Source organism: Ilumatobacter sp., from assembly GCF_030065885.1.
Classification (GTDB): Bacteria; Actinomycetota; Acidimicrobiia; order Acidimicrobiales; family Ilumatobacteraceae; genus Ilumatobacter.
This window is the reverse complement of sequence record NZ_JASJCS010000009.1, coordinates 57,672-99,307: the sequence shown is the minus strand read 5'-3', so window position 1 is coordinate 99,307 and position 41,636 is coordinate 57,672. Positions and strand designations below refer to the sequence as shown.

The window sequence follows — 41,636 nt, the reverse complement described above, 5'->3', positions numbered from 1 at the left end:
GTCTCGCCGTGCGCGATGCGGGCGTCATCGCTCGAACGATCGGCCCGCCGTCGCGCCGACAGCCCAGAACCGCGACACTGGTGGCATGGTCGACGACGTCGAGCGGTTCGCCGAGCGCTACGCCGAATCGGGGACGCCCGCGGCGCTCGCCGCAGAGCTCGCCACGCTCGGCACCGACTACCAGGCAAGCGGCTACACGACTCGCGACCAGGCGAACGCGCTCGGGGAGGCCCTGATGCTCGCGCCGGGCCGTCGGTTGCTCGACGTCGGTTCGGGCTGTGGCTGGCCGGGGTTGTATCTCGCCAGTCGTCACGGTTGCTCGGTCGTCAGCGTCGATCCGGTCCTCGACGGCAGCCGTGTCACGCGAGAGCGAGCGGTGGCCGACGGCCTGGCCGAACGGAGCGCGGCGGTCCAGGGCGACGCCGAGTCGATCCCGTTGCGGTCGAGGTCAGTCGACGCGGTCGTGCACGGCGACCTCCTGTGTTGAGTCCGCCGCAAGCTCTCCGTGCTGAGAGCGTGTCGGAGGGTCTTGAAGCCCGGAGGTCGTCTGGCGTTCCTGGTCATCGAGCCCCGACCGGGTCTGACGCATGCCGAGCGTCGGCGAGCGCACCGGACGGGCCCGCCGGCGGTGGCGGTGCCGACGAGCTACGTCAGCCTGCTCCGGTCGGCCGGCTTCGGCGAGATCGAGGCCGTCGACGTGACCGCCGAGTACCGGGCCACGCAGGCTCGCTGGATCGACGCGATGGCCGACCACGAGGCGGATCTCCGGCAATCGATGGGTGACGAGCCCTACGACGAACGTGCGGGGAGGCGGCGGGAGACGCTGGACGCGATCGACGCCGGCCTGCTGGCGCGGTTCTGCTACACCGCCACCCGCTGAGGGTGTGTGATCGACGGGCAACCGGCGAACAGGTGCCGTGACGCAGCCCGATCAGCGCTCGAGCCGGGTGAGTCGCTCGCTGAGCGACCACAGGCGGCGAGCGGCGTCGGGATCGACAGCCGCGGCAATCGGTTCGTCGGGTGACGAGTCCGACCAGTACAGCGCCCGGCCGACCACGTCGTCGTCGGCGGTCGCGAGGAACACCGACGTCGAAGCGCCCTGCGACGGCTTGCGGAGCACCGGCTTCAGCACGGTCATCAGCAGGCCCATCCATCGGGCCCCCTCGTCCCCCTTGCCGAACGAGGTGGCGACGACACCGGGGTGGAGGGCCTTGGCGATGACGCCGGTGTCGTCGAGCCGCCGCTCGAGCTCGACCGTGAACAGGATGTTGGCCAGCTTCGACCTCGCATACGCCTTCGATGCCGAGTAGCCGCCTGCGCCACTCGCAACAGTGTCGATGTCGAGCCCGTCCGCCGCGCTGCGGTGGGCACCGGAGCTGACGTTGACGATGCGGGCGGGTGCGCTCGAGATCATCGACTCGAGCAGCAGGTTCGTCAAGAGGAACGGACCGAGATGGTTCACCCCGAAGGTCCATTCGAAGCCGTCGGGCGTGAACCGGCGACCGCCGCTCATGACGCCCGCGTTGTTGACCAGGACGTCGAGCCGATCGTGGTCACCGAGGTACTGCTCGGCGAAGCGACGGATCGAGCCGAGATCGGAGAGGTCGACGAGACCCATAGCGACCTCGGCCCCTGCGGCTCGCCGGATGTCGGCGGCTGCGGTCTCGCCACGGGTGCGGTCGCGGGCGGTGATCATGACCCGGGCGCCACGCCTCGCGAGCTCTTCCGCGGTCGCCTTCCCGATCCCGGAGTTGCCACCGGTCACGATCACGTGCTTGCCGGCGATGTCCCAGCCCACGGCCGGAGCTTACGGCGACGTGTGCCGAGGCGGCGCGCAGCCGCCACGCGTTCAGCTCGGTGGAGCAGGCGCCTCCGGGCCGCGCTGCGTCAGCTGCTTGGCGAGCCTGCGCATGCCGGCGCGGAAGCCGGCCGCACCGATCTTGCCGAGCACCGGTGCCACGAACTGAGGGGTGTACGGCACGGTCACGTCCTCGAACCAGTGCAACACGGCGCGGTCGCCGTCTGCGGGCTCGACCGTGAAGCCGGCCCGACCCGTCAGGACCGGTCCGAGCTTCTCGACCTCGCAGTCTCCCGTCGACGACGAGTCGGTCCAGTCGCACCGGACGACTCGCATCCGGTCCGGCAACGCGAGCCGCCCAACGCCCGTGTAGGCGGTGAAGGTCGCCCCCACGGCGGTGGGGTCACCCGGATCGACCTCCATCCGCGTCAGCGGCACCCACGCGGCATGGCCCTCCCAGTCGACGAGCTCGTCCCACACGATGCGTGCGGACGACGTGAACTCGTGACGGACCTCGAAGCGAACCTTCGCCATCACGTCATGCTACGGCGCCGTCCGGTCGTGTCGGCCATGTGCCGCCGGGCCCACCCGGCTACTCGCCGGTGCTGCCGTCGATCGCTTCGCGGATGAGGTCGGCGTGGCCGTTGTGGCGGGCGTACTCCTCGATCATGTGCACGAGGATCCAGCGCAGGCTCGGCGCGTCGCCGTCGGGCCAGGTGCGCTTGGCCGCCTGGTCGAGGCCACCGCTCGCGAGTGCCTCGTCGACCAGCGCCCGGGAGCTGGCGACCGCCTCCCGCCACAGACCGGTCAGCTCCTCCGGCGAGTCGTCGGCCGCCGACTCGAAGTCCCAGTCGGGGTGAGCGTCCCAGTCGATCGCGTTCCAGGGTGGCTGTCGATCGCGGCCGTGCAGCCATCGCGAGAACCAGCTGCTCTCGACGAGCGCCATGTGCTTGAGCAGCCCGCCCAGCGTCATCGACGAGGCGGCGACGCTGGTGTTCAGACCCTCGGCGTCGAGACCCTCGCACTTCCAGGCCAGGGTCGCACGCTGGTAGTCGAGGAAGCCCAGCAACGTCCCGGTCTCGTCGCCGTCGATCGGAGGCTCCGGACGGCCGTGTTCGTCGAGGTCGGTGTCCACACCGGCGACGATATTCGACCGCTCGGGCCGCGGCCGGCGAGCACTGCCGGCGAACTGGCGATGCCGATCCTCAGGTTGGCCTCAGGGTCGGTTGCATACGGTGCGCAGCATGGACACCCTCCTCGCGGCGCCGGATCCACCCGTCGACCATCGGCGCCGGTGGCGCTATCCGAGCACCGGAGGGCGAGACCGGCGGCTCGACCTGCTGCGCGGCTACGCGCTGGCGGCGATGGCCATCAACCACTTCGGGCTGTCGCAGAGCTTCCTTCACGAGGCCAGCGGCCGGTCCGAGTTCCTGATCTCCGCCGCCGAGGCGTTCCTGTTCATCTCGGGCTTCACGCTCGGGTTCATCAGCATCGGCCGCACGCCGGACGAGGCGACGTCGCGGCTGAGCTCACGGACGTGGACCGTCTATCTCGCGACGATCGGCATCTCGCTTGCGTTCGGCGTGATCGCCCTCACCACCAGCTACGAGCTGTGGGGCGAGCTGGAGGCCGGTGCGTTCACGGGCGCGTGGCATTGGATCGGGCAGGTCGTCACGATGCAGACCGCCTTCAACGGTGCGGACATCTTGATCGCCTACGTGCTCTACCTCGGTGCGGCGGTGGGCGCGCTGAGGCTCATGATGACGGGCCGGTCGTGGATCGTCGTCGCCGCGGTCGGCGGCCTCTACGCGCTGGCCCAACTCGCCGGCGACGGGGCGATGCGGCTCGGGTTCGCGTCGTTCCGGGCCCTGATCCCGAACGCGCCGCTGTTCTTCGGCGGTCTGCTGCTCGGGTACCACCGGGAACGGGTGGCGACGTGGTGGACGAGCGTTCCGTTCCGTCGTGCGATCGACATCGCCGCGCTCGCACTCGCCGTCGCCCTCGCCTGGCTCCACGCGACCGGCTGGTCGGCGTGGCCCGAGCTCGGACGACGGATCGCCGGCGACGAGCTCGCCGAGCCGCTGGCACTCCGGGAGTTCGCGATGCCGTGGGTGCCGCTCCTCGTCGTCGGGCTGTATCTGCGGGTGCTCTGGATGATCGTCGACGAGCTGTGGGTGCCGCTCCGCCGGACCCTCGGCTGGTTCCTGCTGCCGCTCGGCGAGGCCTCGCTGTTCACCTTCGCGATGCACCTCGTCGCGATCCCGCTCGTGGTCAATCTGGCCTGGTGGCCCGGTGAGGAGATCGGGCGCGTCGCCGCCACGGCATGGGTGATGACCTATCTCGCGATCATCTACCGCGCCGTGCTGCTCAGACGTCGCACGCTCGACTGGCTGCGCGCCGGCGTGCCATGGCGTGAGCTGGTACGTCGCCGAGGTCCGGTCGTCACCGTGGCCGCCCTGCTGATCGCCGTGCCGATCGCGAGCGCCTCACCGGTGGGGGCGGCCGAGTGGGGATCGTTCGTCGACGAGGACGACGAGCTCGACGAGCGGCACGACGACGAGCTCGAGGATGACCTCGACGAAGACCTCGACGACGTCGTCGGCGGTGTGATCGACGCCTACGTCGACGGTGCCATCACCGCTGACGAGGTCATCGAGATGATCCCGGCCGAGGTCGGCCCGGCCGATCGCAGTCGAGTCCGCGTGCTGCTCGTCGACGACCCCTGGGCAGCCGAGACGGAGATCATCCGTCTGCTCCAACGCGACGACGACTGACCCGCGTCGTCGCTCAGCCGCTCACGTGCTGGAACGGACGGACCTCGATCGGCGCCTTGATGCAATCGACGACCTTGCCGGCCCATTCGAGTGCTGCATCGAGGTCGGCCGCATCGATGATGTAGAAGCCGCCGATGTGCTCCTTCGCCTCGGCGAACGGGCCGTCGGTCATCACCATCTCGTCACCTGCCGACCGCACGACGGTGGCCGAGCCCGGGTCGGCCAGCGCCCCGCCGAACAGGAACGCTCCACATTCCTTCATCTCGGCTTCGAGCGCCATCACGCGCGACATCGAGGCCTCCATCTCCTCGGGGGTCATGTCGGGGCGGGCGGCCCCCTCGACCGAGTGGACGGACAACAGGTACTGACTCATCGGTGCTCCTCGATGTGTGCGTGCGGGCGATTCCCACATCCAACATGTCCACGAACGCGTCGGACGACTTCGACAGCGGCTCGGTCACACCAACTCGGCGAGGCGCCGCTCGAGGTGGCGGCGCTCGGTGGCGTTGCTGGCCAGCGCGATCGCTCGGCCCAGCGCCTCCGCGGCCTCGTCGCGGCGCTCGACCCGGCGCAGCGCCTCCGCGCGTGTCGCATGGAAGAGGTGGTACAGCGGCAGGTCGATCCGCTCGAGCGCGGCGAGTGCGGCCGAGGCGTCGTCGTGTTCCATCACCGCGATCGCCCGGTTGAGGCGCACGACGTCGTTGGGCCGGAACACCAGCAGATGGTCGTACAGCGCGACGATCTGCGCCCAGTCGGTCTCGCCGGCGGTGGGGGCGTCGGCGTGGACTGCTGCGATCGCCGCCTGGAGCTGGTACGGGCCGGGCTCGTCGCGGTCGAGGCACGCGCGCACCAGCCGGTGGCCCTCTGCGATCGACGCGCGGTCCCACGACGATCGATCCTGGTCGGGCAGCGGCACGAGGTTGCCGGCGACGTCGACGCGCGCCGGCGCGCGGGCCTCGGTCAGCAGCATCAGCGCCAGCAGTCCGGCGGCCTCAGGCTCGTCCGGCAGGAGCTCGACCAGTGTCTCGGTGATCCGGATCGCCTCACCGGTGAGCGCAGGCCGCATCAGGTCGTCGCCCGCGGTTGCGGCGTGGCCCTCGGTGTAGATCAGGTAGATCGTCGCGAGCACCGGGCCGAGTCGGCGAGGGAGCTCGTCCTCGTCCGGCAGCCGATACGCCATGTGCGTGTCACGGATCTTCCGCTTGGCACGGCTGAGCCGCTGGCCCATGGTCGGTTCGGGCACCAGGAAGGCCCTGGCGATCTCGCTCGTCGTGAGGCCGCCGAGCAGGCGCAGCGTCAGCGCGACCTGTGCCTCGGGACGCAGCGCCGGATGGCAGCACAGGAAGATCAGCCGAAGTTGGTCGTCGGGTACCGCGTCGAAGCTGCCGAGGTCCGGGATGCCCACGCCCGTACCACGGTCGTCGCCATACAGGTCCAGCGCGGCCCGTTCGCGTGTCGTGCGGCTGGCCTCGCGGCGGATGCGATCGATCGCGCGGTTGCGTGCGGTCGTCGTGATCCAGCCGCCCGGGTTGGGCGGCACCCCGTCGGCGGCCCAGCGCTCGGCTGCGATGGCGAACGCATCGGCGACGGCGTCCTCCGCCCGATCGACGTCACCGAGCGCCCGGACGAGCGTCGCCGTGCACCGTCCGACCTCGCGGCGGTAGATGGCGCCGAGCTCGTCAGGGTCGAGGCTCACGGATGCGCGAGCGGCGACGTCACAGATCGAAGCCGAGCGCTGCGATCGGCGTGGCCGGCGACATCTGCGGTGGTTCCGCCATCAGCGGCATGAAGTCCTGCATCGCGGCCTGCATCGCCTCGCTCTGGCCGTGGCTCTTCATCGCCTCCTCGTTGGACATCAGCGCGAAGAACCAGAACGTGTCGTCGGGGCCCCGGTGGTACGAGTAGATCTCGCAGCCCGGCTCACCGGCGGCCGCGTCGACCATCGTGGCGAGCACCGCCGCCATCTCGTCGCCCTTGCCCTCCTGGCACCTGATCGTGCCGATCATCGAAACCTTGCTCATCGTGCTGTCTCCTCCGCGGCGGTGCCGCATGTCGCTGGGTCGGCCGGGTGCCGACATCCCTACCACGAACGAAGCGGTCGATTTCGACAGGCGTCCGAGGTCGGCGTGCGCGACGCCGACCGGGTGGCATGATCGGGACGTGAGTGAGAGCTTCGCCGAACTGCGCGCCGTCGTGCTCGATGCGACCGATGCGCGCGAGCTCGCCGAGTTCTACCGCCGGTTGCTCGGCTACACGTACCGGCCCGGCGACGAGCCACCTGCCGGCGGTGCGCCGGACGCTGAGGGCGAGGAGTGGCTCGTCCTGCTCGACCGTGGTGGCGAGGCGCGACTCGCCGTGCAGCAGGTCGACGAGCTGTCGCCGCCGACCTGGCCCGATCCCGCCGTCCCGCAGCAACTCCACCTCGACCTGACCGTCCCGACCCTTGCCGAGCTCGACGTGCAGCACGAGCGGGCCCTCGGGCTCGGCGCGTCGTTGCTGCAGGATCGCGTCGACGATCCGGTCGAGACGCTGCGCGTCTACGCCGACCCGGCCGGCCACCCGTTCTGCATCATCGTCGAGCCGCCCCGCTCGTAGCGCTGCCGGCGCAGGCGTGGCGGTCACCAACGGTGGCCGCGAGCGAGCTCGAGCTGTCGCTCGGCCACCGGTCGGTAGTGCCTGCAGGCCGACAGCAGGTGATGGCCCTGCTCGACCACGATCAGATCGGCGGTCCCGATCGTGTTCGCCGCCAAGGTCGAATGCTCGACCGGAACGATGGCGTCGCTGTCGCCGTGGGCGATGATCGTCGGGACGGTGACCTCGGTGAAGGGGAGTGGCGGTAGCGCGACCTCGTTGGCCTTGTCGTTGGCCCAACCCGGGCGCCGGTACTTCCCTGGAGCGGTCGAACTCCACAACGCCTGGATCGATCGGAGCCGGCCGGGGTCCGACGTGATCCAGTCGGCGGCCGCCCTGCGTTCCTGCCTGTTCAGTCCGATCGACACGCCCGAGACCATGAACGATGTCGCGAGTGCGGGCTGCTTCATCGCGAACCGGTACGAGAGCCTCACGACCGGGGCGGACTCGTAGGTCGCCCGCCGGACGGGACCGATCGGCGGTTCGAACGGCAACAGGATGCCGGCATCGACGAAGAGCGCCGTGGTGCGATCGCGGTGTCGTGCGGCGAAGTGCACCGCTGATGGGGCTCCGGAGGAGAACCCCAGGATGGCGGCCCGGTCGATCTGGAGCGCGTCGAGCAGCGCCGCGTACAGATCGGCCTGGTGCTCGGGTCCGCGGCCGGAGTCGAGCGGTGTTCTCAGATAGCCCGGGCGCGAGACCGCGAGCAGGCGGCAACCGCCGTCTCGAAGATGGGCGCAGTAGGCGAGCCCTTGGTCGAAACCGCCGGGGCCACCGTGGATCGCGAGCACCGGGGGGCCATCGCCCTCGACGGCCACCTGCACCCGTCCTCGATCGGTCTCGACGACGGTTGCGCGCGCGTCGAGCGACGCCATCAGCGCGCTACTCCACGACACGACGCCACCGATCGTCGAACCCACCACCCGCCGGCTCGACGGATCCGGACTGCCGCGACGATCGAGGGTGCGAGCGTCGGGAGCGTGGGCTCGTCGCCTCACCGCGACCGGTCGACGGATCCGGCACGGTCTCGACCCCGATCTCGATCCCGGTCGCGCTACCCGGCTGGATCGTGGCGCTCACCATGTGCAGTTCGTCATCCGCTCGGTCGGAGCACGGCCTGGGTCTGGGTGACCTTGGCCACCAGTCGTTCACCGACGCGTAGCTCGGTCTCGACGACGATCGTGGTGCCGCCGACGTGGAGTGGGACCGCGGTGGCCCTCACCGCGTGGCCCTCTCTCACGGGGCCGAGGAAGTTGGTCTTCGACTCGATCGTCGACGTACCCGACGCGCCGTCGGGCAGGTTCATGAACGCACACCCGGCACCCGCCGAGTCGGCCAGCGCCATGAGCGCGCCGCCGTGGAGCTGTCCCCCCGTCGTGAGGAGGTGCTCGGACCACTCGAGGTCGACGACGACCCGCTCGGGCGTCGACTCCACACCCGCCATCCCCATCGTCCGCGTCAGTGGCATGCCGGCATGCAACATGGCCGTGATCTCGTCGCTCACGAACCCATCGTTGCAGAGGGCGCACCGGTTCAGCACGACGACGCCGTGGGCCGGGAGCTGGTGGCGTAGCGTGCCGTGCGTGGTCTCGATCGACGGGCAGCGCCTCCTCGACGATCTGCGTGTGCTGCGTGGCTTCGGGGCCACCGGGACGGGCGTCGTCCGGCCGACGTTCTCCGACGCCGACATGGCCGCGCGGCACTGGTTGCGCGAGCAGATGGAGGCAGCCGGCCTCGACGCGACGATCGACGGCGTCGGCAACGTCGTCGGCCGGTCGCCCAACCCAGCGCCAGCGCTGCTGATCGGCTCGCACTCCGACACCCAGCCGACCGGAGGTTGGCTCGACGGCGCAATGGGGGTGATGTACGCGATCGAGATCGCCCGGTCGCTGCGCGACGACCCCGACACGAACGGGATGGCGATCGACACGGTCGCCTGGTCCGACGAAGAGGGCACGTACACGAGCTGTCTCGGCAGCTCGTCGTTCGTCGGCGCCCTCACCGACGCCGATCTGCTCGACGCCAACGCCGAGGGCGAGACCGTCGCGGCCGCGATCGAACGCGTCGGGCTGGCGTCCACGCCACGGTCGCGCCTCGATCCCGGGCGACAGATCGGCTACCTCGAGGCCCACATCGAGCAGGGGCCCCACCTGGAAGATGCCGGCCTGCAGATCGGCGTGGTCACCTCGATCGTCGGGATCCGAGCCGTCCGGATCCGGTTCGTCGGTGAGCAGAACCACGCCGGGACCACCCCGATGGCGCGCCGCCGCGACGCCGGCGCCGCGATGTTCCGGTTCGGCGCCGAGTTGCACGAGCGGATGGCCGCGGTCGCCGGGCCGACGTCGGTCTGGACGGTCGGCGACGCACACCTCGTGCCGGGCGCACCCAGCATCGTGCCGGGGGCCGCCGAGATGGTCCTGCAGTATCGCGACCCCGACGAAGCCACTCTCGACGCGATGCGCGCTGCCGTGTCGGAGCTCGTGGCAGAGACGAACGATGCCGGGCCGGTCGACGTCGACGCGACCGCCGGGCGGTCACCGATCGCGCCGACGCAGATGGACCCCGAACTGCGACGCCATCTCGCCGAGGCCGCCGAGCGCACGGTGCCCGGTTCCTGGACCGAGATGCCGAGCGCGGCAGGTCACGACCCGATGGTGCTGTCCGGCCACCTTCCGTGCGGCATGTTGTTCGTCCCGAGCATCGGTGGCATCAGCCACGACTTCGCCGAGAACAGCGCCGACGACGACATCGTGACGGGTTGCCAGGTGCTGGCGGACGCGACGGCTGCGATCCTGTCGGCCGCACAGCGAGCGTGATCGCCCGCCGGCGCGCTCGCCGTCACGAATCGGCGAGCGCGAACTGCAGCTCGGTGACCCACCCGTCGGGATCGTCCTCCGGGCACTCGAGATAGACCTCGCGGCTGAAGCCGACCGGCCGTTCACCGGCGCGGTCCATCCACTGCTCGAGCAGCGCGTAGCTGTCCATGATCGTCGCCATCGCCCCGCGGTGCACGAGCGTCGCAGCGCGGTCGACAGCGGCCAGCTCGCGGACCGACACGGTCTCGGAGTCGAGCACGGCCTCCGCGTCGACGACGACGCCGGCCAGCACGTCGATCCGGCCGTCGTCGCGCTGTTCATACAGCGCGTACGTCGGGCCGGCGGGTGAGACGCCCAGCCGGCCGAGCTCTGCGAACAGCACCGGGTAGAGGCGGCCGAAGATCGGCGCGAACTCGGCATCGAAACCCTCCACGGGTTCCCGGACGGTGGCGAGGCGCACGTCGTCGATCGGCTTGACGACGATCGCGGTGTCGAGGTCGTTCATGGCGGTTGCTCCTGTCAAGAGTTCGATACGGGCTGCCACGCGGGCCAACCGCCGACGTTCGTCGTCGGCGGCGCGCTCGGCCTCCGCCTGCCGGAGGCGAAGCATGCCGACCAGCTGCTCGCGGCTCACACCCGCCTCGACCATCCGGGTGATCTCGGCAAGTGTGAAGCCGAGGTCCTTGAGGACGAGGATGCGGTTGAGCTCGGCGAGCTGGGCAGCGGCGTACGAGCGGTAGCCGGTCGCCGCGTCGACCGCAGCCGGGCGGAGCAGGCCGACGTCGTCGTAGTGACGCAGCGTCCTGACCGACACCTTGGCGATCTGGGCGAACTGACCGATCCCGAACATGGCACCACCATTGATGACGGTTGACGTCGCGTCAGAGTCAAGCCCTCGTGGTCGCTGGCGGGTCCGGATGCGGGGCCTGCTCGGACCTCAGGCGTCGACGGTGGCGAGCCTCGGGTGGCTGGCGTCGCTGGTCGAGCCGGCCGGGTCGGCTTCCCGGAGCACCAACGCCTGGTCGATGCCGAACATCAGGTGGGTCTGCTGTTCCTTCTCGGGGAAGTGGTGGTTGACGTCCTCGATCGGCACGATGACCGCGTGGTCGAGGTGGTGGGCCTCGCCCTCGTGGACCAGCGTGGCCGAGCCCTGCGCCATCACGTTCTTGAGCCAGTCCGCATGGTGGCCGTACGGCAGCGCGATCACGAAGCCGTCGTCGGTGTGGACCGCGACCACCGGCGTCTCGTACTCGCGGCCGGAGTTGCGTCCGACGTGGCGGATGATCGACGCCCAGGCGCCCGGCTTGCCGGCGGTCTCCATCTGGCGCGGGTTCCAGACCTCGCGGTTCATGCGGCGGACGGCGTTGAGCACGGGTGGGAACTTGGTGCGCATCCCGACGACGAAGACGACGGCGACCGCGAGCGCAGCGCCGACGAGCACGCCGACCAGGCGCAGGATTGCCTTGAACATGAGGTACCTCCGGGGTCTCTGCTGCTTCCCAGCGTCGGCCGTCAGCCGCCGTCCCGCCAGAGTCGGACGACCCTGACGGCGGAGCACACGGCGCGCTCCGGCCAGGAGCACGATGGTCAGGAGACGACGCTCGCTCATGCCGTGACGACGACCTTGCCGCGGGCATGGCCGCCCGACCAGTAGCCGATCGCCTCGATCGCGTCGTCGAGCGCGTACGTGCGATCGATCACCGGTCTGATCCGGCCGGCGTCGAGCAGCTCGGTGAGGTGTTCGAGGTCGTCGACGGCGGGCGTGGCGGTGAAGAACGCCAGTCGTTGCTTGGCGAGCGTGAACGCCACCATCTTGCCGACCAGCGGCTTGAGCGGCCCGAGCAGACCCCCGCCCCTCGGTGCGCCGACCGCGACGTACGTGCCCGACTGCTTCAGGGCCCGCTTGCACTCGCGGGCCGAGCGGTTGCCGGCGCAGTCGAACAGCACGTCGTACTGCACCTCGCCCGACGCGAAGTCGTCGGCCGTGTAGTCGACGACGTGGTCGGCGCCGAGCGACCGCACCATCTCGACGTTGCCGGTGCTGCAGACGCCGGTGACCTCTGCGCCGAGCTGCTTGCCGATCTGCACGGCGAACGTGCCGACGCCGCCCGCGGCGCCGTTGACCAGCACGTGCTGGCCGGGCTCGACCTTCGCGTGGTCGCGGAGCCCCTGCAGCGCCGTGAAGCCCGCAACCGGTACCGCCGCCGCCTGCTCGAACGTCAGGCTCGGCGGCTTGACGACCAGATCGTCCTCGTCGGCGACGACGTACTCGGCGAGGGCGCCGCCGGACGTCTCGCCGAAGACGTCGTCGCCGGGCCGGAACCGGGTCACGTCCGAACCGACGGCCTCGACGATGCCTGCGAGGTCGGCGCCGGGCGTCGTCCGCTTGGGCGTCCTCAGGCCGGCCTGGAAGCGCAGCACGAACGGCACGCCGGTCATGAAGTACCAATCCAGAGGGTTCACCGACGCCGCCCTCATCTTCACCAGCACCTGGTCGGGGCCGGGCTCAGGCCGCTCGACCTCACGGAGCTCGAGCGCCTCGGTACCTCCGTAGCGCCGCTGGGTGATCGCCTTCATGCGGTTCATCGTGGCACCTCTCGGCGTCGACATGGTTCGTGCGTCGGTCATCGGGCCTCCTCCGTGGTCATCGGCAGGTCGGGGTCGGCGGCCCACTCCTGGAGCGACGCCGTGTACACCGCGAGATCCGAGAAGCCGAGCCGGTGCATGGCGAACGCGTTGGCCGACGCAGCGATGCCGCCTCCGCAGTACGTGATCGTCCGGGCGTCGCGATTCTCGGGGTGCAGCGCGGCGAGCTCGTCGAGCGGTCGGAAGCGGTAGCCCTCGGCGAGGAGTGAGGTCACCGCCACGTTGGATGCGCCCGGGATGTGCCCCGGCCGCTCGTACATCTGCATCTCACCTCGGTAGTGCTCGGGCATCAGCGTGTCGATGAGGCACGTCGCACCGTCGTCGATCGCAGCCAGCACCTCGTCGCGGTCGGCGATCAGCTCGGGTCGCACGTTGGCGACGAGGGAGCGCTGGGGGTGAGCCGGCGCCTCGGTCGAGAGCGGCCGGCCTTCGGCGGTCCATGCCTGGAGGCCGCCGTCGAGCAACGCGGCCCGGTCGAATCCGACCCAGCGGAGCATCCACCAGACGCGGGCCGCCCACGCCGCGATGGTGCCGTCGTACAGCACCACCCGGGAGTCGTCGCCGACGCCGAGCGCTCCCATGGCGGCGCAGAACCGCTCGGGTGTCGGCATCGCGAACTGCCAGGCGCTGTCGGGGTCGGCGAGGTCGGCGCAGAGGTCGGCGAAGCCGGCACCGGGGATGTGACCGTCCTCATACCGGGCGCGGCCCGGGACGGTCCGCATCCCGCCGTCGCCGTCGGGGTCCATGTAGACGCTGCAGTCGAGGACGACGAGGTCGTCGTCGTGGAGGTGGTCGCTCAGCCAGTCGGTCGACACGAGCGTGTCCATGTCGCCGCCGGGTGGATGTGTGCTGTCGGTCATCGTGACGGTCCTGCTTTCGGGAAGGAGTTGTCTGAGTCGGGTTCGGGGTCGGGTTCGCGTTCCGGTCGGTCAGGCCAGCGCCGGGACGGGCTCGAGGTCGATGTCGGGGTCGTCGTCGTGGCCGCCGTCGTGGCCGCCGTCCGCCGGGGCGGGCAACGGCTCGTACTCGGGCTCGGGGAGGCCCGCCTCACCGTCGATGTCGACGGTCGGGAGCAGGCGGTCGAGCCAGGCCGGGATCCACCAGTTCGCGTCACCCATCAGCTTCATCGTCGCGGGCACCAGCACCACTCGCACGATCGTCGCATCGACGAAGATCGCGGTGGCGAGGCCGAGGCCCATCATCTTGATGACCGGGTCGTCGCCGAGCACGAAGCCGAGGAAGACCGAGATCATGATCAGGGCGGCCGACGTGATCACCCGGGCGGTGCTGGCGATGCCGCTGATGACCGACCGATCGTTGTCGCCGCTGAGCAGGTACTCCTCCCGGACCCGCGACAGGAGGAAGACCTCGTAGTCCATCGACAGGCCGAACAGGATCGCGAACATGAACATCGGGATGAACGAGACGATCGGCACGGTCGACTCCAGCCCGATCAGGCCCTTGCCCCATCCCCACTGGAACACCATGACGAGCACGCCGTAGGCGGCTCCGATGCTGAGCAGGTTGAGCAGCGCCGCCTTGAGCGGCACCAGCACGGATCGGAACACCACCGTCAGCAGCAGGAACGACAGGACGATCACCGCGACGATGAACATCGGGAGCCGGTCGGTGACGCGCTGGCCGATGTCGGCGAAGCTCGCCGTCTGTCCGCCGACATGAGCGACGGCGGGGCTGTCGTCGAGCACCGACGGGAAGGCGTCGGCCCGGATCCGTTCGATGGTGTCGAGCGTCGCGTCGTCCTGCGGTGCGGTCGTCGGGAAGGCGAGCAGCGTCGCCACGCCGGCGTCGACGTCGACCTCGGGTGGCGCGACGGCAGCGACGCCCGGGTCGGACGAGACGACCTGCACGAGCGGCTCGACGACCGAGGCGTCCTCGGAGATGTCGACGGCGATCACGAGCGGACCGTTGATGCCCGGCCCGAACCCCTCGGCCACGAGGTCGTAGGCGCGCCGCTCGGTGCGTGACTCGGGCAGTGTGCCCTCGTCGGGGAAGCCCAGTCGGAGCGCCAGGACCGGTGCGGTGAGGCCGACCAGCAGCAGCGTCACGCCGATCGCGTACGGCCAGGCGTGCTTGGAGACGTGGGCGCCCCACCGCTCCCACCGGGGGCTCGCGCTCGAGGCGACCGAACCGCGCCGGTGGATGCCGATCCGGTTGATCCAGTGGCCGGCCAGGCCGAGGAATGCCGGCAGCAGCGTGACCGAGGCGATGACCATGAGCAGCACGATCACCGAGGTCGCGACACCGGCCGCCGTCATGAACGGCACGCCGGCCACGGCGAGGCCGAGGATCGCGATCACGACCGTACCGCCGGCGAAGATGACCGCCTGGCCGGCGGTCGCGACCGCGCGCCCGACCGACTCGACGACGGTCATCCCGCGGGCGAGATGCTCGCGGTGGCGTGTGACGAGGAACAGGGCGTAGTCGATGCCGACGCCGAGCCCGATCATGCTGCCCATCTGGGGCGCCCAGCTCGGGATGTCGATCAGGTACGTGATCAGCGCCATCGAACTGACGCCGAGCGCGAGCCCGAACAGCGCCATGCCGATCGGCAGGCCCATCGCGATCACCGACCCGAAGGCCAGCAGCAGGATGATCACCGCGGCGGCGAGCCCGATCATCTCGCCGATGCCCGTCTCGGGCTCCTCGAACGAGAAGAACAGGTCGCCGCCCATCTCGATCTGCAGCGGCGACCCGGTGCGGGCGTCGGCGCCGAACTCCTTGAGGCGGACGAGGTCGTCGTGGGACAGCTCCTCGATCACCGGGTACTGCACCCGGATCAACGCGACGCGACCGTCGGCCGAGACCGAGCCGGTCTGCACCGCCGCCTCGGGACCGTCGGCGAGCGCACCCGCCGGATCGTTCGTGCCGAGCACGTTCGGGAGAGCTGCGGCGTCGGCCTGCAGATCGGCGAGCGCATCACGCGACGCCGCTGAGTCGAAGAACGTGGCGCCGTCGTCGATCGGCGTCGTCACGATCTGGGCCGTGAGGCCCGCCTGGTCGGAGCTGGCCGTCGACAGCAGGTCGACCGCCTCCTGGGAGTCGAGGCCGGGCACGGCGAACGAGTCCTCGAGGTCGCGGCCGAAGGCGCCCGAGGCCGCGATCACGGCGATCGAGGCGATCAGCCAGACGCCGATCATCATCCAGGGTCGGCGGGCGGCCAGCCGGCCGAGTCGGTAGAGAGCGTGGGACATGGGGTGGTGCTCCTTCGGGGGATGTTCGACGTGTCGGTGTGGTCGGGTGTCCACGGTGACGGTGTCCGGTTGCGCAGAGGTTGCGATCGGCCCTCGCCCCGGTTGAAGTGCGCGTGGGAGACTCAACCGAGACGCAACCCGGCATCCGGCCGGACGCAACCGGGCGGCACGACGATCGGGAGGTGCAGGTGCAGATCAGACTGCTCGGCGGGGTCGGTGCCACCGACACGAGCGGTCGCGCCGTCGATGTCGGCCCGGCGAAGTCCCAGGCGTTGCTGGCGGCCCTCGCCCTCTCACCGGGCTCGGCGGTACCGGTGTCGCGGTTGATCGACCTCGTGTGGGGCGACCAACCGCCGCGCACCGCCGACAAGACCCTGCAGTCGTACGTGACGCGCCTGCGCAAGGGTCTGGGGACCGATGCGATCAGCCGCGTGGGCGCCGCCTACCGGCTCGACCTCCCGCCGGAGTCGGTCGACGTCACGAGGTTCCAGCGACTGCTGGCGATCGACGACGTCGATCGGGCGCTCGCCGAGTGGACCGGCGTACCGCTCGCCGGACTCGATGCCGCCGGCTTCGACGCCGTGGTCGACGGGCTGGTCGAGCAGTGGCTCACCGCAGCCGAAGCCCAGCTGGAGGACCGCGTCGAGCGCAACCCCGCCGGCACGATCGGGACGCTGACCGAGCTCACCAGCACCTACCCGTTCCGAGAGGGCCTGTGGGCACTGCTGATGACCGGCCTGTACCGGGTCGGCCGGCAGGCCGACGCGCTGGCTGCGTACCGCAGCGCCCGCGAGCAGCTGGTGGAACACCTCGGCGTCGAACCCGGCCCGCGCCTCCGCGAGCTCGAGCGGCTGATCCTCGGCCAGGACGACCAGCTCGGCACGCACACGCCCAGCCGGGGGACGGCGCTCGGGATGCCGACCGGCACGGTGACGTTCGGCTTCACCGACGTCGCCGACTCGACCCGGCTGTGGGCGAGGGATCGCCGGGCCATGGCCGACGCGATCGTGCGGCACGACAGGATCGTCGCGGCCGTCTCGGGCGAGCACGAGGGGTACGTGTTCGCGACGGGCGGTGATTCGTTCGGCGTCGTGTTCCATCGGGCCAGCGACGCGGTGCGCTGGGCCGAGGAGCTCCAGGCGTCGATCGAGTCGGAACCGTGGCCCGACGACCTCCGGCTGCGGCTGCGGATCGGCATCCACACGGGCGAGACCGAGGAGCGCGGGAAGGGCTACTTCGGCTCCGCCGTCAACGTGGCGGGGCGGATCCTGTCCGCGGGCCACGGCGGGCAGACGCTGGTCTCCGGCGTCACGGCGGCGTTGGTCGAGGGCGCCGACCTGCACGACCTCGGCACGTACCGGATCGACGGCGTCATCGCCGAGCAGCGCGTGCACCAGCTGGGCGCCGGCGACTTCCCGCCGCTCCAGATCGAGGTGGCCCGACGCGGGAACCTCCCGCGCCGGCTCGGCCGCCTGATCGGGCGCACCGACGACGTCGACGCGGTCACGTCGGCCATCGCGGCCCACCCGATCGTGACGCTGGTCGGGCCCGGCGGCATCGGCAAGACGCGCCTGGCGCTCGCTGCGGCCGAGCTCGCCGGTGCCGAGTCGCCCGGCGGGTCCTGGTTGATCGAGCTGGCACCGGTGATGTCATCGGCCGACGTCGCGCGGGCGGTCGCAGACGCGCTCGACGTCCACGAGAGCCCGAGCCGGCCGCTCGTCGAGTCGATCCTCGGCGCGCTGGCCGCTCGCCCGACGCTGATCGTGCTCGACAACTGCGAGCACGTCGTCGACGGCGCTGCCGCGCTGGTCGAGTCGATCGCGATCCGCTGCCCCGACGTCCGGGTCGTGGCCACCAGCCGAGAGGGGCTCGGCGTCGAGGGCGAGCAGCTCGTCGCCGTGTCGCCCCTCGACCCCGGCGGGTCGGCGGTCGAGCTCTTCGACGAGCGGGCGACCGCGATCTCGCCGGCGTTCGACGCCGTCGCCAGCCGGGCCGATGTCGTCGAGATCTGCCAGCGCCTCGACGGCGTGCCATTGGCGATCGAGCTCGCCGCCGCACGAACCCGCAGCATGTCGCCGGCCGATCTGGTCGAGCGGCTCGACGACCGGTTGCGCCTGCTCACCGGCGGGCGCCGCACCAGCGTCGAGCGTCATCGAACGCTCCGCGCGACGATTCAGTGGTCGTACGACCTGCTGTCCGAGCTCGAGCAGGCGCTGTTCCGCCGGCTCTCGATCTTCGCCGGCCCGTTCGACCTCGCGGCCGCCGAGATCGTGGCCGCCGGCGACGACCTCGACGCGGCCGACGTCGACGAGCTGCTCGCCGGTCTGGTCGACCGCTCGATGGTGATCGTCGAGTCGGGTCCCTTCGGGCGCCGGTTCCAGCTCCTCGAGACCATCCGCCAGTTCGGTGCCGAGCTCCTGTCCGAGGTGGGCCGCACCGACCGCACCGCGGGCCGCCATGCCGAGTGGTGTCTCGGTGTCGTCACCGATGTGCGTCGACTGCTCGCCGGCCCCGGGGAGATCGAGGGCGTCGCCCGGCTGGCAGAGGTGTGGTCCAACCTCCGGGCGGCGTTCGAGTGGGCGTGCGACACCGGCGACGTCCAGCGAGCGCGTGCACTGCTCGAACCGATCGTGGCCGAGGTCTATCTGCGGAGCCAGTCCGAGATCGGCGACTGGTCCGAGCGGCTGCTCGAGATCACGCCGACCGACGACCGCGACACGATCGCGTTCGGGATGACGTGGGCGGCGCGGCGCTACATGCGGCATCTCGACCAGACGGGCTTCGACAGCCTGGTCGCCCGGTTCGGCGAACCCGACGACTCGATGGTGCGGTACGCCCGCAGCTTCATCGCCGGCGACTACCCGCGGATGGCGGAGGAGGCCCTCACCGTCATGCGCGACCTCGTCCGCCGCAGCGACGACTACGTCGCAGCGCTGTTCGACGTGCTCGGCGTCGGCGGCTCCCTCCTGATGACCGGTCAGCTGGCCGAGGTCGACGCGCACCTGACGGCGTGCGCCGATCTCCACCGGCAGCAAGGGCCGCCGACCTGCCTGCACTACTCGCTGACGATGCTCGGCTTCTCGGCGCTCCAGCAGGGCCGGGAGGAGGCGGCGTGGCGGTACTTCGACGAGGCCGTCTCGGTCGACGTGCCCGAGCGCACGAACTCGATGAGCAACCCGCTGAGCGCCCGGCGCCTGTTCCGGGCCGGCCGGCGGCAGCGGGCGATCGAACTGCTGTCGGAGTACGTGGCCGACGTCGTCGATCTCGAGAACATCTACAACGCCCAGTTCGCCGCCGCCGAGTACGTCAACCTGATGACGGCGCTCGGGCGCGTCGACGACGCCCGCTCGGTCCATGACCACCTCGCTGCCACCGGAGCGCGGGAGATCCCGTTCCTGCAGGCGCTGCTCCGCGACGCCGAGCACGAGCTCGACCCGCCGGTCGACGGCGATGGCGGCACGGCGGTCGGTCGCACCGGCATCGGCCACGACGACGAGCGCACGATCCGAGAAGTGCTCCTCGAGATGCGTGCCACGCTCGACGACGTGCTGCGGGACGGGCTCGATGAGCCCGCGGCGCCGAGCACGAGCTGAGTGCCGCGGGCGCGGGACGAACCGGCACCCCATCCCTGCCGCCCGACCTCATCGTCGACAGGACCGGGCCGGCGCAAGGGGCCGACGTCACTCGGTCATCCGGCTCCGGAACGACACGAGCGCGAGGGCGACGGCCACCACCGTGTACGCCGTGACCCAGGCGAGGTCGGTGCCGATCGTCCCCAGCCCGGCGCCCTCGGCCATCACGTCGCGGGTCGCGTCGAGCGCATGGGTGAACGGCAGCACGTTCTCGACGGCCTCGATCGGCCCGCCGACCTCCTCGAGATCGAACCAGGTGCCGGCGAAGATCGTGAGCAGCAGGACCACGCTGTAGGCGCCGGAGAGCGCAGCCACGCCGAACCGCGAGCCGGCGATCATGCCGAGCGCGACGAAGAAGAACACGATCAGCATCAGGACCAGGACCACGAGCAGGGGACTGCCCTCCATGTCGATGCCGAGGGCTGCGGCGATCGCGTAGACCACGAGGCCCTGGACGATCGCCACGGCGACGAACGGCAGTGAGTAGGCGGTGATGAACTCGACCGGTCGCAGCGGGGTCGTGAGCAACCGGGGGAACAGCGAGCTCTCACGATCGCGTGCCATCACCATCGACGAGCTGAACATCAGCATCACGAAGCCGAACAGTGCGATCCCGGGTGCGAGCATGGTGGGGGAGTAGAAGTCGTCGACGCCGTCCAGGCTCTGCAGCACGAGCAGCATCAACGCAGGGAGCGCGATCAGCAGGCCCAGCGAGAGCGGGTCGCGGAGCACCTCCTTGAGGTTCCGACGTGCCAGTGCGAGCGTCCTCATTCGCGTAGCTCCTTCCCGGTGAGCTCGAGGAAGACGTCGTCGAGCGTGACCTGCCGCTTGCGGATCGACACGATCTCCACCCCTCGCGGTCGGAGGCAGTCCTCGATCCGGTGCAGGCTGACGTTGTCGTCGTCGATCTCGACGCCGCCGTCGACCGGCCGGACGTGCGGGTAGATCGCGGTCAGCGCCTCGATCGCGTCCTCGGTCAGGTCGCGAGCCTCGACCAACGTCGCGTGGGCCCCCTCCATGCCGTCTTTCAGCTGCGTCGGGGAGCCGCGGGCGATCACCCGGCCGGTGTCGACGACGGCGATGCGGTCGGCGAGTGCGTCGGCTTCCTCGAGGTAGTGCGTCGTCAGCACGATGGTCATCCGGCTCTTCAGCCGCTCGATGTACTCCCACATCCCGCGTCGCGACTGCGGATCGAGGCCGATCGTGGGCTCGTCGAGGAAGAGCACGTACGGGTCCGAGACGAGCGCCATCGCGATGCTGAGCCGGCGCTTCATGCCGCCCGAGTACTTCCGGGCCTGATCGCCGGCGCGCTCGGCCAGGCCCATCAGCTCGAGCAGCGGCTCGGCACGTCGCCGCGCACGCCGCCGCTCGATGCCGTGGAGGCCCGCCATCAGCTCGAGGTTCTCGCGGGCGCTCAGGTGCTCGGCGACCGCGGTCTCCTGCGGCGACACGGCGATGACCTGCTTGACGGCCAGCGGGTTCTCGCTGATGTCGTGGCCCATGACCCGGGCGCTGCCACTCGTCGGCCGGAGCAGCCCGCACAGCAACTTGATGGTGGTGGTCTTCCCCGCGCCGTTCGGACCGAGGATCGAGAACAGCTCGCCGTGGCGGACCGTCAGGTCGACCCCGTCGACGGCGACGAGCTCCCCGAAGTTGCGTGTCAGGTCACGGGTCTGGATCGCGGGACCGATCCTCGGTGCATCGACCATGGCTCCTCCTGCGCGTTCGCACCTTCCGCGGTACGCCTCGGCACGTGTGAGCGCAAGGGTCCTTCGTCCTGCGGGCGAGCTGGGTGGCGTGTCAGGGTGCGGCGCCGGTGAGGACCAGTTCGGTGACCCGATCGGCGAGCCCGTCGTCGATCGGCTCGCCGGTCATCAGGAGCCGGAGCCAGATGGGTCCGACCAGGGTCTCGATCAGGAGGATCGGGTCGGTGTCGGGCGGTAGGTCGCCGCGAGCGACGGCGCGCTCGACGATCGGCACGGCGGCGCCGAGCCGGTCGGACCAGAACGCCCGGAGCGAGGCTGCCAGCTCCTCGGAGTGAGCGGCCGCGGCGACGATCGAGCGCGATCGTCGGGCGCCGCCGACCGAGCCGATGTTGGCGACGACGGAGCGGGCGAGTGCCTGCAGGTCGGCGTGCACGTCCCCGGTGTCGGGGATCGGCACGTGCACTTCGGAGTGCGCCTGGACGGCGTCGGCGACGAGCTCGGGCTTGGTCGGCCAACGTCGATAGACGGTCGTCTTGTGCACGCCGGCCCGCGTTGCCACGTCGTCGATGCCGAACCGGTCGTAGCCGACTTCCTCCAAGAGCTCGGCCGTCGCGTCGAGTACCGCGCTGCGGACACGCTCGGCGCGCCCACCCGGCCGTTGCTCGCCGACGCGTCTGCCACCAGGTCGAGTTGCGGTCATACCGACACATTAACGCATCAGGAGTTGCGTTACGTGGTTCCGTCGTGTTTCATGTAACGCAACACGAGTTGCGTTATCTGAGGAGGACGACATGGGACACCAACTGCACACCGAGATCCACATCGAAGCGGCACCCGGCGTGGTCTGGTCGGTGCTGACCGACCTCGAGCGGTATGCCGACTGGAACCCGTTCATCGTCTCGTCATCCGGTCGCGTGGAGGTCGGCGAGCGGTTGACCAACCGGTTGCAGCCATCGGGTGGCAGGGCGGTGACGTTCCGTCCCGTCGTGACCGCGGTCGAGGCCGAGCGGACGTTCGAATGGCTCGGCCGGCTCGGGTTGCCGCGCCTGTTCGACGGGCGCCACCGGTTCGAGCTGACCGCCACGCCGGAGGGCGGGACGCGAGTGGTGCACGGCGAACGGTTCCGCGGGCTGCTCGTCCCGCTCATGCGGCGCTCGCTCGACACGACGACGCTGGCCGGGTTCGAGGCGATGAACGCGGCGCTCAAGGCTCGGTGTGAGCACGTCGCATCGTCGGCATCGTGACCGCGCCGGCGCTGGCCGGCTGGAACCTGGCGCTGCGGTTCGGTCTCGAGCTGGCGGCGCTGGCAGGGCTGGCCGTGGTGGCGTGGCGGTTCGGTGCCGGTCCGGTCCGCTGGATCGCCGTCGTAGCCGTCCCCCTGCTCGCAGCGGCCGCCTGGGGCGTCTTCAACGTGGCCGGCGATCCGAGCCGCTCCGGCCAAGCGCCGGTCGAGGTGGCCGGTTGGCTGCGCCTGACGATCGAGCTGCTGATCCTCGGTGGCGGTGCCGTTGCCCTCGCGGTCGCGTTCCGTGTCGACGTCGGGATCGCGGTCGGTCTGCTGGTCATGTTGCAGTACGCGACGTCGTGGAGCCGCGTCGACTGGCTGCTCGGCACGTGATCGCCGCCGGGAAGCCACGGTCGGCCGGAGCGGGCGTCCTACCATCGGCACGATGACCGCAGCGCCGCCGCACGTGGGCACACTGCGCGAGAAGCCGCTGCATGCGTCGCTGAAGCGCTGGTATGCCGAGCCCGGGGATCGCGTCGAGGTCCCGGTCGACGGATTCGTGATCGATCTCGTCCGAGACGATCTGCTCATCGAGATCCAGACGAGGGGCTTCTCGTCGATGCGCCGGAAGCTGGCTGCGTTGCTCGAGGGCGGGCACCGCGTGCTGCTCGTCCACCCGGTGCCCGTCGAGAAGTCGATCGTCAAGATCGGCCCGGACGGCGTCGAGATCGGTCGCCGTCGCTCCCCGAAGCACGGCCGAGCCGTCGACGTGTTCGCCGAGCTGGCGAGCTTCCCCGAGCTCGTGGCACACCCTGGCCTCTGCATCGAGGTCGTGCTCACGCGTGAGTGCGAGCACAGGGTCCACGATCCGTCGCGGAACCGCCGCCGCAAGGGGTGGGCAGTCGAGGAGCGCCGCCTGGTCGAGGTCGTCGACATCGTGGCGCTACGCGAGCCGAGCGACCTCGCCGCGCTGCTGCCTGCCGATCTGCCCGATCCGTTCACCACGGCCGACCTGGCGACCGGCATCCGCCGCCCTCGCCGCTTGGCCCAGCAGATGGCGTACTGCCTGCGGCGCACCGGGATGGTCGAGCCCACCGGCAAGCGCGGCAACGCGATCGAGTATCGCCGGACCGATGTCTGACGCCCGCTCCTCGCCGTCGTCAGAGCAGGTGCTCGACGCGGCCGACCAGGTGGCTCCCGGCGAGCCACCACCAGCCGAGATAGGGCGCGAGCGCGGAGACGAGCGCCACGGGCCAACTCGTCTCGAGCCGGTATCGGGCGCCGGTCACCAGCAGCAACGGCATCCAGACCGAGAACGCGAACACCGCGGTCACGTACCCGGGGCCGAGCAGCTGGAACATCCCGGCGAAGACGAACAGCACGACCGCGAGGACGGCGATCGGGAGGTGAGCGAGCCCGACGACGACGACGGACCGACGGAGCGACCGCCCGGCTCGCCGGGGCACACCCCGGTTCGACAGCGCCAGTCCGAGCGCCCAGATCGCCAGGGCGAGCAGCAGCCAGCCCCACACGCCGACGAGCGTCAGGCGGACGAACGAGCGCGGTGCGCTCGTGGCGAGACCGCCGAAGCGGTTGAGCGCCATCAGCGCCGACGCCACCACGGCGAGCGCCGTCGCCGACCAGAGCTTGTCGCCGTCGACCCGCGCCCAGCGAGCGGCATCGGCGCCGATCAGCCGGAGTGCGGACGTCGACACCGACGGCCGAGCCCCGACCTCGGTCGCCGTGCTCGTCATCGCCCGGCTCACGGACGCCACACGGTCCCGTCCGGCCAGAACGTGCCGTAGTCGCCGGGGAACGAGGTGAGCGCCGGCAGCTGATCGAGGATCTCGCCCTCGAACGGCCCGTCGAGTGCGAAGCCGCGAGTCGGATCGAACGTGGTGCCCGTCGTCCGGTCGCGGAGCACGCCGCCGTCGACCTCGAGCTCGAGCAGCGAGTCACCGAGGCGCCGGCTGAAGACGCTCCAACGATCGGGTTCGGTCGGATCGCTCACGACCGCGATCTCGACTCCCGCGACGACGTCGTTCACGACACCGACCGACCGGAGGTCGGGCACGGGGTAGGCGCGGGCCTCCTCGGTGAAGTCGACGACGATGTAGAAGTCGGTGAGGTCGAACGACGACGGCCCCGCCGGCGCGTCGAGCGCGAGCGATTCGGGATGCTCGTCGAGCCAGGCCACCCAGGTCGTGAACTCCGACGTCATCAGCTCGACCGTCTGGCCGGTGCGCGGGCCGGCGATCGCCTCGCCGAGCGGCTGGCTCCAGATGCTGCCGGTGTCGTGGTCCCACCAGGTCATGGCGTTGCCCCAGAGCGCGCCGTGCACGCCGAAGACCAGAGCCTCTCCGTCGACCTCTCGGCGATGGACCATCGCCGTGGCGCACAGCGGTCACCAGGACACCAGTATCGGCACGCCGGCGATCTCGTCGACGACGAGCTCGCGCCCGTTCAAGAAGCTGACCGGGTAGGCCTTGGCCTCGCCGTCGATGGCGACGCCGATGACGTCGGTCGCCGACGGCCACCCGGCGCGGCGCCCCTCGACGAAACGGGGTTCGTAGACCGGGCGGATCGCGTCGCGGGGGAGCAGCTGCCGGAACCCGTCCGGCAGCGGCTCACCCGCCGTGACCGGGTTGTACGCGTCGCCGGGGTCGACGCGCACCCCCTCGGTGGTGGCGAACGGCGTCGTGTCCTCGGTGAACGCCCAGATCGATGCGACGGCGAGCACCACGAGGAGCCCGGCGACGATCAGCCGCGTTCGATCGCCCGCCGGTCCGGCGGTGGACGGTTGGTTCGGCGCGCCCGTCGGTGCTGCGTCCATGCGAACGGAACACGGCGTCGAATCCCGACCATTCCGGCGTGCGGCGGGGGCGCCTTGCCTGAAGAATTCGACAGCCGTAGAATTGTATTTCAACGAATGATGAAATCGAGCGAGCCGGAGGGGCGGATGCACGCAATGGTGTTGAAAGAGTTTCGTCAGATGCGTCGCGATCGCCGGACCGTCGCGCTCATGGTCGGGATGCCGCTCATGCTGCTGGTGATCTTCGGGTACGCCGCGAGGTTCGACGTCACCGACATCGAGACGGCCGTCGTCGGCGCCGATGCGGCGACGGTCGCCGATGCACTGCCGCCGATCTACGACGTCGCGGACATCGACGCCGGCGCGGACGCCGCCGATGGTCGCCGCATGCTCCGGGACTCCGAGGTCGAGGCGGTCGTCGTCGCGGACGGTGCACCGCCGGAATTGCTCGTCGACGGCAGCCAGCTGTTCGTCGCGCAGTCGGCGTTGCGGCGAGTCCCGCCCGGCTCGACGCCCGAGGTGCTGTTCAACCCCGAGCTCGACACGGCCACGGTGATGGTGCCGTCGCTGATCGGTTTCATCATGCTGTTCGTCGGCACCGTCATCACCAGTCTCGGTGTCGTGCGCGAGCGCGAGCAGGGCACGCTCGAACAGCTCGCCGTGATGCCGCTCCGGCCGCTCGACGTCGCCGTCGGCAAGATCGCGCCGTATTTCCTCGTCGCGTTGTTCGACATGATCATCGTGACCGCCGCCGGACTGCTCATCTTCGACGTGCCATTCGAGGGGTCGGCGCTGCTGCTCGCCGCCTACGGGCTGCTCTTCCTGTTCGTGGTGCTCGGATTCGGCGTCGCCATCTCCACCCTGTCGAAGAGCCAGGGGGAGGCGATCCAGCTGGCGATCATGACGCTGATGCCACAGATCATGCTGTCGGGCATGATCTTCCCGCTCGACTCGATGGCGGCGGGCGTTCGGTGGATCGGCTATCTGCTCCCGCTGACCTGGTTCATCGTCGGGATGCGTGGCATCTTCCTGAAGGGGTCGTCGTTCTCGGCGCTGTTGCCGCCGCTGGCGATCCTCGCCCTGATGGCGGTCGTCGTGTTCGGCTTCGCGCTGTACCGGTTCCGACAGGACCTCGCCCCGAAGCAGACCGGGGACGATGCGGGTCCACTCGACCCCGTCGAGGTCACGGCATGACCTGGTGTGCCGCCGACGTCTCGGTGTCGTTCGGGCGCACGGTCGCGCTCGATGCCGTCTCGATCGCCATCGAGCCAGGCGCGATCCATGCGGTGATCGGTGGCGACGGCGCCGGCAAGTCGACGCTCTTGAAGGTCGTCGCGGGCCTCGACGTCGGCCAGGCGGGCTCGTTCGACCTGCCCCCGTCGCACCGCGTCGGCTTCGTGCCCTCGAGCGGTGGCTACTTCGGCGACCTGACCGTCGACGAGAACATCGACTTCGTGGCTCGGGCCTACCGGCTCTCGACCTGGCGAGACCGAGCGAATGCGCTCCTCCACAGCGCCGACCTGCATCCGTTCGGCGACCGGCTCGCCGGTCGTATGTCAGGCGGCCAGCGCCGCAAGCTCGCCGGCTGCATGGCGTTGCTCCACGACCCCGATCTGCTCGTCCTCGACGAGGTCACCACGGGGGTCGATCCGCTGAGCCGCCTCGAGCTGTGGCGGCTCATCGCAGCGTCGGCGGCCGACGGTGCGGCCGTCGTCGCTGCGACCACGTACCTCGACGAGGCCGAGCGCACGTCGTCGGCGACCCTGTTGCGCGAGGGCCGCGTGATCGCCGCCGGCCCGCCTGACGAGATCATCGCCGGTGTGTCCGGCGGCGTCGACGACGTCGACGTCCCCAGCGACCGCTCGCTCGCGTGGAGGAAGGGACGCCGCTGGCGACAGTGGAGCCCGGCGGGCGAGCGAACCGGCGCGATCTCCCTCGAAGACGCGGCGATCGTCTACGAGCTGATGGCGAGTCGGGACGTCGCATGACAGCGGTGGAGGCGCGTGCGGTCACGCGGCGATTCGGGACCTTCACGGCGGTCGATCGGGTGGACCTCGACGTCGGCCCGGGCGAGATCGTCGGCCTGATCGGTGCCAACGGCGCCGGCAAGACGACGCTGATCAAGATGCTGCTCGGGGTGCTGACGCCGACGTCGGGTTCGGTCCGGATGTTCGGCCGACCGCACTCGCTGGCGCTGCGACGGCGCATCGGCTACGTGCCCCAGAACCTCGGTCTCTACACCGATCTCAGCGCGACCGAGAACCTCGACTTCCGGGCCCAGATCTTCGGCGCGGCCCCCGGGACCGTTGCGGCGTCCTCGGCGGTCGGCGACGGGTTCGTCGGTTCGATGTCCCTCGGCGCGCAGCGAGTGGTCGCATTCCGGGCGGCGACCCAGCACGCACCCGACCTGTTGATCCTCGACGAGCCGACCTCGGGCGTGTCGCCGCTGGCGCGGAGCGAGCTGTGGGACCTGGTGCATCGAGCAGCCGAGCAGGGCGCCGCAGTGCTCGTGTCGACGCATCACCTCGACGAGGCCGAGCAGGCCGACCGGCTGGTGATCATGTCGCGCGGGAACGTCGTCGCCGACGGGACCGCAGCCGGCATCACCGGCGACGGGCAGATCGTCGCCGTCGAGTCCGATCACTGGGATGCGGTCTTCCGCCACCTCGACACCCTGGGTTGTCGCCTCCGGTTGGACGGGCGGGTGCTCAGGGTCCTCGGCACGTCCGTGGACGCCGTCGGCACCGAGCTCGGGCGGGCAGGCCTGGAGGCCAGGGTGTCGTCGAGGCCTGCGAACCTCGAAGAGGTCCTGATCGAGCTCGATGCCGCGCCCGCGCCGACCGCCGGGACCGCAGCATGACCTCGGCGGCGAAGCCACTCGGACGCCGGCCGGGTGACCCCGACGAGACGAGGCGCACCATCCTGGCTGCAGCACGACGGGTGTTCGCCGCCGAGGGCTTCGACCGGGCGACGATCCGCCGGATCGCTGCCGAGGCCGACGTCGACCCGGCGCTGGTGAACCACCACTTCGGTGGCAAGCGCAGCCTGTTCGCGGCGGCACACGAGTTCCCGGTCGATCCAGGGGAGGTGCTGCGCAGTGTCGTCGACGCCCCGCCGGACGAGCGCGGCGTGCATCTCGCTGCTGCCTTCCTGTCGATGGCCGCCGGTGCCGGATCGCCGGTGCTCTCGTTGCTCCGCGCAGCGGCGACCGATGCCGACGCTGCGACGATGCTGCGAGAGTTCGTCGCGGACGCGTTCTTGAGTCACGCCGACGTGCTCGCGCCGGGGCCGAACGGCCGCCGCCGGCTCGCACTGGCGGGATCGCACCTGATCGGCATGGTCGTCGCCCGCAACCTCGTCGGCATCTCCGCGCTCGCCGACGAGCCGATCGACGACCTCGTCGCCGAGGTCGGCCCGGTCATCCAGCGCTACCTCGATGAGCCCTCGACCGAGAACGGCCACGGGAGCTGAGGCTGACGGTCGCCTCTGACCACCCTCGACCACCTTCGACCACCTTCGACCCGTCGATCCACCGGCCGGTTGGTCAGACTCGGCGCATGCGGATGCGGTTGAGGCAGATCGTCGTCGTGGCCGAGGACCTGGCGGCCACCGAGGCAGAGATCGAAGAGCACCTGCGCGTGGAGCGCTGCTTCCGCGACCCCGGCGTCGCGACCTTCGGGCTGCGCAACGCCCTGTTCCCGGTCGGCGACAAGTTGCTCGAGGTGGTGTCGCCGACGCAGTCCGGCACGACGGCCGGTCGCCTGCTCGACAAGCGTGGCGGTGACGGCGGCTACATGGTGATCCTCGAGGTCGACGACCTCGACCAGCTGCGCGCACGATTCGCACAGCACGGCGCGCGCATCGTGTACGAGGCGGTCGCCGACGGGATCGTGGGTCTGCACCTGCATCCGGCCGACGTCGGTGGGGCGATCCTCTCGGTCGACGAGACCGCGGAGTGGGGCGAGTGGCCGTGGGCAGGCCCGGTCTGGCGGGACCATGTCCGCACCGAGCGGGTCGACGACGTGCTCGCCGTCACGATCGAGGCGCACGACCCAGCCGCGATGGCGGCGCGGTGGGCAGCGCTGCTCGGCCGCGAGGTCACCGACAGCGCAGTCGTCCTCGACGAGGGCCAGATCAGGTTCGCTCCTGCGGGCGAACGCGGCGACGGCGTCGCCGGGTTCACGTTGCACGCATCGAGCGACACCGGCGTGGGTGACGTCGAGATCGCCGGTTGCCGGTTCGAGCTCGTGTCCGGCTGATCCCGCGACGGGTGGTGTGCGGCGGCCTCAGCGGCGGAACCGGTCGCGGAGGCGCTTGGCGCGTGTGTGCACCGGGGCGACCTCCTGGACCACGCCGCTCCGTCGCGCGATCACGTCGTTGAGTTGCGCGCCGATCAAGAGCACGATGCTCAGCAGGTACATCAGGCTCAGCGCGAGCAGGATCGCGCCGACGCTCGTCTGCACCTGGTTGCCCTGGCCGGCGAACCGGACGTAGAGGGCGAAGCCCTGCGACGTCGCGATCCACCCGATCGCGGTGAACACGGCGCCGGGCAGGTCGTAGCGCCAGGGTGTCCGGTGGTTCGGACCGACGTGGAACAGGGTGGCCGCCCACAGCACCAGCATGACGAACACGGCCGGCGCCGTGAGGAACCGCACCGCCGCCCCCAACGGGAGCTCGGGCAGCAGGGCCAGCACGGTCGCCGTGGTCGCGACGATCAGGACGGTCGCCACCCCGAGGCCGATCGCGACCAGCCGCACGTACCACCACGGCCGCCCCTCGTCGACCTCGTAGGCGGTGTCGAGCGCACGGATCAGACCCGCGAACGCTCTCGAGAGCGTGAACAGGGCGACGAGCGTCGCCACCGTCGCGATCCCGGCGTTGGAGGAGTTGAACAGCTCGTCGACCGCCGACGACAATGTCTCGGAGTCGACGAGCGTGTCGGCGATGAACTGCTGGACCTCGTCCTCGACGTCCTCGGCAACTGATGCGCCCGCCACCGATTCGAGCGAACTGAGGGCGCTGACCAGCGCGAGCACCGCGGCCGGCACGGACAGGATCGTCCAGAACGTGATCGAGGCCGCGAGGTCGCCGACGCCGTCGGCGCGGTACTCGTCGACGACGTCCTTGACCAGCTGCCAGAGCCAGCGCAGCAGGGCGCGCGGGGCAGCGGGAGGTGTGGGGGAGCGAACGTCGGCAGTCATCGGTCCACCCGGAGCGTAGGTGGACGACGGACCGACCGCGCAGGGGCGGTCCCGGGGGTCAGCTGGCGATCGCCAAGCCGTCCGGCGGTGTGGCGTCGCCGTGGTCGGCCACAGCGATCCGGCGCTCCTGAGTCGGCCGGTCGGCGAGGTCGGTGCACGATGCGAACACTCGCTCGATCGCTTCGGCCATCGCCCGATCGACCTGCGTCGCGCTCGTCGGCGCCGAGTCGGTCGGCCTCCTCCGGGAGATCCGGAGCGGACCCACGGTCACCTGTCGCTCGCCGAAGTCCTCGAGCTCGGAGGCCGTGTCGGCGGTGATGCCGAGCAGCGAGGCGGTGACGACATCGAAGCCCATCAGTGTGTCGGCGGCGGTGTCGGCGGGCCGGCGCGACGCACGGCGAAGGTCGCCGAGGCCGAAGAGGAGCGCAGCGACCAGCGCGAAGAAACCGGGGATCATCAGGATCACCGTCGTCGAGAGGGTGGCTTCGGGCGACCGAGCCTGCTGCAGGACAGCTGCGGCAACGGCGACGAGGCCGACGACGGCGAGTGCGGCTGTCGCCCGGCGCTGGTGCGATCGCATCGTTCGGCTGTCGGCAGACCGGGACCGATGGGGAGCTGGCGCGAGTTCCGAGCCGGGACGTGCGATGGCCATAGTCACGTTCTCTAGATCGCACCGCTCGGCCGGTTTGTTACCGCGATCTTCGAGTTTCTCGACGGAACGTGTGATGACTGCTGCGTAGCGTCAGAAGATTTCGTCAAGTCTGCCGCTCAGTGTGGTCGGTCAACCGTTCACAGCGTGATCAGTCGCCCCAAGAGGCGGCGCGCCGGGGTGCGGGACCTACTCAGGCGATCGACTCGGCGTCGCGCATGTCGTCGCGGGCCGATGCCGCCCACGCGATCGAACCGACCAGCCCGAACAGCGCCGAGAGGAAGTCGGCGCGGGTGACCGCCTTGCGCGGCCCGCTGGACAGCACCGCCGACACGAGCGCGGCGAAGCTCCCGATGCCGCACAGCACGGCCGCTGCGAAGTTGAGTTCGTTCCGGTCCATCGTTGGTCGTTGCCTCCTCGTCGAGTCCGCGCCGACTGTAGTGCGATGCCCGTGGCGGGCCCTCGGGGGGCGGAATCGGTGCGGGTGGCCAGAGGTTGTCCTCGACATGGCTGCCACCAGACCCCGCGTCCGAGTCGAACCGAACCCGAAGTGGATCCGCGGCGTCCTCGCCGGCGCGACGGTCGTCGACAGCCGACGGGCACGCTACGTCTGGGAGATCCCGTACTACCCGGCGTGGTACTTCCCGGTCGACGACGTCGCGGCAGAGCTCGTCGAGAACGGCGAAACGGTCCGTTCGCCGAGCCGTGGTATCGGCACCCGCTACGACCTGCACGTCGACGGCCGGGTCCTCGCCAACGCCGCGTGGCGCCACGTCGACTCCCCGGTCGAGGAGCTGCGTGACCTGGTGCGCATCGAGTGGGATGCGGTCGACGCCTGGTTCGAAGAGGACGTCGAGGTGTTCGTGCATCCGCGCAGCCCCGAGGTGCGCGTCGACACGCTCGCGTCGTCCCGGCACGTGCGGGTGTCGATCGACGGCACGGTCGTCGCCGAGACACGGCGCCCCACCGTCCTGTACGAGACCGGACTGCCGCCCCGCTACTACATCCCGAAGTCCGACGTCCGGATGGAGCTGCTCTCGCCGACCGACACCAGCACCGCGTGTCCGTACAAGGGCTGGGCGAACTACTGGACGGTCACCGTCGGCGGCAACGAGCACGTCGACGTCGCGTGGGGCTACCGGACGCCGCTGCCCGAATCCGAGCCGATCGCCGGGCTCGTCTGCTTCTACGACGAGCGCGTCGACGTCGAGCTCGACGGTCAGCCGACGGAGCGCCCGAGGACCAAGTTCTCCTGACGGCGCCGCGCGCCGCGTTCGAGACCACCGTGGTCAGGCGCTGACTTCGTGGAGATGCATCGATCCGGCCGTTCTTGGCGGTACGGTCGTGCGGCGTGACCGACCACGACGGGGCGCCACTGCCTCCTCCAGAAGACGGCCAGGGCGTTCCCGCACCCGCCCCGGCCGACACGCCACCCAAGTGGTGGAACCGCAAGCTGTCGATCCTTCCCGTCTGGGCCTGGGGTGCGATCGCCGTCGTCGGGTTGATCGGCTCGGCCCCGGTCCTGCTGTCGGGCGGCGGCGACGACGACGTGGCCGACCCGACCGTGCCGCCCGAGTCCGTCGCCGACGAACCGTTCCGCGTCGAGCTCCCGACCACGACCGTCGCGGGCGGCTCCGCCGGCACCGATGACACCGATGACGCCGCGTCGACGACCGACGAGGTCGCCGCCACCGACCCGTCGACGACCGAGGCCGCCACGGCGACGACGGTCGCCGATGCCGGCAGCGGCGACGCGACGACCACGATCGCTCCGACCACGACCGTCGCTGAGGCGGCGACGACCACGATCGCTCCGACCACGACGATCGAGGCGGCGACGACCACGATCGCTCCGACCACGACCGTCGATGAGGCGACGACGACCACCACCACGGTCGAGGCGACGACGACGACCGTTGCCGAACCGACGGCGACGACGACGACGACCGTCCTGTCCGTGCTCGAGGCGATGACAGTCACGTCGCCCGACGGCGAGTCGATCACCGTCACCCCTCGCCGGACACCGTGCCGGTACGGACCCGAGTGCGTGACCGTCGCGTTCACGATCGACGGCTTCTCACCTCATCCCGAGACGTTCACGTGTGAGTTCTCGAGCGGGGCTCGCTACGTCTTCAAGTTCGGCCGCGACGAGGTCGATCCGGCGTGCACCACCGCCGATCAGCCCGACGAGATCACGGTCGTCATCGGCGGCGTCCGATCGGCGACGATCAACATCGGCGCACTGGCGGCGACCACCTGACCTCGGCGGCGCTGCAGCGGATCACCAACGATCGGCGACGTCGCCGACGCGCTGGAACGGCTCGCCGAGCAACACGCCGAGCTCGCGCTCCTCGCCGGCGGCGAGGCGGATCGACGGCCGGCCGTGCGCGAAGCGGTAGTTGCAGATCACGGCGACGTCGCCCACTCGCCAGTCGATCGGCGTGCCGAACCTGTCGTACACGTCGACGAACAGCTCGAGCTCCTCGCGGGTGAAGTCGCTGTCGTCTCCGAACGTCATCCACAGGGGACGCTGCTCGGGTGGCAGCTGCTCGACCAACGGCCATGCGTCGAACCACATCGCGTGGTCGGCGACGCTGCTGTACAGCACGTTGCGATCGAGCTGCGGGAAGTGCTCGAACGCCGAGACGTAGTAGCGGGTCTGCAGGACGCGATCGGGGCCCCACGAGGTCTGGAGGCCCCGTTCCTGCGCGCGTGCCTCGGCTTCGGCCGGGTCGTCGGTCGCCAACGAGTGCTGCCAGTGGTTGTAGACGCCGATCGGTTCACGACCGACGAAGGCCTCGCGGTCGGTGAGGTCGCGTCGGTAGCAGACGCCGAGCCGCGCCAGCTTCCGGCCGAACTCGGTGGCCATGAGCGCATCGGTCGCCTGCAGGTTGTCGGAGACGAACGTCGCGCCGCGACCTGGCAGCTCGCGCTTGCAGAGGAAGGCGACCATCTTCGTCGACGTGCCGACGTACGCCATCTCGTGGTGGTAGTGCAGCCATGCCTCGAGCGGCGCCCCGATCTCGTACACGTTCGGTTCGAGGACACCGCGAGGGTTGGCGCCGGCGCGGTATGCCATCTCGGCGTCGACGACGAGCTTGGCGATCGCCCGCATGTCGCTGTGCTCGGTGAGGCCGGTGTTGACCACGTGCACGAGACCGACATCTCGGAACGTCGAGCGCATCCGCTCGGCCAGCGCGTCGGTGACGGCGACGCGGCCGTCGCTGCCGAGGAACTCGGCGGCGTCGACGACGTAGGAGTCGGCCGGCACCGCGGGCGAACCCGTCCACCACGAGGGCCGGATCAGATCGCTCGACTGGGCGATGGTGTCGGTCATCGTGGCCCCTGGGAGGTGGTGCGGTGTCGCGGTCGTGTCTCGGTCTGGTGTCGGTCGACGTGCCGAGCTGGGGGCGCAGCATAACGAGCCGACTCCGAGATGTCGACCCGGATGGTCGGGATTCGCCGGTGATGTGCCCTGCGTCGCTCGACGTGCCTCGGCGGAACCTGATGCGGCATGATCGACGTGATGCAGGGCCGCGCGCGTTGTCCGATCGATCGGGAGGGGTGAAGCATGGCCGAGCCAGCCGTCGAGCCCGCCGTCGAGTTCGGTGTCGAGCCGGCGTCCTACCGGCACTGGCGGGTCGACGTCGTCGGCCCGGTCGCCACGGTCACGATGACGGTCGACGCCGATGGTGGCCTGCGCGACGACTACGAGCTGAAGCTCAACTCGTACGACCTCGGCGTCGACATCGAGCTGCACGACATCGTGCAGCGCCTGCGGTTCGAGCACCCCGGCGTGAAGGCGGTCGTCCTCACCGGTGGGCTCGACAAGATCTTCTGCTCCGGCGCGAACATCCAGATGCTCGCCGGCTCGTCGCACGGCCACAAGGTCAACTTCTGCAAGTTCACGAACGAGACCCGCAACGAGATCGAGGAGGCCGGCGCGCACTCGGGTCAGCGCTGGATCGCGGCGGTCAACGGCACGGCGGCAGGTGGCGGGTACGAGCTGGCACTCGCCTGCAACGAGATCCTGCTCGTCGACGACCGGGCCTCGACGGTGTCGCTGCCCGAGGTGCCACTGCTCGCCGTGCTGCCCGGCACCGGCGGGCTCACCCGGGTGGTCGACAAGCGCCACGTGCGGCGTGATCTCGCCGACGTGTTCGCAACGCGCAGCGAGGGACTGCGCGGGCAGCAGGCGCTCGACTGGCGCCTGGTCGACGCGATCGCGCCGAAGAGTGGCTTCGACCAACTCGTCGCCGAGCGCGCTGCCTTGTGCGTCGCTGCGTCCGACCGCCCCGACGACGGCATCGGGATCGACCTGCCGCCGCTCGGGGCGACCACGTCGGTGGACGAGGGCTCGCTGTCGGCGCGCCACCTCGACGTGACCGTCGATCGCGACGCCGGCCTCGCCGAGTTCGTGGTGCGCGGACCCGTCGGGCCGCAGCCTGCGACCGCCGGGCAGCTCGTCGACGAGGGCGCCGACTGCTGGCTGATCGGAGCCACGCTCGAGCTCGACCACGCCATGCTGCATCTCCGGTTCAACGAGCCAGCGATCGGCTGCTGGACGATCCGCACCGCCGGGTCGAGTGATGCGGTGGTCGCAGCCGAGGCGGTCATCGAGCGCGAGCCCGAGCACTGGCTGGTTCGCGAGACACAGCTCCTGTGGGCGAGAACGCTGAAGCGGCTCGACCTCTCGGCCCGCTCGGTCGTCGCGCTCATCGATGAGGGAAGCTGCTTCGCCGGCACGCTGGCCGAGCTGGCCATCGCGGCTGACCGCTCCGTCATGCTCGACGGCGAGCGCGAGGGTTCCGACCTGCCGGCGCCGTCGCTGCTGCTCACCGACGCCAACGTCGGTTGGTACCGCATGTCGAACGGTCTCTCCCGTCTCGCCACGAGGTTCTGGCAGCGCGACGACGAGTACGCAGCCGCCCGCGAGCTGATCGGCAAGGACCTGACGGCCGACGACGCCGCCCGCGCAGGGCTCGTCACGTTCGCGATGGACGACATCGACTGGGACGACGAGGTGCCGGTCATGCTCGCCGAGCGGGCGAGCTTCTCGCCCGACGCGCTGACAGCGATGGAGGCGAACCTCCGGTTCGTCGGGCCCGAGACGGTCGAGACCAAGATCTTCGCCCGCCTCACTGCGTGGCAGAACTGGGTGTTCCAGCGACCGAACGCAGTCGGTCCCGACGGCGCGCTGCGCCGGTACGGCACCGGTTCGCGAGCCGACTTCGACATGAAACGAGTCTGAGATGACCCTCGTCGACATCGACGCCACGATCCCCAACAACGTCGGCTTGGCCGACGACCGCCGGCTGCGACGCGCGCTCGAGAACTGGCAGCCGAAGTTCCTGCAGTGGTGGCGCGATCTGGGTCCGGTCGCGTTCCAGGAGAACCCTGTGTACCTCCGCACGGCCGTGTCGGTCGGGCGCGAGGGCTGGGCCAACTTCGACCACGTCGAGATGCCCGACTACCGGTGGGGGGTCTTCCTCGCGGAGCCCGAGCCCGACCGGACGATCGCGTTCGGCGACCACAAGGGTGACGCCGTCTGGCAGGAGGTGCCGGGGGAGTACCGGGCCGACCTGCGCCGCCTCCTCGTGGTGCAGGGCGACACCGAGCCGGCCTCGGTCGAGCAGCAGCGGCACCTGTGCCTGACCGCGCCGTCGCTGTACGACATGCGCAACCTGTTCCAGGTCAACGTCGAGGAGGGGCGTCACCTCTGGGCGATGGTGTACCTCCTGCACCGCTACTTCGGGCGCGACGGTCGCGACGAGGCCGAGCTGATGCTCGAGCGGCATTCGGGCGATCTCGACAACCCGCGGATCCTCGGCGCGTTCAACGAGCAGACACCCGACTGGCTGTCGTTCTTCATGTTCACGTACTTCACCGATCGGGACGGCAAGTACCAGCTCGCCTCGCTCCGCGAGTCCGGCTTCGACCCGCTGTCGCGCACGTGCGACTTCATGCTGAAGGAGGAGGCCCACCACATGTTCGTCGGCGCCACCGGTGTCGGTCGGGTCGTCGAGCGCACCGTCGAGCTGATGAAGGAGCACGACACCGACGAGGTGAGCCGGTTCGGCGGCATCGACCTCGCGACGATCCAGAAGTACATGAACTTCCACTTCTCGGTGTCGCTCGACCTGTTCGGTGCCGAGACGTCGACCAATGCGGCGAACTACTTCGCGGCCGGTCTGAAGGGCCGGTTCAAGGAGGAGGCGCGCGACGACGACCACCAGCTGCACGGCCTGACGCGGACGGTGCCGACGGTCGACGACGATGGACGGATCGGTGAGCGCGAGGCGACCCAGCTCGCAGCGCTCAACGAGACGCTGCGCGAGGACTACGTCGAGGACTGCCAGAAGGGCGTCGACCGGTGGAACCGCGCGCTCGCCGACGTCGGCGTCGAGCTGCGGCTCCCGCACTCCGGGTTCAACCGCGCCGTCGGCGAGTTCCGCGACCACCGGGTCGGCCCTGATGGTCGCGTGATCAGCGACGAGGAGTGGGCCGCGAGCGTCGACGGCTGGTTGCCGACCGATGCCGATCGCGAGCACGTGGAGTCGTTGATGGTCGGCGTCACCGAACCCGGGAAGATGGCCGGGTGGGTGGCTGCGCCCTCGACCGGCATCCACCAGCAGCCGGTCGACTTCGAGTACGTGCGAATCTGATCGAGCGGGCGTGCCGACCGGTCACGGCGGAGCGCTGCCGTCAGCCAGCAGCGACGCTCGAGGGGTCTGCCGGTCGACGGCTCGCGCCGTGTCGGTCAGCGCCGCTCGAACGACGGCGGGCGCTTCTCGATGAACGCGCGCACCGCCTCGGCGTGCTCGGGGGTGCGCCAGCACTCGCGGAGCAGCTCCGACTCGCGTTCCTGCACCGCCGTGAGATCGGTCGCCGTGGCGTTCTCGGTGAGGAGCTGCTTGATCATGCGCAACTGGGGGTCGGGGTTCGCCGCCATCGCCTGTGCGACCCCGACCGCCTCGTCGACGACGACGTCGTGGTCGACCACACGGTCGACGAGGGCGCTCGCGACCGCCTCGTCGGCACCGATCACGCGACCCGACAGGCACAACTCGCTGGCACGACCGAACCCCATCCGCTGCACGAGGAAGTGGGTGCTCGCCAGCTCGGGAACGAGTCCGACCTTGACGAACAGCATTCCCAGCTTCGCCCGGTCGGACGCGACGATGTAGTCGAACGGCAGGATCATCGTCAGGCCGATGCCGACCGCCGCGCCGTTGACCGCGGCCACCATCGGCTTGCTCGTGCGCACGAGCCCGACCCAGTCGATCGCAGCCGGCATCCCCCCGCTCCCGCCGGCGGTGTCGGCGCCCGGGTCGGTGCCGTCGATCCGGGTCTGGAACGTCTCCTCCATGTCCGCCCCGGCGCAGAAGCCGCGGCCGGCGCCGGTCATGACGATCGCCCCGACCGCCGGGTCGGTGTTGGCGGCCTCGATGGCATCGGCCTGCTCCTCGGACATGTGCGGAGTCCAGGCGTTCAGACGATCGGGTCGGTCGAGCGTGATCACGAGCACGTCGTCACGTCGCTCGCAGCGGATGGTGTCGTAGGCCATGCGCCATTCTCCCCGATGACCCTCAGGTCGGAGCGAGGCAGCGGGGATGGGAGCGTCGACGCTCGGAACCGGACGGCTCGGACCGGATTCAGACCTGGTGGCCGGCGCCGGCCGTCTCGACCCACGGGCCCTCACCGCTGACGCGGTCGACCGTGACCCGCACGACGACGGCCGTCGGGGAGTCGCGGAGTGCGAGCGGGTGCCGGCTCAGCCCGAGGTACTTCATGGCCATGTCGTCCATCAGCTGCGGCGCCGGACCGGGTTCGATGGCCGCCGTGCCGCGGATGATCATGTGCTGCTGGAACCCGCGTTCGTTGCGTTCGGTGTCCTCGACCGAGAGCACGATGTGCGGGTCGCGGGCGAGGTTCCTCGCCTTCTGGCTGTTGGCGTCGGTCCCGAACAGGATCTCGTCGCCGTGTGCGATGAACCACACCACGGAGACCTGCGGCGAGCCGTCCGGGTTCCTGGTCCACACGTGCGCGACCGCATCGGACCCGAGGAGTGCCTGCACCGGCGCTGTCATCATGACCACGGCCGACCCCTTTCGTCGTGGGCACACTCTCGTGCCCACTTCCACCATATGACGTGGCGTGCGCCGCTGCCAGCGTGACGACCCGGCCCTCGGGTCTGGGACGACGCAGATGCGCACGTGTGGCCCGCGCGCGTCCTGCGAGGTGGGACCACACCCGCGGCGGACGAGTGTCGTGATCGAACGGCGAGGTCGTGCCGGCCCGAGCGTCGAAGCCGGGTTCGATATCGCGGCTGCAATATCGAAGCGATCCGAACCGCAGAATGTCGAGCGGCAGGGCGCCCGGCCACGAGCGTGGGTCGACTCCTGTTCTGGTGGCGGCAGCGGCGTTCGCCTGACGAGATGGCGGTATCTGAAAAAATATATCGCCCGCGAGAACAAGCCGTGATCAATTAATTGACTTGGTCGAAATGATTGCGGATGATGAGCAGAAGCGGGCCGACAACATCCAGGAGATGAACGGAGGATCACCGATGAAGTTGAGGAAGATTCTTGCCACGGCACTGGTCGCGGCCTCCGTGGGGGCTGCCGTGCCATCGGTTGTGGATGCACACGCGTCCGGCGGAGGATCGGTGGGGTACTGCGCCAGCTACCGGGTCTACTTGTCCACTCGGACGACCTCCGGGGCCGTCGCGCACGCGTGGACCAACTACAGCACGTCATGGTGGAACAGCAGCACGACGACGCGCACGAGCTCTCGTAATACGCCGTTCGACTACTACGGGTACTCGACCAGCGGTCAGCTCGTCTCGCTCAACACCGGGTGCTAGCCTGAATCACGTGCGAGCAGCCATCGTCTCTCTCGCCACAATGGCCCTGATGCTGGGATGCGGGAGTGACGATGGCGTCGCCGGAGACGACGGGGCCGCGGAACTGACGGCGCCGAGCGAAGAACTGTACGCGGCCCTGATGAAGCCGTGTCTGGAGTCGCATGGGTACGCCGTCGACCTGCTCCCCGATGGAGGTATCGGTGTCGAGTACGGCCCAGATGGCCTCTCACCCGATCAACAGGCGGAGCTGCGAGCGGCCTACGACGTCAGATTCGCCGAGTGTCTGTCGGAGACCGGCTTCGACCGGCCGTCCGGGGTGACTCCAGAAGAGGACTATCGGATGTTCGTCGCGGTCGATGACTGCATTCGAGCCCAAGGGTACGACATCGTCACCCCGTCCTTCGAGGATTTCGTTCAGGGCCGATTCCCCGACAACTCGGCCATATTGCCTGCATCTCCGAGTGAACTCGACGCACTCTTCGCCCAATGCGAACGCTGAGATTCACCGGCACGTCGCTACTCGTCGTCATCGTGGTCGCTGCGCTGGTGGCCGGGTTCTTCTGGGGGGTCGACACGTCGAGACCACCGACTGCCGCCGTCGATGACCGCATCGACTACTCGGTCTTCGTCGTCGAGGAGGCGACCCTCGGCCGGACGATCTCGGGCATCGCGACCATCGAGTGGCCGACCGAATCGGACATCGACGTCCCCATCGACGGGCGTGTGACCAAGATGCCCGTCGATGACGGCGTCATCGACGACGGGGACATACTGCTCCACGTCGACGGGGTCCCGGTCGTGGTGATCGCCGGTGCCACGCCGGCCTTCCGCGATCTTCGCCGGGGAGTCGCCGGCGACGATGTCGCACAACTGCAGCGGTACTTGGCGAGCATCGGCTTCGACCTGACGGTCGACGGAGAGTACGGCCGCGAGACGGAACGGGCGGTGCGGGACTGGAACGCCGTCAGGGGAATCGGCAAGATTGCCGATCTCCCACTTGGCTGGATTGTCTTTGTCGAGCCGCTGCCGACGCGCGTTCAGCCGTCCGACGATTTGCGCCTCGGTGCCGTCCTGCCGCAACCGGCTGTTTCGACGATTCGAGACACTCCGAGGATCGCGATACCGCTCCTCCCTGCTGCAGCGAGCGAAGTCGAGGTCGGCGACGAAGTGGTCATCGGTGACGGCATCCGGTCGTCGGTCACGAGCGGGCCACGTACGCAACCCGACGGCGGGTTGACGATCGAGGTCGATGCGTCCCCCTTCTCGTGCGGGACGACTCGCACATGCATCGTCACCGATGTCGTCCGGACGGAACCGGCCGAGATCGTGCTGCTCCCTGAGGTGACGGGGCCCGCGGTCCCCGAACTCGCATTGGGCGCGGACGCACAGGGCGACACCCACGTCGTGATGGCCGACGGATCGCGACGAGCCGTCACCGTGCGGGCTTCGGCGGACGGTCTCGCTCTCGTCGATGGGATCGACGCCGGCGAGACGGTCCGGGTGCCCACGCCGTGACGACGATCGCCCAGATCCGGCACCTCCACGTCGGGTACCGACGCAACCCGGACGTGCTCGTCGACTTCGACCTCGACCTCGAGCCGACTGAACTGGTCGCCGTCACCGGTCCGTCGGGACGCGGGAAGTCGTCGCTGCTCTATGCGATCGGAG

The 41,636-nt window shown here is 70.1% G+C and carries 45 protein-coding genes and 1 pseudogene (1 of these 46 only partly in view); 22 read left to right on the top strand and 24 right to left on the bottom strand.

Annotated features, from left to right (window positions below):
• Both QNJ12_RS04150 and QNJ12_RS04145 read left to right on the top strand, forming a co-directional pair.
• The coding region (locus QNJ12_RS04150) for a class I SAM-dependent methyltransferase (RefSeq protein WP_300619192.1) at positions 1–487 on the top strand (487 nt) is incomplete at its 5' end.
• A gap of 42 nt (positions 488–529) precedes the next feature.
• Complete coding sequence (locus QNJ12_RS04145; protein WP_300619189.1) at positions 530–880, top strand: hypothetical protein; 351 nt, start codon at positions 530–532, stop codon at positions 878–880.
• 51 nt (positions 881–931) lie between these two features.
• Here the strand turns inward: QNJ12_RS04145 and QNJ12_RS04140 are convergent, their stop codons facing one another.
• From QNJ12_RS04140 to QNJ12_RS04130, 3 genes are read right to left on the bottom strand one after another with little or no spacing between them, the layout of a single operon-like run.
• Positions 932–1,798, bottom strand: coding sequence for an SDR family oxidoreductase (locus QNJ12_RS04140; protein WP_300619186.1), 867 nt, complete (start codon positions 1,796–1,798; stop codon positions 932–934).
• A gap of 51 nt (positions 1,799–1,849) precedes the next feature.
• Positions 1,850–2,332: an SRPBCC family protein gene (locus QNJ12_RS04135; RefSeq protein WP_300619183.1), complete on the bottom strand. Its 483-nt coding sequence runs from the start codon at positions 2,330–2,332 to the stop codon at positions 1,850–1,852.
• Positions 2,333–2,390: 58 nt separating this feature from the next.
• Complete coding sequence (locus QNJ12_RS04130; RefSeq protein WP_300619180.1) at positions 2,391–2,933, bottom strand: DinB family protein; 543 nt, start codon at positions 2,931–2,933, stop codon at positions 2,391–2,393.
• A 109-nt stretch (positions 2,934–3,042) separates the two neighbouring features.
• Here QNJ12_RS04130 and opgC point away from each other — a divergent pair, with 109 nt between their 5' ends.
• Positions 3,043–4,572: an OpgC domain-containing protein gene (opgC, locus tag QNJ12_RS04125; protein ID WP_300619178.1), complete on the top strand. Its 1,530-nt coding sequence runs from the start codon at positions 3,043–3,045 to the stop codon at positions 4,570–4,572.
• A 13-nt stretch (positions 4,573–4,585) separates the two neighbouring features.
• On the opposite strand, the gene QNJ12_RS04120 is transcribed toward opgC, so the two are convergent.
• From QNJ12_RS04120 to QNJ12_RS04110, 3 genes are all read right to left on the bottom strand, one after another.
• Positions 4,586–4,945: a YciI family protein gene (locus QNJ12_RS04120; protein WP_300619175.1), complete on the bottom strand. Its 360-nt coding sequence runs from the start codon at positions 4,943–4,945 to the stop codon at positions 4,586–4,588.
• A gap of 84 nt (positions 4,946–5,029) precedes the next feature.
• Positions 5,030–6,268, bottom strand: coding sequence for a sigma-70 family RNA polymerase sigma factor (locus QNJ12_RS04115; protein WP_300619172.1), 1,239 nt, complete (start codon positions 6,266–6,268; stop codon positions 5,030–5,032).
• A 19-nt stretch (positions 6,269–6,287) separates the two neighbouring features.
• A complete protein-coding gene (locus tag QNJ12_RS04110; protein WP_300619168.1) occupies positions 6,288–6,593 on the bottom strand; it encodes a putative quinol monooxygenase in 306 nt (101 codons plus the stop codon).
• Positions 6,594–6,732: 139 nt separating this feature from the next.
• Here QNJ12_RS04110 and QNJ12_RS04105 point away from each other — a divergent pair, with 139 nt between their 5' ends.
• A complete protein-coding gene (locus tag QNJ12_RS04105; RefSeq protein ID WP_300619165.1) occupies positions 6,733–7,167 on the top strand; it encodes a VOC family protein in 435 nt (144 codons plus the stop codon).
• 23 nt (positions 7,168–7,190) lie between these two features.
• Here the strand turns inward: QNJ12_RS04105 and QNJ12_RS04100 are convergent, their stop codons facing one another.
• Both QNJ12_RS04100 and QNJ12_RS04095 read right to left on the bottom strand, forming a co-directional pair.
• Complete coding sequence (locus QNJ12_RS04100) at positions 7,191–8,099, bottom strand: alpha/beta hydrolase (RefSeq protein ID WP_300619163.1); 909 nt, start codon at positions 8,097–8,099, stop codon at positions 7,191–7,193.
• A 197-nt stretch (positions 8,100–8,296) separates the two neighbouring features.
• Complete coding sequence (locus QNJ12_RS04095) at positions 8,297–8,653, bottom strand: PaaI family thioesterase (RefSeq protein WP_367281749.1); 357 nt, start codon at positions 8,651–8,653, stop codon at positions 8,297–8,299.
• Between the two features lie 133 nt (positions 8,654–8,786).
• Here QNJ12_RS04095 and QNJ12_RS04090 point away from each other — a divergent pair, with 133 nt between their 5' ends.
• A complete protein-coding gene (locus QNJ12_RS04090) occupies positions 8,787–10,019 on the top strand; it encodes a hydantoinase/carbamoylase family amidase (RefSeq protein ID WP_300619158.1) in 1,233 nt (410 codons plus the stop codon).
• Between the two features lie 22 nt (positions 10,020–10,041).
• Here the strand turns inward: QNJ12_RS04090 and QNJ12_RS04085 are convergent, their stop codons facing one another.
• From QNJ12_RS04085 to QNJ12_RS04065, 5 genes are all read right to left on the bottom strand, one after another.
• Positions 10,042–10,869, bottom strand: coding sequence for a MerR family transcriptional regulator (locus QNJ12_RS04085; protein WP_300619155.1), 828 nt, complete (start codon positions 10,867–10,869; stop codon positions 10,042–10,044).
• Between the two features lie 87 nt (positions 10,870–10,956).
• Positions 10,957–11,490, bottom strand: a complete 534-nt coding sequence (locus QNJ12_RS04080) for a nitroreductase/quinone reductase family protein (RefSeq protein WP_300619153.1) — start codon at positions 11,488–11,490, stop codon at positions 10,957–10,959.
• 134 nt (positions 11,491–11,624) lie between these two features.
• Positions 11,625–12,596, bottom strand: coding sequence for an NAD(P)-dependent alcohol dehydrogenase (locus QNJ12_RS04075; protein ID WP_367281748.1), 972 nt, complete (start codon positions 12,594–12,596; stop codon positions 11,625–11,627).
• A 47-nt stretch (positions 12,597–12,643) separates the two neighbouring features.
• Complete coding sequence (locus QNJ12_RS04070) at positions 12,644–13,525, bottom strand: sulfurtransferase (RefSeq protein WP_300619146.1); 882 nt, start codon at positions 13,523–13,525, stop codon at positions 12,644–12,646.
• Between the two features lie 69 nt (positions 13,526–13,594).
• Positions 13,595–15,877, bottom strand: a complete 2,283-nt coding sequence (locus QNJ12_RS04065; protein ID WP_300619144.1) for an MMPL family transporter — start codon at positions 15,875–15,877, stop codon at positions 13,595–13,597.
• A gap of 182 nt (positions 15,878–16,059) precedes the next feature.
• On the opposite strand from QNJ12_RS04065, the pseudogene QNJ12_RS23680 reads away from it, so the two are divergent.
• Positions 16,060–17,664, top strand: a pseudogene (locus tag QNJ12_RS23680) (BTAD domain-containing putative transcriptional regulator); the annotation flags it as partial.
• A gap of 1,893 nt (positions 17,665–19,557) precedes the next feature.
• Here QNJ12_RS23680 and QNJ12_RS04055 read toward each other — a convergent pair.
• From QNJ12_RS04055 to QNJ12_RS04045, 3 genes are all read right to left on the bottom strand, one after another.
• A complete protein-coding gene (locus tag QNJ12_RS04055; protein WP_300619138.1) occupies positions 19,558–20,280 on the bottom strand; it encodes an ABC transporter permease in 723 nt (240 codons plus the stop codon).
• On the bottom strand, positions 20,277–21,218 hold the full coding sequence (locus QNJ12_RS04050) for an ABC transporter ATP-binding protein (RefSeq protein WP_300619135.1): 942 nt from the start codon (positions 21,216–21,218) through the stop codon (positions 20,277–20,279). Before QNJ12_RS04050 ends, QNJ12_RS04055 begins: the two co-directional genes overlap by 4 nt.
• 91 nt (positions 21,219–21,309) lie before the next feature.
• Positions 21,310–21,915 (bottom strand): TetR/AcrR family transcriptional regulator, encoded by a 606-nt coding sequence (locus QNJ12_RS04045; RefSeq protein ID WP_300619132.1) that lies wholly within the window; start codon positions 21,913–21,915, stop codon positions 21,310–21,312.
• 91 nt (positions 21,916–22,006) lie between these two features.
• On the opposite strand from QNJ12_RS04045, the gene QNJ12_RS04040 reads away from it, so the two are divergent.
• Genes QNJ12_RS04040 through QNJ12_RS04030 form a run of 3 tightly spaced genes read left to right on the top strand, consistent with a single transcriptional unit; the run spans position 22,007 to position 23,581 of the window.
• Positions 22,007–22,459 (top strand): SRPBCC domain-containing protein, encoded by a 453-nt coding sequence (locus QNJ12_RS04040; RefSeq protein ID WP_300619129.1) that lies wholly within the window; start codon positions 22,007–22,009, stop codon positions 22,457–22,459.
• Positions 22,456–22,833, top strand: coding sequence for a DUF2568 domain-containing protein (locus QNJ12_RS04035; RefSeq protein ID WP_300619126.1), 378 nt, complete (start codon positions 22,456–22,458; stop codon positions 22,831–22,833). Before QNJ12_RS04040 ends, QNJ12_RS04035 begins: the two co-directional genes overlap by 4 nt.
• Before the next feature lie 52 nt (positions 22,834–22,885).
• Positions 22,886–23,581 (top strand): hypothetical protein, encoded by a 696-nt coding sequence (locus tag QNJ12_RS04030; protein ID WP_300619123.1) that lies wholly within the window; start codon positions 22,886–22,888, stop codon positions 23,579–23,581.
• Between the two features lie 19 nt (positions 23,582–23,600).
• On the opposite strand, the gene QNJ12_RS04025 is transcribed toward QNJ12_RS04030, so the two are convergent.
• Positions 23,601–24,206, bottom strand: coding sequence for a hypothetical protein (locus tag QNJ12_RS04025; protein ID WP_300619120.1), 606 nt, complete (start codon positions 24,204–24,206; stop codon positions 23,601–23,603).
• Positions 24,203–25,273 (bottom strand): DUF3179 domain-containing (seleno)protein, encoded by a 1,071-nt coding sequence (locus tag QNJ12_RS04020; RefSeq protein ID WP_300619118.1) that lies wholly within the window; start codon positions 25,271–25,273, stop codon positions 24,203–24,205. The genes QNJ12_RS04025 and QNJ12_RS04020 overlap by 4 nt, the downstream gene beginning before the upstream one ends.
• Positions 25,274–25,369: 96 nt before the next feature.
• Here QNJ12_RS04020 and QNJ12_RS04015 point away from each other — a divergent pair, with 96 nt between their 5' ends.
• From QNJ12_RS04015 to QNJ12_RS03995, 5 genes are all read left to right on the top strand, one after another.
• Positions 25,370–26,446, top strand: a complete 1,077-nt coding sequence (locus QNJ12_RS04015) for an ABC transporter permease (protein WP_367281747.1) — start codon at positions 25,370–25,372, stop codon at positions 26,444–26,446.
• Entirely contained in the window at positions 26,443–27,240 is a 798-nt protein-coding gene (locus QNJ12_RS04010) for an ABC transporter ATP-binding protein (RefSeq protein WP_300619113.1), read from the top strand. Before QNJ12_RS04015 ends, QNJ12_RS04010 begins: the two co-directional genes overlap by 4 nt.
• Positions 27,237–28,112 (top strand): ABC transporter ATP-binding protein, encoded by an 876-nt coding sequence (locus QNJ12_RS04005; RefSeq protein ID WP_300619110.1) that lies wholly within the window; start codon positions 27,237–27,239, stop codon positions 28,110–28,112. Before QNJ12_RS04010 ends, QNJ12_RS04005 begins: the two co-directional genes overlap by 4 nt.
• On the top strand, positions 28,109–28,723 hold the full coding sequence (locus QNJ12_RS04000; protein ID WP_300619108.1) for a TetR family transcriptional regulator: 615 nt from the start codon (positions 28,109–28,111) through the stop codon (positions 28,721–28,723). The genes QNJ12_RS04005 and QNJ12_RS04000 overlap by 4 nt, the downstream gene beginning before the upstream one ends.
• An 86-nt stretch (positions 28,724–28,809) precedes the next feature.
• A complete protein-coding gene (locus tag QNJ12_RS03995) occupies positions 28,810–29,511 on the top strand; it encodes a VOC family protein (RefSeq protein ID WP_300619105.1) in 702 nt (233 codons plus the stop codon).
• Positions 29,512–29,538: 27 nt separating this feature from the next.
• Here the strand turns inward: QNJ12_RS03995 and QNJ12_RS03990 are convergent, their stop codons facing one another.
• From QNJ12_RS03990 to QNJ12_RS03980, 3 genes are all read right to left on the bottom strand, one after another.
• On the bottom strand, positions 29,539–30,453 hold the full coding sequence (locus QNJ12_RS03990) for a YihY/virulence factor BrkB family protein (protein ID WP_300619102.1): 915 nt from the start codon (positions 30,451–30,453) through the stop codon (positions 29,539–29,541).
• Positions 30,454–30,511: 58 nt separating this feature from the next.
• The gene (locus QNJ12_RS03985; protein ID WP_300619099.1) at positions 30,512–31,033 is read right to left on the bottom strand and encodes a hypothetical protein; all 522 of its coding nucleotides are present in this window, start codon (positions 31,031–31,033) and stop codon (positions 30,512–30,514) included.
• 262 nt (positions 31,034–31,295) lie between these two features.
• Positions 31,296–31,502, bottom strand: coding sequence for a hypothetical protein (locus tag QNJ12_RS03980; RefSeq protein WP_300619096.1), 207 nt, complete (start codon positions 31,500–31,502; stop codon positions 31,296–31,298).
• Between the two features lie 106 nt (positions 31,503–31,608).
• Between QNJ12_RS03980 and QNJ12_RS03975 the strand changes: the two genes are divergently transcribed.
• Positions 31,609–32,358, top strand: a complete 750-nt coding sequence (locus QNJ12_RS03975; protein ID WP_300619094.1) for a DUF427 domain-containing protein — start codon at positions 31,609–31,611, stop codon at positions 32,356–32,358.
• Positions 32,359–32,453: 95 nt separating this feature from the next.
• Positions 32,454–33,362 carry a hypothetical protein gene (locus QNJ12_RS03970; RefSeq protein ID WP_300619092.1) on the top strand — a complete coding sequence of 303 codons (909 nt, stop codon included), beginning with the start codon at positions 32,454–32,456 and terminating at the stop codon, positions 33,360–33,362.
• Positions 33,363–33,383: 21 nt separating this feature from the next.
• On the opposite strand, the gene QNJ12_RS03965 is transcribed toward QNJ12_RS03970, so the two are convergent.
• On the bottom strand, positions 33,384–34,439 hold the full coding sequence (locus QNJ12_RS03965) for a TauD/TfdA family dioxygenase (protein WP_300619088.1): 1,056 nt from the start codon (positions 34,437–34,439) through the stop codon (positions 33,384–33,386).
• 234 nt (positions 34,440–34,673) lie between these two features.
• On the opposite strand from QNJ12_RS03965, the gene boxC reads away from it, so the two are divergent.
• Both boxC and boxB read left to right on the top strand, forming a co-directional pair.
• Positions 34,674–36,353, top strand: coding sequence for a 2,3-epoxybenzoyl-CoA dihydrolase (gene boxC / locus QNJ12_RS03960; protein ID WP_300619085.1), 1,680 nt, complete (start codon positions 34,674–34,676; stop codon positions 36,351–36,353).
• Between the two features lies 1 nt (position 36,354).
• The gene (gene boxB / locus QNJ12_RS03955; protein WP_300619082.1) at positions 36,355–37,767 is read left to right on the top strand and encodes a benzoyl-CoA 2,3-epoxidase subunit BoxB; all 1,413 of its coding nucleotides are present in this window, start codon (positions 36,355–36,357) and stop codon (positions 37,765–37,767) included.
• Positions 37,768–37,862: 95 nt separating this feature from the next.
• Here boxB and QNJ12_RS03950 read toward each other — a convergent pair whose 3' ends face one another.
• On the bottom strand, positions 37,863–38,669 hold the full coding sequence (locus QNJ12_RS03950; protein WP_300619079.1) for an enoyl-CoA hydratase-related protein: 807 nt from the start codon (positions 38,667–38,669) through the stop codon (positions 37,863–37,865).
• An 88-nt stretch (positions 38,670–38,757) separates the two neighbouring features.
• Positions 38,758–39,195 (bottom strand): PPOX class F420-dependent oxidoreductase, encoded by a 438-nt coding sequence (locus QNJ12_RS03945; protein ID WP_300619197.1) that lies wholly within the window; start codon positions 39,193–39,195, stop codon positions 38,758–38,760.
• Positions 39,196–39,770: 575 nt separating this feature from the next.
• Here QNJ12_RS03945 and QNJ12_RS03940 point away from each other — a divergent pair.
• The 4 genes in view from QNJ12_RS03940 to QNJ12_RS03925 are tightly spaced (at most 10 nt apart) and all read left to right on the top strand, a layout consistent with a single transcriptional unit that may run on beyond the window.
• Positions 39,771–39,968 carry a hypothetical protein gene (locus QNJ12_RS03940; protein WP_300619076.1) on the top strand — a complete coding sequence of 66 codons (198 nt, stop codon included), beginning with the start codon at positions 39,771–39,773 and terminating at the stop codon, positions 39,966–39,968.
• Positions 39,969–39,978: 10 nt separating this feature from the next.
• Complete coding sequence (locus QNJ12_RS03935; protein WP_300619074.1) at positions 39,979–40,467, top strand: hypothetical protein; 489 nt, start codon at positions 39,979–39,981, stop codon at positions 40,465–40,467.
• The gene (locus QNJ12_RS03930; RefSeq protein WP_300619071.1) at positions 40,455–41,483 is read left to right on the top strand and encodes a peptidoglycan-binding domain-containing protein; all 1,029 of its coding nucleotides are present in this window, start codon (positions 40,455–40,457) and stop codon (positions 41,481–41,483) included. Before QNJ12_RS03935 ends, QNJ12_RS03930 begins: the two co-directional genes overlap by 13 nt.
• Positions 41,480–41,636 carry the start of an ABC transporter ATP-binding protein gene (locus QNJ12_RS03925; RefSeq protein ID WP_300619069.1) on the top strand. Its footprint extends 488 nt past the window's final position, so 157 of the gene's 645 nt are visible here — the first part of the coding sequence; its start codon is at positions 41,480–41,482; its stop codon lies off the right edge, out of view. Before QNJ12_RS03930 ends, QNJ12_RS03925 begins: the two co-directional genes overlap by 4 nt.

What these genes read in the sequence shown, in the direction of transcription:
- QNJ12_RS04135 (WP_300619183.1), bottom strand. Translation starts at nt 2,332, where the DNA reads ATGGCGAAGGTTCGCTTCGAGGTCCGTCACGAGTTCACGTCGTCCGCA.
- opgC (WP_300619178.1), top strand. Translation starts at nt 3,043, where the DNA reads ATGGACACCCTCCTCGCGGCGCCGGATCCACCCGTCGACCATCGGCGC.
- QNJ12_RS04120 (WP_300619175.1), bottom strand. Translation starts at nt 4,945, where the DNA reads ATGAGTCAGTACCTGTTGTCCGTCCACTCGGTCGAGGGGGCCGCCCGC.
- QNJ12_RS04110 (WP_300619168.1), bottom strand. Translation starts at nt 6,593, where the DNA reads ATGAGCAAGGTTTCGATGATCGGCACGATCAGGTGCCAGGAGGGCAAG.
- QNJ12_RS04095 (WP_367281749.1), bottom strand. Translation starts at nt 8,653, where the DNA reads ATGGGGATGGCGGGTGTGGAGTCGACGCCCGAGCGGGTCGTCGTCGAC.
- QNJ12_RS04085 (WP_300619155.1), bottom strand. Translation starts at nt 10,869, where the DNA reads ATGTTCGGGATCGGTCAGTTCGCCCAGATCGCCAAGGTGTCGGTCAGG.
- QNJ12_RS04080 (WP_300619153.1), bottom strand. Translation starts at nt 11,490, where the DNA reads ATGTTCAAGGCAATCCTGCGCCTGGTCGGCGTGCTCGTCGGCGCTGCG.
- QNJ12_RS04075 (WP_367281748.1), bottom strand. Translation starts at nt 12,596, where the DNA reads ATGAAGGCGATCACCCAGCGGCGCTACGGAGGTACCGAGGCGCTCGAG.
- QNJ12_RS04070 (WP_300619146.1), bottom strand. Translation starts at nt 13,525, where the DNA reads ATGACCGACAGCACACATCCACCCGGCGGCGACATGGACACGCTCGTG.
- QNJ12_RS04065 (WP_300619144.1), bottom strand. Translation starts at nt 15,877, where the DNA reads ATGTCCCACGCTCTCTACCGACTCGGCCGGCTGGCCGCCCGCCGACCC.
- QNJ12_RS04055 (WP_300619138.1), bottom strand. Translation starts at nt 20,280, where the DNA reads ATGAGGACGCTCGCACTGGCACGTCGGAACCTCAAGGAGGTGCTCCGC.
- QNJ12_RS04050 (WP_300619135.1), bottom strand. Translation starts at nt 21,218, where the DNA reads ATGGTCGATGCACCGAGGATCGGTCCCGCGATCCAGACCCGTGACCTG.
- QNJ12_RS04045 (WP_300619132.1), bottom strand. Translation starts at nt 21,915, where the DNA reads ATGACCGCAACTCGACCTGGTGGCAGACGCGTCGGCGAGCAACGGCCG.
- QNJ12_RS04040 (WP_300619129.1), top strand. Translation starts at nt 22,007, where the DNA reads ATGGGACACCAACTGCACACCGAGATCCACATCGAAGCGGCACCCGGC.
- QNJ12_RS04030 (WP_300619123.1), top strand. Translation starts at nt 22,886, where the DNA reads ATGACCGCAGCGCCGCCGCACGTGGGCACACTGCGCGAGAAGCCGCTG.
- QNJ12_RS04015 (WP_367281747.1), top strand. Translation starts at nt 25,370, where the DNA reads ATGATGAAATCGAGCGAGCCGGAGGGGCGGATGCACGCAATGGTGTTG.
- QNJ12_RS04010 (WP_300619113.1), top strand. Translation starts at nt 26,443, where the DNA reads ATGACCTGGTGTGCCGCCGACGTCTCGGTGTCGTTCGGGCGCACGGTC.
- QNJ12_RS04005 (WP_300619110.1), top strand. Translation starts at nt 27,237, where the DNA reads ATGACAGCGGTGGAGGCGCGTGCGGTCACGCGGCGATTCGGGACCTTC.
- QNJ12_RS04000 (WP_300619108.1), top strand. Translation starts at nt 28,109, where the DNA reads ATGACCTCGGCGGCGAAGCCACTCGGACGCCGGCCGGGTGACCCCGAC.
- QNJ12_RS03995 (WP_300619105.1), top strand. Translation starts at nt 28,810, where the DNA reads ATGCGGATGCGGTTGAGGCAGATCGTCGTCGTGGCCGAGGACCTGGCG.
- QNJ12_RS03990 (WP_300619102.1), bottom strand. Translation starts at nt 30,453, where the DNA reads ATGACTGCCGACGTTCGCTCCCCCACACCTCCCGCTGCCCCGCGCGCC.
- QNJ12_RS03985 (WP_300619099.1), bottom strand. Translation starts at nt 31,033, where the DNA reads ATGCGATCGCACCAGCGCCGGGCGACAGCCGCACTCGCCGTCGTCGGC.
- QNJ12_RS03980 (WP_300619096.1), bottom strand. Translation starts at nt 31,502, where the DNA reads ATGGACCGGAACGAACTCAACTTCGCAGCGGCCGTGCTGTGCGGCATC.
- QNJ12_RS03975 (WP_300619094.1), top strand. Translation starts at nt 31,609, where the DNA reads ATGGCTGCCACCAGACCCCGCGTCCGAGTCGAACCGAACCCGAAGTGG.
- QNJ12_RS03965 (WP_300619088.1), bottom strand. Translation starts at nt 34,439, where the DNA reads ATGACCGACACCATCGCCCAGTCGAGCGATCTGATCCGGCCCTCGTGG.
- boxC (WP_300619085.1), top strand. Translation starts at nt 34,674, where the DNA reads ATGGCCGAGCCAGCCGTCGAGCCCGCCGTCGAGTTCGGTGTCGAGCCG.
- boxB (WP_300619082.1), top strand. Translation starts at nt 36,355, where the DNA reads ATGACCCTCGTCGACATCGACGCCACGATCCCCAACAACGTCGGCTTG.
- QNJ12_RS03950 (WP_300619079.1), bottom strand. Translation starts at nt 38,669, where the DNA reads ATGGCCTACGACACCATCCGCTGCGAGCGACGTGACGACGTGCTCGTG.
- QNJ12_RS03945 (WP_300619197.1), bottom strand. Translation starts at nt 39,195, where the DNA reads ATGATGACAGCGCCGGTGCAGGCACTCCTCGGGTCCGATGCGGTCGCG.
- QNJ12_RS03930 (WP_300619071.1), top strand. Translation starts at nt 40,455, where the DNA reads ATGCGAACGCTGAGATTCACCGGCACGTCGCTACTCGTCGTCATCGTG.